Source organism: Mesorhizobium sp. WSM4809, assembly GCF_055811655.1.
Window position 1 is genome coordinate 326834 of the sequence record NZ_JBVVQW010000005.1, and the last position, 55966, is coordinate 382799.

57 protein-coding genes (2 of these 57 cut by a window edge) are annotated in these 55966 nt (G+C 63.6%); 28 read left to right on the forward strand and 29 right to left on the reverse strand.

Annotated features, from left to right (window positions below; translation table 11 throughout):
* The 4 genes from AC0L24_RS15540 to AC0L24_RS15555 form a co-directional block, all read left to right on the forward strand.
* Positions 1-198: the 3' portion of a sugar-binding protein gene (locus AC0L24_RS15540; protein ID WP_127330493.1), read on the forward strand. The gene continues 765 nt to the left of window position 1, outside the view; only the last 198 of its 963 coding nucleotides appear in the window; its start codon lies off the left edge, out of view; it ends in the stop codon at positions 196-198.
* Between the two features lie 121 nt (positions 199-319).
* Positions 320-1858: a sugar ABC transporter ATP-binding protein gene (locus AC0L24_RS15545; RefSeq protein ID WP_473563974.1), complete on the forward strand. Its 1539-nt coding sequence runs from the start codon at positions 320-322 to the stop codon at positions 1856-1858.
* 59 nt (positions 1859-1917) lie between these two features.
* Positions 1918-2913 carry an ABC transporter permease gene (locus AC0L24_RS15550; protein WP_127397371.1) on the forward strand — a complete coding sequence of 332 codons (996 nt, stop codon included), beginning with the start codon at positions 1918-1920 and terminating at the stop codon, positions 2911-2913.
* A gap of 22 nt (positions 2914-2935) precedes the next feature.
* Positions 2936-3835, forward strand: coding sequence for an aldose 1-epimerase (locus AC0L24_RS15555; protein ID WP_292635355.1), 900 nt, complete (start codon positions 2936-2938; stop codon positions 3833-3835).
* Positions 3836-3874: 39 nt separating this feature from the next.
* On the opposite strand, the gene phnN is transcribed toward AC0L24_RS15555, so the two are convergent.
* The 9 genes from phnN to AC0L24_RS15600 all read right to left on the reverse strand — a co-directional run bounded on the left by phnN (position 3875) and on the right by AC0L24_RS15600 (position 13874).
* Positions 3875-4504, reverse strand: coding sequence for a phosphonate metabolism protein/1,5-bisphosphokinase (PRPP-forming) PhnN (gene phnN, locus AC0L24_RS15560; protein ID WP_164748922.1), 630 nt, complete (start codon positions 4502-4504; stop codon positions 3875-3877).
* Positions 4501-5640 (reverse strand): alpha-D-ribose 1-methylphosphonate 5-triphosphate diphosphatase, encoded by a 1140-nt coding sequence (locus tag AC0L24_RS15565; RefSeq protein WP_292661684.1) that lies wholly within the window; start codon positions 5638-5640, stop codon positions 4501-4503. The genes phnN and AC0L24_RS15565 overlap by 4 nt, the downstream gene beginning before the upstream one ends.
* A gap of 13 nt (positions 5641-5653) precedes the next feature.
* Complete coding sequence (locus AC0L24_RS15570) at positions 5654-6361, reverse strand: DUF1045 domain-containing protein (RefSeq protein ID WP_127808298.1); 708 nt, start codon at positions 6359-6361, stop codon at positions 5654-5656.
* A gap of 153 nt (positions 6362-6514) precedes the next feature.
* Positions 6515-7327 carry a 5-deoxy-glucuronate isomerase gene (iolB, locus tag AC0L24_RS15575; protein WP_292661212.1) on the reverse strand — a complete coding sequence of 271 codons (813 nt, stop codon included), beginning with the start codon at positions 7325-7327 and terminating at the stop codon, positions 6515-6517.
* A 322-nt stretch (positions 7328-7649) separates the two neighbouring features.
* Complete coding sequence (locus tag AC0L24_RS15580) at positions 7650-7868, reverse strand: DUF3329 domain-containing protein (protein WP_127398902.1); 219 nt, start codon at positions 7866-7868, stop codon at positions 7650-7652.
* A gap of 58 nt (positions 7869-7926) precedes the next feature.
* On the reverse strand, positions 7927-8844 hold the full coding sequence (gene iolE / locus AC0L24_RS15585; protein ID WP_473563949.1) for a myo-inosose-2 dehydratase: 918 nt from the start codon (positions 8842-8844) through the stop codon (positions 7927-7929).
* A gap of 223 nt (positions 8845-9067) precedes the next feature.
* A complete protein-coding gene (gene iolD, locus AC0L24_RS15590) occupies positions 9068-10918 on the reverse strand; it encodes a 3D-(3,5/4)-trihydroxycyclohexane-1,2-dione acylhydrolase (decyclizing) (RefSeq protein WP_473563950.1) in 1851 nt (616 codons plus the stop codon).
* A 34-nt stretch (positions 10919-10952) separates the two neighbouring features.
* Positions 10953-12887, reverse strand: coding sequence for a bifunctional 5-dehydro-2-deoxygluconokinase/5-dehydro-2-deoxyphosphogluconate aldolase (locus AC0L24_RS15595; RefSeq protein ID WP_473563951.1), 1935 nt, complete (start codon positions 12885-12887; stop codon positions 10953-10955).
* Positions 12888-13028: 141 nt separating this feature from the next.
* Positions 13029-13874 carry a MurR/RpiR family transcriptional regulator gene (locus AC0L24_RS15600; protein ID WP_189367379.1) on the reverse strand — a complete coding sequence of 282 codons (846 nt, stop codon included), beginning with the start codon at positions 13872-13874 and terminating at the stop codon, positions 13029-13031.
* Between the two features lie 156 nt (positions 13875-14030).
* Between AC0L24_RS15600 and AC0L24_RS15605 the strand changes: the two genes are divergently transcribed.
* On the forward strand, positions 14031-15140 hold the full coding sequence (locus AC0L24_RS15605; protein WP_473563952.1) for a Gfo/Idh/MocA family protein: 1110 nt from the start codon (positions 14031-14033) through the stop codon (positions 15138-15140).
* A 170-nt stretch (positions 15141-15310) separates the two neighbouring features.
* Here the strand turns inward: AC0L24_RS15605 and AC0L24_RS15610 are convergent, their stop codons facing one another.
* Positions 15311-16009: a helix-turn-helix transcriptional regulator gene (locus tag AC0L24_RS15610; protein WP_127808291.1), complete on the reverse strand. Its 699-nt coding sequence runs from the start codon at positions 16007-16009 to the stop codon at positions 15311-15313.
* A gap of 129 nt (positions 16010-16138) precedes the next feature.
* Here AC0L24_RS15610 and AC0L24_RS15615 point away from each other — a divergent pair, with 129 nt between their 5' ends.
* On the forward strand, positions 16139-16774 hold the full coding sequence (locus tag AC0L24_RS15615; RefSeq protein ID WP_127808290.1) for a LysE family translocator: 636 nt from the start codon (positions 16139-16141) through the stop codon (positions 16772-16774).
* A 197-nt stretch (positions 16775-16971) separates the two neighbouring features.
* On the opposite strand, the gene AC0L24_RS15620 is transcribed toward AC0L24_RS15615, so the two are convergent.
* From AC0L24_RS15620 to AC0L24_RS15660, 9 genes are all read right to left on the reverse strand, one after another.
* Positions 16972-18063, reverse strand: a complete 1092-nt coding sequence (locus tag AC0L24_RS15620; RefSeq protein ID WP_127808289.1) for a 3-deoxy-7-phosphoheptulonate synthase — start codon at positions 18061-18063, stop codon at positions 16972-16974.
* A gap of 530 nt (positions 18064-18593) precedes the next feature.
* Entirely contained in the window at positions 18594-19016 is a 423-nt protein-coding gene (locus AC0L24_RS15625) for a type II toxin-antitoxin system VapC family toxin (RefSeq protein WP_127808288.1), read from the reverse strand.
* A complete protein-coding gene (locus AC0L24_RS15630; RefSeq protein WP_127808287.1) occupies positions 19013-19279 on the reverse strand; it encodes a type II toxin-antitoxin system Phd/YefM family antitoxin in 267 nt (88 codons plus the stop codon). The genes AC0L24_RS15625 and AC0L24_RS15630 overlap by 4 nt, the downstream gene beginning before the upstream one ends.
* Before the next feature lie 191 nt (positions 19280-19470).
* Positions 19471-20265, reverse strand: a complete 795-nt coding sequence (locus tag AC0L24_RS15635; RefSeq protein ID WP_127382806.1) for an SDR family oxidoreductase — start codon at positions 20263-20265, stop codon at positions 19471-19473.
* A 32-nt stretch (positions 20266-20297) separates the two neighbouring features.
* Entirely contained in the window at positions 20298-21293 is a 996-nt protein-coding gene (gene iolG, locus AC0L24_RS15640) for an inositol 2-dehydrogenase (RefSeq protein ID WP_027039991.1), read from the reverse strand.
* Between the two features lie 112 nt (positions 21294-21405).
* Complete coding sequence (locus AC0L24_RS15645; protein WP_023810655.1) at positions 21406-22173, reverse strand: ATP-binding cassette domain-containing protein; 768 nt, start codon at positions 22171-22173, stop codon at positions 21406-21408.
* 2 nt (positions 22174-22175) lie between these two features.
* The gene (locus AC0L24_RS15650; protein ID WP_127808286.1) at positions 22176-23252 is read right to left on the reverse strand and encodes an ABC transporter permease; all 1077 of its coding nucleotides are present in this window, start codon (positions 23250-23252) and stop codon (positions 22176-22178) included.
* Between the two features lie 112 nt (positions 23253-23364).
* The gene (locus tag AC0L24_RS15655) at positions 23365-24306 is read right to left on the reverse strand and encodes a sugar ABC transporter substrate-binding protein (RefSeq protein ID WP_127808285.1); all 942 of its coding nucleotides are present in this window, start codon (positions 24304-24306) and stop codon (positions 23365-23367) included.
* 302 nt (positions 24307-24608) lie between these two features.
* Complete coding sequence (locus tag AC0L24_RS15660; RefSeq protein ID WP_023810652.1) at positions 24609-25640, reverse strand: LacI family DNA-binding transcriptional regulator; 1032 nt, start codon at positions 25638-25640, stop codon at positions 24609-24611.
* Positions 25641-25809: 169 nt separating this feature from the next.
* Here AC0L24_RS15660 and AC0L24_RS15665 point away from each other — a divergent pair, with 169 nt between their 5' ends.
* From AC0L24_RS15665 to AC0L24_RS15675, 3 genes are all read left to right on the forward strand, one after another.
* Positions 25810-26901, forward strand: a complete 1092-nt coding sequence (locus tag AC0L24_RS15665; RefSeq protein WP_127808284.1) for a fatty acid desaturase family protein — start codon at positions 25810-25812, stop codon at positions 26899-26901.
* A 96-nt stretch (positions 26902-26997) separates the two neighbouring features.
* Complete coding sequence (locus tag AC0L24_RS15670) at positions 26998-27312, forward strand: Rieske (2Fe-2S) protein (protein WP_027161041.1); 315 nt, start codon at positions 26998-27000, stop codon at positions 27310-27312.
* Positions 27309-28547, forward strand: a complete 1239-nt coding sequence (locus tag AC0L24_RS15675) for an NAD(P)/FAD-dependent oxidoreductase (RefSeq protein ID WP_164873732.1) — start codon at positions 27309-27311, stop codon at positions 28545-28547. The genes AC0L24_RS15670 and AC0L24_RS15675 overlap by 4 nt, the downstream gene beginning before the upstream one ends.
* Before the next feature lie 246 nt (positions 28548-28793).
* On the opposite strand, the gene AC0L24_RS15680 is transcribed toward AC0L24_RS15675, so the two are convergent.
* The 6 genes from AC0L24_RS15680 to hslV form a co-directional block, all read right to left on the reverse strand.
* A complete protein-coding gene (locus AC0L24_RS15680) occupies positions 28794-29753 on the reverse strand; it encodes a DUF1402 family protein (RefSeq protein ID WP_127808283.1) in 960 nt (319 codons plus the stop codon).
* 231 nt (positions 29754-29984) lie between these two features.
* Entirely contained in the window at positions 29985-31295 is a 1311-nt protein-coding gene (gene hslU / locus AC0L24_RS15685; RefSeq protein ID WP_127808282.1) for an ATP-dependent protease ATPase subunit HslU, read from the reverse strand.
* Positions 31296-31299: 4 nt separating this feature from the next.
* Positions 31300-31899, reverse strand: coding sequence for a DUF2585 domain-containing protein (locus tag AC0L24_RS15690; protein WP_127808281.1), 600 nt, complete (start codon positions 31897-31899; stop codon positions 31300-31302).
* 52 nt (positions 31900-31951) lie between these two features.
* Positions 31952-33112: a hypothetical protein gene (locus tag AC0L24_RS15695; protein ID WP_164873731.1), complete on the reverse strand. Its 1161-nt coding sequence runs from the start codon at positions 33110-33112 to the stop codon at positions 31952-31954.
* Positions 33109-33621 carry a GNAT family N-acetyltransferase gene (locus AC0L24_RS15700; protein ID WP_127270633.1) on the reverse strand — a complete coding sequence of 171 codons (513 nt, stop codon included), beginning with the start codon at positions 33619-33621 and terminating at the stop codon, positions 33109-33111. Before AC0L24_RS15700 ends, AC0L24_RS15695 begins: the two co-directional genes overlap by 4 nt.
* A gap of 71 nt (positions 33622-33692) precedes the next feature.
* A complete protein-coding gene (gene hslV, locus AC0L24_RS15705) occupies positions 33693-34244 on the reverse strand; it encodes an ATP-dependent protease subunit HslV (protein WP_127266874.1) in 552 nt (183 codons plus the stop codon).
* A 227-nt stretch (positions 34245-34471) separates the two neighbouring features.
* Between hslV and hisB the strand changes: the two genes are divergently transcribed.
* The 9 genes from hisB (at position 34472) to coaA (ending at position 40331) form a co-directional block, all read left to right on the forward strand.
* Positions 34472-35071 carry an imidazoleglycerol-phosphate dehydratase HisB gene (gene hisB / locus AC0L24_RS15710; protein ID WP_127808280.1) on the forward strand — a complete coding sequence of 200 codons (600 nt, stop codon included), beginning with the start codon at positions 34472-34474 and terminating at the stop codon, positions 35069-35071.
* Between the two features lie 4 nt (positions 35072-35075).
* On the forward strand, positions 35076-35552 hold the full coding sequence (locus AC0L24_RS15715) for a DUF2628 domain-containing protein (protein WP_127808279.1): 477 nt from the start codon (positions 35076-35078) through the stop codon (positions 35550-35552).
* Position 35553: 1 nt separating this feature from the next.
* Complete coding sequence (gene hisH / locus AC0L24_RS15720) at positions 35554-36204, forward strand: imidazole glycerol phosphate synthase subunit HisH (RefSeq protein ID WP_127320231.1); 651 nt, start codon at positions 35554-35556, stop codon at positions 36202-36204.
* A gap of 86 nt (positions 36205-36290) precedes the next feature.
* Positions 36291-36581, forward strand: coding sequence for a DUF1330 domain-containing protein (locus tag AC0L24_RS15725; protein ID WP_127380294.1), 291 nt, complete (start codon positions 36291-36293; stop codon positions 36579-36581).
* Positions 36582-36585: 4 nt separating this feature from the next.
* Entirely contained in the window at positions 36586-37329 is a 744-nt protein-coding gene (gene hisA, locus AC0L24_RS15730) for a 1-(5-phosphoribosyl)-5-[(5-phosphoribosylamino)methylideneamino]imidazole-4-carboxamide isomerase (protein WP_127808278.1), read from the forward strand.
* The gene (locus tag AC0L24_RS15735) at positions 37326-38162 is read left to right on the forward strand and encodes an arginase family protein (RefSeq protein WP_127808277.1); all 837 of its coding nucleotides are present in this window, start codon (positions 37326-37328) and stop codon (positions 38160-38162) included. Before hisA ends, AC0L24_RS15735 begins: the two co-directional genes overlap by 4 nt.
* Positions 38159-38953, forward strand: coding sequence for an imidazole glycerol phosphate synthase subunit HisF (gene hisF, locus AC0L24_RS15740; protein WP_164873921.1), 795 nt, complete (start codon positions 38159-38161; stop codon positions 38951-38953). The genes AC0L24_RS15735 and hisF overlap by 4 nt, the downstream gene beginning before the upstream one ends.
* Before the next feature lie 70 nt (positions 38954-39023).
* Positions 39024-39347, forward strand: a complete 324-nt coding sequence (locus AC0L24_RS15745) for a phosphoribosyl-ATP diphosphatase (RefSeq protein ID WP_127398493.1) — start codon at positions 39024-39026, stop codon at positions 39345-39347.
* Between the two features lie 24 nt (positions 39348-39371).
* Positions 39372-40331 (forward strand): type I pantothenate kinase, encoded by a 960-nt coding sequence (gene coaA / locus AC0L24_RS15750; RefSeq protein ID WP_127320239.1) that lies wholly within the window; start codon positions 39372-39374, stop codon positions 40329-40331.
* Here the strand turns inward: coaA and AC0L24_RS15755 are convergent.
* From AC0L24_RS15755 to AC0L24_RS15770, 4 genes are all read right to left on the reverse strand, one after another.
* Complete coding sequence (locus AC0L24_RS15755) at positions 40318-40947, reverse strand: alpha-ketoglutarate-dependent dioxygenase AlkB family protein (RefSeq protein ID WP_127808275.1); 630 nt, start codon at positions 40945-40947, stop codon at positions 40318-40320. The genes coaA and AC0L24_RS15755 overlap by 14 nt on opposite strands.
* Before the next feature lie 102 nt (positions 40948-41049).
* Entirely contained in the window at positions 41050-41523 is a 474-nt protein-coding gene (gene lysM / locus AC0L24_RS15760) for a peptidoglycan-binding protein LysM (RefSeq protein WP_027039967.1), read from the reverse strand.
* Positions 41524-41611: 88 nt separating this feature from the next.
* Positions 41612-42049: an alternative ribosome rescue aminoacyl-tRNA hydrolase ArfB gene (arfB, locus tag AC0L24_RS15765; protein WP_023810634.1), complete on the reverse strand. Its 438-nt coding sequence runs from the start codon at positions 42047-42049 to the stop codon at positions 41612-41614.
* An 84-nt stretch (positions 42050-42133) separates the two neighbouring features.
* On the reverse strand, positions 42134-43759 hold the full coding sequence (locus AC0L24_RS15770) for a phosphoenolpyruvate carboxykinase (RefSeq protein ID WP_127808273.1): 1626 nt from the start codon (positions 43757-43759) through the stop codon (positions 42134-42136).
* 343 nt (positions 43760-44102) lie between these two features.
* Here AC0L24_RS15770 and AC0L24_RS15775 point away from each other — a divergent pair, with 343 nt between their 5' ends.
* The 10 genes from AC0L24_RS15775 to addB all read left to right on the forward strand — a co-directional run.
* Entirely contained in the window at positions 44103-44804 is a 702-nt protein-coding gene (locus tag AC0L24_RS15775) for a response regulator transcription factor (protein WP_013528337.1), read from the forward strand.
* A gap of 142 nt (positions 44805-44946) precedes the next feature.
* Complete coding sequence (locus AC0L24_RS15780) at positions 44947-46731, forward strand: sensor histidine kinase (RefSeq protein ID WP_127808272.1); 1785 nt, start codon at positions 44947-44949, stop codon at positions 46729-46731.
* A gap of 73 nt (positions 46732-46804) precedes the next feature.
* Positions 46805-47257: an HPr kinase/phosphorylase gene (locus tag AC0L24_RS15785; protein ID WP_127395509.1), complete on the forward strand. Its 453-nt coding sequence runs from the start codon at positions 46805-46807 to the stop codon at positions 47255-47257.
* 164 nt (positions 47258-47421) lie between these two features.
* Positions 47422-47823, forward strand: coding sequence for a PTS sugar transporter subunit IIA (locus tag AC0L24_RS15790; protein ID WP_010912939.1), 402 nt, complete (start codon positions 47422-47424; stop codon positions 47821-47823).
* On the forward strand, positions 47820-48116 hold the full coding sequence (locus tag AC0L24_RS15795; protein WP_027039963.1) for an HPr family phosphocarrier protein: 297 nt from the start codon (positions 47820-47822) through the stop codon (positions 48114-48116). The genes AC0L24_RS15790 and AC0L24_RS15795 overlap by 4 nt, the downstream gene beginning before the upstream one ends.
* A gap of 181 nt (positions 48117-48297) precedes the next feature.
* Entirely contained in the window at positions 48298-49698 is a 1401-nt protein-coding gene (gene ahcY / locus AC0L24_RS15800) for an adenosylhomocysteinase (protein WP_023810629.1), read from the forward strand.
* Between the two features lie 199 nt (positions 49699-49897).
* Entirely contained in the window at positions 49898-52453 is a 2556-nt protein-coding gene (locus tag AC0L24_RS15805) for a sensor histidine kinase (RefSeq protein ID WP_127808271.1), read from the forward strand.
* An 8-nt stretch (positions 52454-52461) separates the two neighbouring features.
* Positions 52462-53973, forward strand: a complete 1512-nt coding sequence (tsaE, locus tag AC0L24_RS15810) for a tRNA (adenosine(37)-N6)-threonylcarbamoyltransferase complex ATPase subunit type 1 TsaE (protein WP_127808270.1) — start codon at positions 52462-52464, stop codon at positions 53971-53973.
* Positions 53970-54698 (forward strand): nucleotidyltransferase family protein, encoded by a 729-nt coding sequence (locus AC0L24_RS15815; protein ID WP_127808269.1) that lies wholly within the window; start codon positions 53970-53972, stop codon positions 54696-54698. Before tsaE ends, AC0L24_RS15815 begins: the two co-directional genes overlap by 4 nt.
* Positions 54695-55966, forward strand: the 5' end (the start) of a protein-coding gene (gene addB / locus AC0L24_RS15820; RefSeq protein WP_128364692.1) for a double-strand break repair protein AddB. Its footprint extends 1863 nt past the window's final position; 1272 of the gene's 3135 nt are visible here — the first part of the coding sequence; the start codon lies at positions 54695-54697; its stop codon lies beyond the right edge, outside the window. Before AC0L24_RS15815 ends, addB begins: the two co-directional genes overlap by 4 nt.

The window sequence follows — 55966 nt, forward strand, 5'->3', positions numbered from 1 at the left end:
GAAGGCACCGTTGCCGCCACCGTCGTGCAGCAGCCCTTCGAATGGGCCTATCAGGGCATGAAGCTGATGGCGGCCTATCTCAAGGGCGACAAGTCGGGCATCCCGGAAGGCAACCTCATCATCATCCCGACCAAGATCATCGGCAAGGATGACGTCGACGCCTACGCCGCCAATCTGAAGGCGATGTCTGGAAACTAAGACTTGAAGCAGTTCAGCCGGCTCAACTTCGCTTGGGCCGGCTGCTCGCATTGACGAACCGCGCGCGGATCGTCAGTCTGAAGATGGACCAAAAACGGCCCGCCGGCTGCTGTCAGGCATGATGAACTATTCCGACACATCCATCGCAGCAACTACGCCGTTCCTCAGCCTCGAGAACGTGCGCAAGACCTATCCCGGCGTCGTCGCGCTCGATGGCTTCTCAATGGAGGTCAGGCCGGGCGAGGTCATCGGCCTCGTCGGCGAAAACGGCGCCGGCAAATCGACCTTGATGAAGATCCTCGGCGGCGTCACCACGCCCGACAGCGGCACCATCACCGTCGACGGCACCGCGCATGACAGGCTCTCCGTCGAGGCCAGCCTGGGTTCGGGCATCGCCTTCGTCCACCAGGAACTCAACCTGTTCGAAAATCTCGACGTCGCCGCCAACATCTTCTTCGGCCGCGAACCGTTGCGCGCCGGGCCGCTCAAGCTCGTCGACCGCGCAAAACTGCGCACCATGGTGGCGCCGCTTTTGAAGCGCGTCGGCGCCAATTTTTCCGCCGACACGCCGGTCGCGGCCCTGTCGCTGGCGCAGCAGCAGATGGTCGAGATCGCCAAGGCGCTGTCGATCGAGGCGCGGCTGGTCATCCTCGACGAGCCGACATCGAGCCTGCCGCTCGCCGAGACCGACAAATTGCTCGACGTCATCAAGGCGCTGAAGGCCGACGGCATCAGCGTCATCTTCATTTCGCACCGTCTGCACGAAGTCGAGCGCGTCGCCGACCGCGTCGTCGTGCTGCGCGACGGCATGCTTGCCGGTACGCTGGGCAAGCACGACATCGGCCACGACCAGATGGTCAAGCTGATGATCGGCCGCATGCTGAAGGAGCGCGAGAAAGCCTCGGAGGCGGCGCGTGCGCCCGGCGCCGTAGCACTTTCGGCCAAGGCCATCCGTACGCCTGCCTATCCCGGCCGGCCGGTCGATCTCGATGTCAGGCGCGGCGAAATCCTTGGCCTCGCCGGCCTTGTCGGTTCCGGCCGCACCGAACTGGCGCGGGTGTTCTTCGGCATCGACTCGAAGCTTGGCGGCGCGCTCGAACTCGACGGCAAGCCGCTTGTGCTGGCTTCCGCGGCCGACGCCGTCGCGCACGGCATCTTCCTGGTGCCCGAAGACCGCAAACTGACCGGCATCCTGCTCGACCTGTCGATCGCCCAGAACATTTCGCTTCCCAATCTGCCGGCGCATGCGCGCCGCTCTCTGGTGTCCTCAAGCGCCGAGACCGCCACCGCCGAGAAGCAGAAGAAAGATCTCGGCATCAAGGCGCCTTCGGTGCAGACGCGCACCGGCACGCTGTCGGGCGGCAATCAGCAGAAGGTCGTGCTCGGCAAGTGGCTGGCCATGAACCCCAAGGTGATGATTTTGGACGAGCCGACGCGCGGCATCGACATCGGCGCCAAGGCGGAAATCTATGGCCTGATGCGCGCATTGGCCGATGCCGGCGTCGCCGTGCTGATGATCTCGTCGGACATGGAAGAGGTGATCGGCGTGTCCGACCGCATCGCCGTCATGCATGAGGGCCAGATCTCCGGCATTCTCGACAAGGATCGGTTCAGCCAGGAAAACGTGCTGTTGCTGGCGGTCGGCAAGCAGCCGAAATAGCTTTTTGTTGCCAGGGTTCCGGTCCGGAACCTTCTAGGGCGGGCATTGGGGAGAAGACGATGAGCAAGAAAGATCTCGGCCTGCTGATCCTGATCCTGGTGGTCGGGGCGATCGTTGCGATCATCAATCCGCGCTTCCTGCTGCCGATCAACCTCGCCAACACCTCGAACCTGATCGGCCTGTTCGGCATCCTGTCGATCGGCCAGGCCTTCGTCATCATCACCGGCGGCATCGAATTGTCGGTCGGCTCGGTGGTCGCGCTGCTCGGCACGCTGTTCATCGACTTCATCGCCGTGCGTGGCATGGAATGGCCGCTGGCCTTCGTGCTCATCCTGCTGCTTGGCGCCATCATCGGCCTGGCGCATGGCTGGTTGATCACAAGGCTCAAGCTGCAGCCCTTCGTCGTCACCTTGTGCGGCCTGCTGATCTACCGCGGCGTTGCCCGCTTCTACACCGCCGACGGCACGGCGGGTTTTGCCTTCGGCCAGAATTTTCCCGACCTCGAATTCCTCACCGCCGGGCGTTCCTATGGCGTACCGAACAGCTTCATCGCCCTGATCGTCATCTCGATCGTCATGTGGGTGGTGCTGCACCGCTCGGTGTTCGGCCGCTATCTCTACGCCATCGGCAAGAACGAGGAGGCGGCGAAATATTCCGGCATCCGCACCGGCCGCGTCGTCATCGCCGCCTACGTCATCTGCGGCGTGCTGACGGCGCTGTCGGCGATCTATTTCGCCATGTACACGCGCTCGATCTCACCGGCCAGCCACGGCCAGTTCTACGAGCTTTACGCCATCGCCGCAGCCGTGCTCGGCGGCTTCTCGCTGCGCGGCGGCGAGGGCTCGCTGATCGGCGTTATCCTCGGCACGGTGCTGCTGCAGGAGTTGCAGAACCTCGTCAACCTGCTCGGCATCCCGTCCTCGCTCAACTTCGCGGTGATGGGCGGCGTCATCCTCATCGGCGTGCTGGTCGACCAGCAATGGGGCGTGTTCCGGGAACGGCGGCTGATGGTCGACGCCACCCGCAAAAGCGCCGCCGGCGCGGCCGCGGAATAGCGCCTCGCGGCGAATGGCGGCGATGGCTGCAATTCCCGAACCATTGACGCTCAGGGCCGGCGCGCTTGAGGTCGCACTGGTGCCGCGTATCGGCGGCAGCGTGAGCGCGCTGCGCTGGCGCGGCATCGATCTCATGCGCCGGATTTCCGATGACGATCGTGAAGCGGGCAACGTGCTTGGCGTCGCCATGTTCCCGATGATGCCCTACGCCAACCGCATCGCCGGAAACACCTTCGAGTTTCGAGCGAAGCGCTGGCGGGTCCAGCCCAACAATCCGCCCGAAACCATCAACGTGCATGGCAGCGGCTGGAAACACCCCTGGACTGTCACTGAGACGGGCGACGCCCAGGCAACGCTGTCGCTGGATATCGCAGCCAGCCTCGAACCCTACTCCTATCACGCGACGCAGGCTTTCGTGCTGTCCGAAGAAGGCCTCGGCGTGACCATGACACTGACCAACACGGGGCCGGTTTCCATGCCGTTTGGTTTCGGCCTGCATCCCTGGTTCGATCGCGACCCGGACGTCACGCTGCAATTCAACGCCACGCGGTTCTATCTGGAAGAGCCGCAAGGTATTTCGGGCGATCCGATCACGCTTGCCCCCGAACTCGACTTCGCCGATGGCCGGCCTTTACCCGCCGGCTGGCGCAACAATGATTATGGCGGCTGGACGGGTGAGGCGACGCTTCGCTTTCCGGCGCGCGGCGCGGGTTTGCGCATCAAGGCCGATCCGATCTTCAAGCACCTGATGCTGTACGCCGACCCGGCCAAGCCTTATTTTTGCGTCGAACCGCAGACCATGGCCTCCGGTGCTTTCAACCGGGGCGGATGGAGCGATCCGGACGAGGGCGCCATCGTGCTCGCCCCAGGTGAAAGTTCGGCCGGCACGGTGTCGCTGATGCCCTTTGCGCTTGGGGCTTAAAGCGCCCATCGCGTGAACGAGGCGTCAGGAGCCGACGATCTAGATCAGGCCCGACATGTCGGAAAAAGCCATCGCCTTGCGCAGCACCTCGGCGAAGCGTTCGCCGGCCGCTTCGCGCGGGCCGCTGTTGTCGATCGAGGTGACGCCGGACCCGGACAGAGTGACATTGGCGCTGCGCGCCAGCCGCGCCAGCACTTCGCCGCGTGACTCGCGGCCGCGCATCGCCAGACGCTCGGCCAGCACTTCAGGCGAGGCGGTGATCTCGACGATGGCCAGATTGGCATAGCGTTCGCGCAAGGAGGGGATGATCGCGCGCGACACATTGGCGACAGCGACACGGCCATTGGCAACGGACCAGTCGACATCGGCGGGGATGCCGTAGCGCAAGCCGTGCGCTTCCCAGGAGATGGCGAAGGCGCCATCGGCTTCGGCCTCGACGAAGGCGGCATCGGCCAGCGTGTCGTGGTCCTCGCTGGCGACATCGCTCGGCCTGGTGATGACGCGGCGGACGAACTCCAGCCTTGTCTCATCGGCAAAGCGGGCGCGGGCGTAGCCGATCACCGTGTCCTTGCCGGCGCCGCTTGGGCCAACGACGGCGACGAAAACGCCATCGCGGATCGGAAACGTCTCGGCCGACAGTTCACGCTCGATCGATGCCGACACCATCATGCGACCCGGCGTCCCTGCCGCCACACGGTGCGCACCACCGGGACATGGTCGTCGACGCGCACGCGCACCAGATCGGCGCGGCGGCCCTGTTCGATGACGCCGCGATCGGTCAGGCCAACCGCATCGGCCGGGTTCTTCGAGACCATGGCGACGGCCTGCGGCAGGGAAATGCCTTCGACGACATCGCCGAGGAAGAACGCCGACTGGATCAGGCTGAAGGGAATATAGTCGGACGACAAGATGTCGAGCAGGCCGTCGCTGGCCAGCGTGCGGGCCGAGACATTGCCCGAATGCGAGGCGCCGCGCATGACGTTGGGCGCGCCCATCAGCACACCCATCCCGGCCTCTTTCGAGGCCCTGGCGGCCTCTTCCGTGGTCGGGAATTCGGCGACGCGCACGCCCTGCTCGATCGCCTCGTCGACATGGCCTGACGTGGCGTCGTCGTGGCTGGCCAGCACGATGCCGCGCTCCTGGCAGGCGGCTGATATCACCGCCCGGTTCGGCGCCGAATTGCGCGCCGATTCGGCCATCCGTTTTTCGCAGAACAGCTTGAAGTCGCGATCGGTCAGCTTCAGCTTGCGCTGGTAATAGTAGGCATAGGTCTCGAGATCGACGAACTGGCGCTGGCCTGGCGCATGGTCCATCAGCGACGCCAGCTTGACCCGCTCGTCGCCGTCGAAATTGGCGAAAGCCCTGAGGCAGTCCGGTGCCGAAACCTCGCAGCGCAGATGGATGAAATGGTCGGCGCGCAGACGGTCCTGCTTCACACTGTCCTCGATCGCGTCGGCCAGCTTGCGGATGTCGGCCGATGTCAGGTCGGCGTCTTCGTCCATGCCGACGCGCAAGGCGTCGAGCACGGTGGTGATGCCGGCGGTTGCCACCTGCGCGTCATGGGCGAGCACGGCGGCGATCGGATTCCAGCGCACCTTGGGCCGCGGCGCGTAGTGGCCTTCGAGATGGTCGGTGTGCAATTCGACCAGCCCGGGAATGACATAGTCGCCGCCCATATCCTCGCCGATGCGGCTGATGCCGGATTCGATGCCGGCGATAAAGCCGTCGCGCAGCACCAGCGAACCTTCGACAATCTCGTCGGCAAGCACGATGCGGGCATTGTGGAGAACAGTCTCGGCGGTCATTTCAGGCAGTCCTTCAGGCGGTTTTTCTGGCCGGGCGGCGCCCGAGCGCGTGACGCGAGAGCACCATGAACGGTGCACCCGGTTCGGTTTCGACAAACAAGGTCAGCGCATCCACCAGCACCTTCTGTTGCAGCACTTCCGCGAACAGGCTGTCGATCGCTGCGCGCAAACGAGGGCTTTCCTGTGACCCCGCCCGGCCCGACAGCGTCATGTGGAAGCGAAAGGTTTCGAAGACATAGGGGTAACCCCATTGGCAGAGATTGCGGAACTCGGCCGGCTTCAGCGAATCCGGGCTGCGCCGCTCGATTTCCGCTTCGCTCAGCGGTGCGCGAAATCGGTCGAAATCACGCACCACGTCATCGGCGAACCGGTTGAGCGCAGGCACTGGCCCTTCCGGCACCAATGCGAAGAAGCCGTCTATCTGGCTGACCACGAGACGCGGGATGGTCACCACCGGCGTCACCTCGGCGAATTGGTCGAGTGCGGCGCGCAGCGAGGCTTCCGTCTCGTCGGCAGCCAGGCGGAAGGGGGCTTTCAGCGTTGCGTGAAAGCCATAGCGGCGCGCCGAAGCGGTGTGGAAAGCGACTTCCGCCGCCGACAGGTCTGCCACCGCTTCGACCGGCCTCGTCGCGGCGCCGAACGGGTCGCGGCCCAGCCAGTCGGCGGCGATCCGCGCCAGTGGCTCGTCCTGCCGGGGGGTGAAATAGAGGGCGTAGCGCATGGAAAGTCCTTGTCAGCTTCGCTGCCATAGGTGATTTCCATGACGAATTGACGAAGCCTTGCTGGCTTTCAGGTAACAAAACGCTGCGGCGGGGTCATTAGCCGACGATTTTTTCGTGCTGGACCAGGGAGCGAGTGCTCACGCAGCGACCGATCAGGCCTTCATCAACCACTCGTGCTCGGGCGCGTTGTGGAATTTCCACGTCCGCTTCGGCCCTGCCATGACGTTGAGATAATAGAGGTCGTAGCCGTGGCAGGCGGCGCAGGGGTGATAACCCTCGGGCACCAGCACGACATCGCCATCCTCGATCGCCATCGCTTCGTCGAGCGCGCGATGGCCATTCTTGTCGGCATCGGTGTAGACGCGCTGGAAGGCAAAGCCCTGCGGCGGGTTGAGACGGTGATAGTAGGTTTCCTCGAGGTAGGATTCGGCGGGTAGATTGTCCTGGTCGTGCTTGTGCGGCGGATAGCTCGATGTATGCCCGCCGGGCGTGATCACCTCGACCACCAGCAGCGAATCGGCCGGCTCGCCCTCCGGCAATATGTTGGTGACGTAGCGCGTGTTGGTGCCCTTGCCGCGCACCTCCTGGCCGAGGTCGTCCGGCGCGATCACCCGCACCGGCAGGCCGCCGCCAAGGCCCGGTGCCGAGCAGACCGCGAGTTCCAGTCCGGTGTCCGCCGTCACCGACCAGTCCGATCCCTCAGGGACATACACCGACCACGGCTTGCCCTCGAAGGGCGACATGCGCTCGCCGAGCAGGCCGAGGTCCTTGCCGCCGGCTGAAGCCTTGCCCTTGCCGGTAACGAACACCAGGCAGACTTCGCGATCCTCCGTCTTGCCGGAGACGCTCTCGCCCGGCTTCAGCCGATGCAGGTCGAAACCGACATAGGTCCAGCCGGCGCTTTTCGGCGTCACATGGGCGACGCGGCCATGGCCCTTGTCGGCTTTGACGAGCAGCTTCGACATTTTTGTCTCCTATTCCGTTGGCTTGAAGGACTCCGTGAAGCCAAGCCGCCTGTTTGAAAGGGCCATCGCAAATCTTCGGCCGGCGCCCTTCCAACTTCGTCATCCTAGGGCGAAGCAGGAGCGAAGCTCCGTCGGGGAGACCCTAGGATCCATGCCGTTGCCTCGGCCGAAGGGCGCAGCGGAGCGGATTCTGCACCGTCACACCAGCTTCAAAGTCATGGCATGGATCCTAGGGTCTGCGCCGCGTCGCTTCGCTCCTTGCTCCGCCCCAGGATGACGAAACGAGAAGCACTGCAAGCTAGTCGCCAACGCATGCGATCAGTTACTCCTTCGGCTCGGGCTCGACCGAAGGCTTCGCCTCGTCAGCGGGCTTGTAGAGATAAAAAAACTGCCAGACGGCGTAGCCGGCGAAGCCGAGCGCGATCATGCCCCAGAACGGCGTGCCGGTGGCGAACTCGATGATCGACCAGATGACGCAGACCGCGACGATGGCGGCACGCCGCCACAAAGGCCGGAAGAAGGGGTGTTCGGAATCTTTCATAGGGCCAATCTACAGCAATCGGTCTCGCCGGGAACCCGTCGCACCAGCCATTGGGAAACTAGACATTTGGAAAGCCTTGCGTCTCGACCGTATAGCCGGCGGCGGTCATGACGCGCATCAATTCCTTGTAGCCAACCTGCGCCATCCTGAGTGGCGGGTTCTTTTTCGGGTCCTGCTCGGCCTCGACTACGAACCAGCCCTCATAGCCATGGTCGGCGAAGCGCTGCACGATGGCGCCGAAATCCAGCGAGCCGTCGCCCGGTACGGTGAAGGCGCCCAGCGCCACCGCGTCGAGGAAGGATTGCTTCGAGCGGTCGAGCCTGTCGATCACCTCCATGCGAACGTCTTTCACATGCACATGGCTGATCCGGGTGTGGTGGTTGTCGATGGCGCGCAGCACGTCGCCGCCGGCGAATGCCAGATGGCCTGCATCGAGCAGCAGCGGAATGCCGGCTCCGGAATAGCGCATGAAGGCATCGAGCTCCGGCTCGGTCTCGACCACCGCCGCCATGTGGTGGTGGTAGGACAGCGGCATGCCCTGTTCGGCGCACCATTCGCCAAACGCGGTCAGGCGTTTCGCGTAGGCCTTCATCTCGTCATCCGACAGCTTCGGCTTGGTCGCCAGCTGCTTCGAGCGGTCGCCCTGGATCGAGCGGCCGACTTCGCCATAAACGATGCAAGGTGCATTCACCGCCTTGAACAGGTCGATCATCGGCTGGATGCGATCCTTGTTGTCGGCCATCTCCCCATCGACCAGCGTGCCGGAGAACCAGCCACCGCATAGCGTGACGTCGGCTGCCTTCAGGATCGGCAGCATGATTTCGGGATCATTGGGAAAACGCCGGCCCATCTCCATGCCGGTGAAGCCGGCCGAGCGCGACTGGCGCAGGCATTCTTCCAGCGACACATCATCGCTGAGTTCCGCAAGATCGTCGTTCCACCACGCAATGGGGGACATGCCCAGTTTGGCTTTCAATTCGTCACTCCGGTTTAGAACAGTTATCCTTTGGTTGCCGCCGCCCCTCATCCGCCTGCCGGCACCTTCTCCCCGTATAGTGACGGGGAGGAGGGGTCTAGCCGCGACCTCGGCGTCTTTCTTGCGACGGCGGTGATTGGCGAAACCGGTGGTGACAGCGTCCCTCTCCCCGTCCCTATACGGGGAGAGGATGCCGGCAGGCAGGTGAGGGGCAGCGCCGACCTCAATCACCCACACTCTGCATCTTCCGCTTTTCGTCATACGCCTTGCGCGCCGCGTTGACCTGCGGCCTTGCCGACACTTCCGGCACCGCCACGTCCCACCAATGGCCGCCGGCATCTGTGGAAACCAGCGGGTCGGTGTCGATGACGAGCACCGTGGTGCGCGTATTCTTCCTGGCTTGTGCCAGCGCGTTTTCCAGCCCGGCGATCGACGGCACTTTCTCGGCGATCGCCCCCATGCTCGCCGCATGCGCGGCAAAGTCGATGTCGGGCAGGACCTCGTGGCGCGAGTCCTTCAGCAGATTGTTGAAGTTCGCGCCGCCGGTCGCCATCTGCAGCCGGTTGATGCAGCCATAGCCTCTGTTGTCGAGCAGCACGATAGTGAGCTTGAGGCCGAGCATCACCGAGGTGGCGATTTCGGAGTTCATCATCAGGTAGGAGCCGTCGCCGATCATGACGACGATCTCCTCGCCGGGCTTCGCCATCTTGGCTCCGAGCCCGCCGGCGATCTCGTAGCCCATGGTCGAGAAGCCATATTCGCCATGATACGATCCGGGCGCGCCCGCCTGCCAAAGTTTGTGCAATTCGCCCGGCAACCCGCCGGAGGCATTCAGCAGCGTCACACCGGAGCCCATGGCGCGCTGCACGGCGCCGATCACCTGCGCGTCGGACGGGTAGGCGGCATTGGTCGACGCGGTCACCTTGGCCGCCTCGGCCTGCCAGGCCTTCTTGCCGGTGGCCGCATTGGCGGTCCAGCTTGCCGGCGCCTTCCAGCCTTTCAGATCCGCGCCGAGTTCCGCCAGGCCCTCGGCCGCATCGGCGACCAGTGGCAGCGCCCGGTGCTTGCCGGCGTCGAAGGGCTGCACGTTGAGCCCGATGATGGTCTTGCCGGAATTCTTGAACAGCGCCCACGAGCCGGTGGTGAAGTCCTGCAGGCGCGTGCCGATGGCCAGCACGACATCGGCTTCCTCAGCCAGCCGATTGGCGGCAGAAGTGCCGGTGACGCCGACCGCCGCCATGTTGAGCGGATGATCGTCCGGCAGCGAGGATTTGCCGCCTTGCGTCTCGCAGACCGGGATGCCGGCGCTCTCGGCGAATTTCGCCAGTTCGTCCGACGCCTGCGAATAGAGGACACCGCCGCCGGCGATCACCAGCGGCTTTTTTGCGCCCTTCAGCGCCGCTACCGCGGCGGCAAGCTCATGGCGATCCGGGCGCGGCCGGCGCTGGTGCCAGACCCTCTCGGCAAAGAAACTCTCGGGGTAGTCGTAGGCCTCGGCCTGCACGTCCTGGCACAGAGACAGCGTCACCGGGCCGCATTCGGCCGGATCGGTCAGCACAGCCATGGCGCGGCTGAGCGCCGGGATGATCTGCTCCGGCCGGGTGATGCGGTCGAAATAGCGTGAAACCGGACGGAAGCAGTCATTGACCGTCGCCGTGCCGTCGGAGAAAACCTCGGCCTGCTGCAGCACCGGGTCTGGGATGCGGTTGGCGAAGACGTCGCCCGGCAAAAACAGGACGGGCAACCTGTTTACATGGGCGAGCGCCGCCGCCGTCACCATGTTGAGCGCGCCGGGGCCGATCGAAGAGGTCGCGGCCATGAAGCGGCGGCGGAAATTGGCCTTGGCGTAGGCAATCGCCGCATGCGCCATCGCCTGTTCATTGTGGGCGCGGAAGGTCGGCAGCTCGTCGCGCAGCTGATAAAGCGCCTCGCCGATGCCAGCGACATTGCCGTGGCCGAAGATCGCCCAGACGCCGCCGAAGATCGGGACTTTGCTCCCGTCGATCTCGGTCATCTGGCGGCTGAGGAAGCGGGTCAGCGCCTGCGCCATCGTCAGGCGGATTGTCTTGCTCATGGTGTTTTCCTCCGCAGTCCTATTCCGCGCCTTCTTATGCCGCCTTGCGGCCGCGCGCGGCAAGCCACGCATCCGTCAACTGTTCGAAGCGCTGCGCCATATCGGCGATCGCCTCGTCATCCGACATCTTGCCGGCCAGCCATTGCTCGGCCGCATGGACGAAGATGGTGCGGCCGACGGCAAAGCCCTTGACGATGGGCGCCTTGGCGGTGGCGGCGAACGCCGCTTCCAGCTCGTCCTGCGGCGCTTCCAGGCCCAGCAGCACGACGCCGCGGCACCAGGGGTCGTGCTTCAGGATGACGGCCTCGATCTTCGCCCAGGCGCCGCTCGACGCCTGCGGCTCGAGCTTCCACCAGTCCGGCTTGATGCCGAGCGCATAGAGTTCCTCCAACGCGCGCGGGATCGTCGTGTCGTCGAGCTTGCCATGTTTGCCGGCAATGATCTCGATGAGAAGTTCCCTGCCGACCTTCCGCGCGCCTTCGAACAGGGCGCGCAACTTCTGCTGCTGTTCTTCCTTCAGCGCCGCCGGATCGTCGGGGTGATAGAAACACAGGCATTTGATGCAGTGGTCGACCGGCCATTCGACAAGCTGCGAGCCGATGTCCTGCGAGAATTCGAAGCGCAGCGGCCGCGAGCCCGGCAACTCCACCGGCCGCCCGAGCCAGGCGAAGGAATGCCTGGCGAATTCGAACATTGCCTTGCGGCCGTGTTTCTCGTCGATCAGCATGCCGTAGCCGTCGCGGCCGACGGCGACCTTCGCAGCCGCCTTGACCGCCAGCACCTTGAATTCTTCGATCCGTGCCGGATCGGCGCTGGCCTTCGCCGCCACATCCTCGAGCTGCACGCGGTGGTCGCAGGCAAGCGCCATCAGCGAGGGAATGTCACGCCGGCGTGTCGTTGCCCAATGGATGTGGTTGATCGCCTCGTCCTTGCGCAACGCCAGATGCCTGCTGCCGTGTTTGAGGAAGAACCGCAGTTCTTCGAAGGTCGGATATTCCGGCGCGCAGAGCAGCCGCGACACGGCGAAGGCGCCGCAGGCATTGGCCCAGGTCGCCGCCGTCGCATGGTCTTCGCCACCCAGCCAGCCGCGCAGGAAGCCGGACATGAAGGCGTCGCCGGCGCCCAGCACATTGTAGATCTCGATCGGAAACCCCTTGCCGACGACACCGTCCTCGAGGTCGTCGCTGATCGGTCCGTCATAGACGATGCAGCCCATTGCGCCGCGCTTGAGCACAATGGTCGCGGACGACAGCGAGCGGATCGTCTTCAAGGCGCTCAGGCAATCGTCGGCGCCCGACGCGATCATGATCTCTTCCTCGGTGCCGACGATGAGGTCGCAATCGGGCAGCACCGTCTTCAACTGCGCCGAGACCCGGTCCGATTTCACATAGCGCTCGAACCCTTCGGCATGGCCGGCGAGGCCCCACAGGTTCGGCCGGTAGTCGATGTCGAATACCACCTTGCCGCCCTTGGCCTTCATGATGCGGATCGCCTTGCGCTGCGCGGCATCGCTGTTAGGCCTGGAAAAATGCGTGCCGGTGACGACGATCGAGCGGGCCGAGGCGATGAAGGCCTCGTCGATGTCCTCCGGCGTCAGCGCCATGTCGGCGCAGTCCGATCGATAGAAGATCATCGGCGAGACGCCTTCGTCCTCGACCGACAGCAGCACCAAGGCGGTAAGCCGCTCCTTGTCGGTCTTAAGGCCGTCGACATTGACGCCTTCACGCGTCAGCTGCTCGCGGATGAAGCGGCCCATCTGCTCGTCGCCGACGCGGGTGAGCAGTGCCGAGCGCAGGCCGAGCCTGGCCGTGCCGACCGAGATGTTGGCCGGGCAGCCACCGACCGACTTGGCGAAGGAGGTGATGTCCTCCAGCCGCGAGCCGATCTGCTGCCCATAAAGGTCCACGGAAGCGCGACCGATAGTGATGACGTCGAGCGGCGCGTATTCAGCGTCCACGGCTTCGCTCATTGGAACCTCCCGTCGGCCTTGTTGTGTTGGGGTACACGCGCGAGCGGCAGCGTGGCGCCGGGAATATGAAATAATAATTCCAATCCATAGTCAATATGGAATGAGCGTTCCTTCGGCGAAAAGTGCCTTTTCGGCGATGGATCAGGCCTTGCGCTTGCGGCCCGTGTCGCGTCGCTTCTCGCCGACGCCGACGGTCAGCGCCATGGCCAGCGCCATTGTCGCCGACAGCGAGCGGAAGCCGGCGAAATCGGCCTCGGCAACCTCGAACCAGACCTTGGCGAACTGGGCGAGCGGCGAAAACGAGCTGTCGGTGATGGCGACGATCGGCACGCCCTGTTCCGAAATGCTGCGCGCCTCCTCGATCGTGGCCGGCGCGTAGGGCGAGAAGGAGATGGCGATGACGGCATCCGCCGGCGTGGCGAAGCCGATCATCTCGGCATTCAGCCCGGCCGCCGATTCGATCAGCTGGTTGCGGATCTTCAGCTTGCCCAGCGCATAGGCGATGTAGGACGCCACCGGATAGGAGCGGCGCTTGGCCAGCACATAGATGGTCTCCGCCTTGGCCAGCAGGGAAATGGCCTCTTCCAGATGCGCGTCGTCCAGCGTGCGCGAGATGTCGTTGAGCGAGGTCGAGGCGGCGGCGACGAAGCCGTCGAAGATCGACCGATGGCCGGCACCCCCCTCGGCCTTGACGCGCAGCGCCTGCAGCCTTTCGTCATAAGATGAGTTGCGCTCGCGCAGCCGTTCGCGAAACACCTGCTGCAGGCTGGTGAAACCATCGAAGCCAAGCTGCTGGGCAAATCGGATCAGGGTCGAAGGCTGCACGCCGGCCGAAGCGGCGATGCTGGCGGCGGTGCCGAAGGCGATATCGTCGGGATTGTCGAGCGCATGGGCAGCGATCTGGGCGATGCGCTTCGGCAGGCTTTCGCGCCGCTCCAGGATGGTGGTGCGCAGCGTCTCGAAATCGCGAGGTACCCGTTCGTCCATCGTCGCTCTGTCCAGGCTCATGCGTGAAGCGTCCCTCTGTGCATCATCATAGCGAGCCTGCGCAAGAACACCATAAAAAATGAGGCAGACATTCCATTCCAGGAGAAAATGGACTAATTCATCCACGCAGCGCTCAAAGCAGTGGAGAAACGGAAAATGGTCGGCGTCGGTCTCATCGGTACGGGTTTCATGGGCAAGTGTCACGCCATCGCATGGAGTGCCGTCGGCGCCGTCTTTCCGGACGTTGCCAAGCCACGGCTCGTCCATCTCGGCGAGGTCAATGAAGAGCTTGCCCTGCGCAAGGCGGGCGAGTTCGGTTTCGCCAAGGCGTCGGGCGACTGGCGTGCCGTCGTCAACGATCCCGAAGTCGATATCGTCTCGCTGACCACGCCCAACCAGTTCCACCCGGAAATGGCCATCGCCATCCTGGAAGCCGGCAAGCATCTGTGGTGCGAAAAGCCGATGGCGCCGAGCTTTGCCGAGGCCGAGGCGATGGCTGCGGCGGCGAGAAAGTCCGGCAAGGTCGCGGCGCTTGGCTACAACTACATCCAGAGCCCGGCCATCCGCCACATCGGCGCGTTGCTCGACGAGAAGATCATCGGCGAGGTCAACCATCTGCGCATCGAGATGGACGAGGACTTCATGGCCGATCCCGAAGCGCTGTTCTTCTGGAAGCACGAAGCAGCTTCAGGCTATGGCGCGCTCGACGATTTCGCCGTGCATCCGCTGTCGCTGGTCTCAGCCCTGTTCGGCCGCGTCGCCAGTGTCATCTGCGACATGGCCAAACCCTATGCCGACCGCAAGCTGGCCAGCGGCGGCCGTCGCGCGGTCGAAACCTACGACATCGCCAGCGTGCTGATGCATCTGGAAAATGGCATTGCCGGCACGCTGCTGGTCAACCGCTCGGCCTGGGGCCGCAAGGGCCGCATCGCCGTCCAGATCTTCGGCTCTAAAGGGTCGATCCTGTTCGACCAGGAGCGATCGAACGAATTCCAGCTCTATCTCACATCAGACCGTCCGACCGAACAGGGCTACCGCACCATCCTGGTGGCGCCGCACCACAAGCCCTATGACCTCTTCGTGCCGGCTCCCGGCCATGGCCTCGGCTTCAACGACCTCAAGATCATCGAATGCCACGAATTGCTGACGCGGCTTGCCGGCAAGCCGGCGCAGCTCATCGAGTTTGCCGAAGGGCTGGAGATCGAGCGCACCGTCCACGCAATGGCGCGCTCGTTTGAGGAAAAGCGCTGGGTGGACGTGCGGTGAGGCGGCGGCTCACCTTCTCCCCTTGCGGGAGAAGGTGAGCTCGCGAAGCGAGGTCGGATGAGGGGTGCTCCAGGGAACACCAACGTCTCACTCCGCTGGAACACCCCTCATCCGTCTCGGCGCTGCGCGCCGATCCACCTTTTCCCACAAGGGGGAGAAGGGAAATCGCGTCAGTCGCCAACCGCCGCATTGATCTCCCAACCGCTCACCCAGACCTGCCGCAACCGGTCGCCTTCGCCCTTGAAGCGCAGCCCCGTCTCCTGGCAATCCTCGATCCGGTCGCTGCGGAAATTGCGGATCGCCTGGCGCAGCTCGCACCAGGCGACGATGTTGGCGGTTTCGGCGTAGTAGATGAGCGCGATCGGGCGAATGAGACGCTCGGAGGCGCGGCCCATCTCGTCGCGATAAGAGAGATCGAGCTTCTCCTCGTCGCGGATGGCGCGGCGCACCAGCGCCAGATCGATCGCGCCGGTCGAAGGCGCGGCGAACCCCCATGCATGCAGCGCATTGGCGTCGAATGCCTGCCGCAAGGGTGGCGGCACCGCGCCGGCGATCTTGGCGCTGACGCGCTTGGCCGCCTGCTTGAGCTCGCTGTCTCCGGTGCGCTCCAGCAGCGCCAGCGACAGGACGATCGCCTCCATCTCCTCGATCGAGAACATCAGCGGCGGCAGGTCGAAGCCGGGGCGCAGGATATAGCCGATGCCGCGGCCCCCTTCGATCGGAACGCGCATCGCCTGCAACGCTGCGATGTCGCGATAGATCGAGCGCACCGTCACTTCCAGCCGCTCGGCAATCGTTGCCGCCGTCACCGGCTGCCGCGCCAGCCGCACGATCTGGATGATCTCGAACAGGCGTGACGCCTTGCGCATTTTTTACCCCAGGTTGCGCGCCCAACTGACACAGCATTGTCAGTTGGGCTGACCTATAGGAGCGCCTATCGAATTGAAAATCAACAGGTTCCGCTGCGGTTTGGCGGAGCGAGGCGGCAGGCAACTGACATGGGCTATGCGGAAAATCTCTGGCTTTTCTTTATCCTGCTGTTCGGCATCATCGCCGTTCCGGGCATGGACATGCTCTTCGTGCTCGCCAATGCACTGACCGGCGGGCGCGACAGGGCTCTCGCCGCGACCGGCGGCATCATCGTCGGCGGCATGGTGCACACGCTGAACGGCGCCATCGGCGTCGGCCTGCTGATGCATTTCGTGCCGATCCTGTTCAGGCCGCTGCTGCTTGCCGGCGCCGCCTACATGGCCTTTATCGGCATCACGCTGATGCGCAGTTCCATCACTGTCGGCCAGGACGGACCCACCGGCAGCCGTTCCGCATGGAAGGCTTTTCGCCAGGGTTTTGTGACCTGCCTGATCAACCCGAAGGCATACCTGTTCGTGCTTGCCGTCTACCCGCAGTTCCTGAAACCGGACTACGGTCCGATCTGGATGCAGGCGACGATCATGGGGCTGCTGACCGTGGTGACGCAGGCTGCGATCTATGGCGGGCTGGCGATCACGGCCGGCCGCAGCCGCTACCTTCTGATCGCCAATCCGCGGGCCACCATTTTTGCCGGCCGGGCGGCCGGACTGCTGCTCTTTGCCGTGTCGGTGTTTACCGCATGGGAAGGACTGAGAGCGGCGTAGGGATTTCTTGCGAAGAAGACCCCCACCCCTAACCCCTCCCCACAAGGGGGAGGGAGACTCCCGCCGGCGCTGACAATGGCAAACTGCCGAGGCTTTCAGACGTCAAGATTCGAGTAGGAGTGCGCGGCAGCGTTCCCTCCCCCTTGTGGGGAGGGTTAGGGTGGGGGTCGTGCCGGGCAAAGGCCGGCAATAGTGGCTCAAGCGGCTCCCTGCCGGTTGTCGATCATGGCGCGGCGTGCCGAGCGGCGCCACTCGACGGCGCCGGCAAGGCCGTGCAGCACCGTCTCGGTGGTCGCCCAGTCGATGCAGCCATCGGTGATGCTCTGGCCATAGAGCAGCCGCTTGCCCGGCACCACGTCCTGCCGGCCGGCGACGAGATTGCTCTCGATCATCAGGCCGATGATGCGCTCGTCGCCTGCCGCGACCTGGCCGGCGACATCTGCCGCGACCTTGGGCTGGTTCTCGGGCTTCTTGGCCGAGTTGGCGTGGCTGACATCGATCATCAGCCTGGGCGCAATGCCGATGCGGGCGAGTTCCACAGCGGCGGCTTCGACGCTCGCCGCGTCATAGTTGGGCTGAACGCCGCCGCGCAGGATGACGTGGCAGTCCTCATTGCCGGTGGTCGTGGCGATGCCGCTGCGTCCGCCCTTGGTCACCGCCATGAAATGATGCGGCTGGGCGGCCGATTTCACCGCCTCGGCGGCGATGCGCAGATTGCCGTCGGTGCCGTTCTTGAAGCCGACCGGGCAGGAGAGGCCCGAGGCGAGTTCGCGATGGATCTGGCTCTCGGTCGTGCGCGCGCCGATCGCGCCCCAGGCGACCAGGTCGGCAATGTATTGCGGCGTGGTCATGTCGAGGAATTCGGTCGCCGCCGGCAGGCCGAGATTGTTGACGGCCGACAGCACATTGCGCGCCATTCGCAGCCCCTTGTCGATGTTGAAGCTGCCGTCGAGGTCGGGATCGTTGATCAGGCCTTTCCAGCCGACCGTCGTGCGCGGTTTCTCGAAATAGACCCGCATCACGATCTCCAGCCGGTCCGACAGGCTCTCGCGCAGCGCCGCCAGACGGCTGGCATAGTCGACGGCCGCGACCGGATCGTGGATCGAACACGGGCCGACAATGACGAGCAGCCGGTCGTCGGTGCCGTTCAGGATGGCATGGGTTGCGTTGCGCGATGCGCTGACGGTGCGCGTCGCCGTCAAAGTGCGCGGGATCTCCCGCATCACCTCGTCCGGCGTACTCAGTTCTCGGATTTCCTTGACCCGGAGGTCGTCTGTGGTGGTCAACACGGCTTTCTGCTCCTGTCGAGAGCATGATGCCGAAAAGTGTGAAGCGGTTTCGGACGACATCATGCTCCTCTTTGATTTAGAGGGAACCTGCCGGCTGAAACAAAAAAGCCGCCAGGTATGGCGGCTGTTCGGATCTTGTTGCTGCAATCTTCAGATCGAGCGCAATCCTCCCGCCGCCAGCGAGCTCCTAAAGTACCAATATGTGGCGGTCAGGTTGATCATGAGGCTCATATAGTCGATGCGGAGGCGCTTGTCACGTGCCCTGATTGGAGACAATTCGGGATTGGCCGAAGCCTCCCCGCCTTCGTCATCCACGGGCGGAGCAGGAGCGTAGCTCCGTCGCGGAGACCCGAGGATCCATGCCGCGACCTTGACCATAGAGTGCAGCGGAGCAGAATTCTGCACCGTGGCGCGCACTCGGAAGTCGCGGCATGGATCCTCGGGTCTGCGCCGCGTCGCTACGCTCCTTGCTCCGCCCGTGGATGACGAAGTGATGGTGTTTCCGATGCAGACATACGCCGCCGAGCGCTTCATGCAGTCCAGGGATCAAAAAGTTCAATTCCAAAACCTTCGAAATCCTTCGTATTGCGTGTTGCCAAGGTAAGCTCCTGCGCAATCGCCGTGGCTGCGATCAGGCCGTCCATCGACGACAGGCCGCGACCGCTGCGTTTTGCAAGGCCCATCAAGTCGCCCCAGGCCAAGGCAACCGGTTCGTCCACCGGAAGAACCCTCTGCTCGAAGCGCTGCGGCAGGTCCCGAGCAAGCCACTCGGCCAGGGCCTCACGTTTCCGACCCTCATCCATGAGGGCGACTCCGCGCCGGATCTCGGCGATCGACACGACGCTGATGAAGGAGCGGTCCTCATCAAGCCGATCCAGCCAGTTCAGAACGCGTGCGTCCGGCGCCGGTCGTGTCACTTCAGACAGGACATTCGTATCGAGCAGAAGCCTCACAGCGGCAGATCACGCGGTTCGTCGCGCTGACGCTCAAGGTTGATATCGGCGCCGCGCAGCGGCGACTCCAGCAGGAACTCCGCAAGCGTACCCTTGCGCGCGGTCTTGCGCTGCCATTCCTCGGCCGAGACGACAACCACGCTTGGTTTGCCGTTTCTGGTGATCGTCTGCGGCGAAGACTGCGCGCGCTCGATAACCTCCGAGAGCCGGGCTTTTGCCCCGGCGACCGTCCAATTGGTATTCTCTTTGGGCGCAGACAGCATTGCGACCTCCATGACCAGTCTGACTATCTTGACTATATGGGAGTGGTGATGCGGCGGCAACAGGGGAAGGGAGGGCTTTCAGAGCTCGGGTCCCTTGGCGATTTTTGGTCTGGAGCCGGTCACGCTGGCGAGGGCAAGCTCGGCCAAGGCTTGGCCGAGCTGCTTCTGGACGAGAGGCTATTCGGCTGACCCTATTCCGGAGACGACCCCGCAATGCTCTGGTCATAGTCGACCAGCGATCCGGTCATGACGCCGGACTGCGGGCTGACCATGTAGCTGATCAGCCGCGCCAACTGGTCCGGCTTCACCAATTGCCCCATCGGCTGTGCGGCTTCGGCCTTTGCCAGCCAGTCGTCCGGCGCATCGTGCCATTTCTTCTGCACGATGTCCTCGCCCTCCGTGTCCATCCAGCCCGGCAGCACCGCATTGCAGCGGATGCGGTTGTGACGATAGGCGTTGGCGACGTTCTTGGTCAGCGTCATCAGCGCGCCCTTGCTGGTCGAATAGGGCGTCAGGAACGACTGGCCGGTATGCGCCGACATCGACAGCACGTTGACGATCGAGCCTGGTGCCTTCTTTTCCAGGAGATGCGCCACCACGCCTTGCATCAGGAAAAACGGGCCGCGCACATTGGTGTCGAAGATGGTGTCGAAAAGCTCCTCGGAGGTTTCGACCAGCGAACCGCGCGCCGATGTCGCGGCGGCGTTGACCAGGGCGTTGATGGTGCCGAAATGCGAGATCGCGGTGGCGACCGCCCGCTTGCAGTCGGCCACTTTAGAGACGTCGGCGCTGATGAAGATCGCGTCGACGCCGGCTCTCCTGAAATGGGCGACGGCCTTGTCGCCCTTCTCCTGCGAACGGCCGATGAGCGCCAGTGCCCGGCAACCTTCCTCGGCCAGAGCTTCGGCGACGGCAAAGCCGATCCCCTGGGCGCCACCTGTGACGATGGCGCGCGTCTTCGAATTGCGATCGGCGGATGTGCTCATCGCTCGGCTCCCTGTACCCTAGTTTCCGGTTCTTACTTGTCGAGACGGACGGTCTTGCCGGTCGTTGCTGATTTCAGCGCCGCGTCGGCCAGCTTCAGCGCCACCAGCCCATCCGCACCGCTCGGCGACGCTTTCTTGCCCGAGGTCGCGGCCGTGATGAACGCGGCGATCTCAATGGCGTAGGCGTCGAGATAGCGGGTCATGAAGAAGTCGTGCAGCGGCGGGCGGGTATAGCCCTTCTCGTTGGCCAGTTCGATCGACACCGGGCGCTGGTTCTCGGCCGCGACCATGCCTTTCGAGCCATGCACCTCGATGCGCTGGTCGTAGCCATAGGTGGCGCGGCGCGAGTTGGAGATGACCGCCTGCTTGCCGGAAGCGGTTTCCAGGATGACGCTGACGCTATCGAAATCGCCGGCAGCACCGATCTTCTTGTCGACCAGCACCGAGGCATGGGCGCTGACCGCCACGACCTCTTCGCCGAGCAGGAAGCGCGCCATGTCGAAATCATGGATGGTCATGTCGCGAAAAATGCCGCCCGAACGCTTGATGTAGTCGATCGGTGGCGCGCCGGGATCGCGCGAGGTGATGGTGACCATCTCGACGGTGCCGATGGCGCCGTCGTCAATCGCCTTGCGTACGGCGGCGAAATGCGGATCGAAGCGGCGGTTGAAGCCGACCATCAGCGTCGCCTTGGTCTTCTCGACCACGGCCAGGCACTTCTCGACGCGCTTGACGTTGAGGTCGATCGGCTTCTCGCAGAAGATCGCCTTGCCGGCCTTGGCGAAGCGCTCGATCAGATCGGCATGGGTGTCGGTCGGCGTGCAGATGACGACGGCGTCGATATCACCGGCTTTCTCGATATCCTCGATGCTGCGCACCTCGGCGCCATAGGCGCTCGCCAGCTCTTTGGCGGCCTTCTCGAACGCATCGGCAACGGCAACCAGTTTGGCCTGCGGGTTGGAGCCGACGGCGCGGGCGTGGACCTTGCCGATGCGGCCGGCACCGAGGAGAGCGAAGCGAACGGTCATGGGTATTTCCTCTAGGGGATGGGTTTGAGAGAGTTGTGTCCGCACCTTCCCTGAGGAAGGGGGCAAGATTACTTCACGCACGCATACCTTAAAACAGGGTGATCATCCTGTTTTAGGCCGCGAGTTCCGCCTCTCCGGTCTTGGCGCCGGTGATGTAGGAGACGATGTCGTTTCCGTCGGTGTTCTCCTTGCGCAGATTGGCGACGATGCGGCCGCGCCGGAACACGACGATACGGTCGCAGAGATCGAACACCTGGCGCATATTGTGGCTGATCAGGATCAGCGGCTCGCCATTGTCCTTGAGCGTACGGACGATGTTTTCGACCTGCGCGGTCTCCTGCACGCCAAGGGCAGCCGTTGGCTCGTCCATGATGATCAGCTTGGAGGCGAAAGTCGCCGTCCGGGCGATCGCCACGCACTGACGCTGGCCGCCCGACATGTGGCGGATGGTGTTGGACAGATTGGGGATCTTCACCGCCGTGCGGACGAGCGCCGCCTCGGTCGCCTTGCGCATGTATTTGCGGTCCAGGATCGAGAACGGGCCGAGGTTGAACAACACCTTCTCGCGGCCGAGGAACAGGTTCGAAGGCACGTCGAGATCGTCGGCCAGCGCCAGGTTCTGGAACACGGTCTCGATGCCCGCCGTGCGGGCTTCGATCGGCCCGGCAAAATTCACCTCCTTGCCGTCGAACCAGATCTGGCCGCTGGTGCGTTGCTCGACGCCGGTGATCTGGCGCACGAAGGTCGATTTGCCGGCGCCGTTGTCGCCCATGATGGCGACATGCTCGCCCTTGCGCAGTTCGAAATTCGCGCCTTCCAGCGCGTGCACGCCGCCATAGCGCTTGGTCAGGTTTTCAGTCTTCAGGACGATGTCTGACATGGTCATGCCCTCATTGCCCGCAGGCGTTGGCGCCACTGGTCGAGAACCACCGCACCGACGATGATCACGCCCTTGACCATCTCCTGGTAGTAGGCGTCGAGGCGCAGGAAGGTGAAGCCGGAGATGATGACGCCGAAGATCAGCGAGCCGATCACCGTGCCGATGATCGAGCCGCGGCCGCCCGACAGGGAGACGCCGCCGATGACCGCCATGGCGATGGCGTCGAGCTCGTACATCACGCCCATGCCGGACTGCGCGGTCAGGTTCTTGGAGCTCAGCACCACGGCGGCGAGCGCGGCGAGAATGCCGGCGATGACGTAGACCAGGATCTTGTGGTTGGCGATCTTGATGCCGGACATGCGCGCGGCGTCCTCGTTGGAGCCGATCGCGTAACAGTGCTTGCCGTACCTGGTGTAGGTCATGATCAGCTGGAACAGGATGGCCAGCGACAGGAAGATGACGACGGGCATCAGGCCTTTGCCGATGCCGGCGAAACTCTCGGTGGGAAACGAGATCGGCTGGCCCTTGGACCACCATTTGGCGATGCCGCGCGCGGTCACCATCATGCCGAGCGTGGCGATGAACGGCGGAATGCGCGTGTAGGCGATCAGCGCGCCATTGACCAGGCCGGCGAACAGGCCGCAGGCGATCGCCACCAGCAGCGGCACGATGACAGGCAGGTCGGTCCAGCCTTGCGCCAGGAACATCGCCTTGGGATTGGGGTTGCCGTTGACCGTCGCCACCTGGGCGAAGCTCATGGCGATCATGGCGGTCGCGCCGACGATCGAGCCCGAGGACAGGTCGATGCCGCCGGTGATGATCACTTGCGTCACACCGATGGCGATGATGCCGACGATCGACACCTGCAGGATGATGATCTGCAGGCGCGCTTCGTTGAAGATGCCGCCGACGTCGCTGCGTGTGTTGAACAGGAAGCTGTCGCCGAGAAAAATGCGGCCGATCAGTTCGAAGATGACGACGAGAATGACCAGTGCCAGGAAAACATTGAACTCGGCCGGCCATGTGCGCTTCTTCGCATCAAAACCGACGCCGCCCACGCCATGAGATGTCTGTGCCACGTATTCTGTCCTCCATCAGCCGCGGTCGCCCTCGCGCCTGCGGCGCTGAGGGAGAGAGGGGAGCGGCGCTGTCTTGGTCGAGAGCGCCGCTCCGTATCGAACCGTTGGCGGCTCAGTTCTTCTTCAGGAACTTGTCGATGTTGGCTGGCGTCACCAGCTGGAAGGGCACGTAGACCTTGTGCTCGACCTTTTCGCCCTTGGAGAGCTTGAGCGCCGCATCGAGAGCGCCGGCGCCCTGGCCGGCGGCGTCCTGGAACACGGTTACGTCGAGGTCGCCCGCCTGCATGGCCGCCAGCGCGTCCTGGGTGGCATCGACGCCGCCGACGACAACCGCCTTCATGTCGATGTTGCCGGCCTTCATCGCCTGGATGGCGCCGATGGCGCTTTCGTCATTGTTGGCGATGACGCCGTCGAACGGCTTGCCGGTCGACAGCCAGTTGGTCATCAGGTTCTGCGCCTCGTCGCGGTTCCAGTTCGACGTCTGCTTGTCGATGATCTTGATGAAGCTGCACTCCGGCGTCGCGATCACGTCGTCGATGTCCTTGGTGCGCTGCACGGCGGCCTGGTTGGAAAGCTCGCCCATGATCACATAGACATTGGCTTCCTTCTTGCCGGCTTCCTTGAACAGGCGGCAGACTTCCTTGGTCTCGAGCGTGCCGGAATCGGCTTCGTTCGAGGCGACGAAGGCCTGGTTGTCGGGCAGCGTGTCGACATTGACCGGCTCGCGGTTGACATAGACCAGCGGGATCTTGGCTGCGGCGGCTGCGTCCGACATCGCCTGCGTGGCCGAAGTGTCGACCGGGTTGACGATGATGGCATCGACGCCCGAGGCGGCGAAGTTCTTGATCTGGTCAAGCTGCTTGGCAACGTCGTTCTGCGCGTCCTCGACCTGCAGCTCGACGCCGCTCATGCCCTTGGCCTGCTCGATCATGCCGTTGCGCAGCACGGTCAGGAAGTTGTCGTCGAACTTGGCCATCGACACGCCAACCTTGGCGGCCAGGGCGGATGAGCTCATCAGCGCCGCGAAGGCGACGCCCAAAATCAATTTCTTCATTGTGTTTCTCCTCCACATATTGGTGTCCGGTTTCACCGATTTATCCGGAATCCCCGATCTCCCCGGGGAATCTCTCCCTGATGTCTCTTCTGTTCCGGGTGACGCCTGCCTCCTGGCTGGAACGTCAAACCCTCCGTTTGAAACAGATATTACGGAACGAAAGAACCAAAATACACAGATGATGAAATATTTATTCCATTTCACATCGGGGCGTCAAGGGCGATTCCGCGGCCTGCGGGCCGATTTACGCCTCGCTCTGATGGATTCTATCATTTGCCTCGGCGGCCTTGCGCGGCGGCGGGCTAGATGTTTTCCGGCAGATAGATGTCGAAGGGCAGGAAGGTCTGGCCCGGAGCGTTGGCGGCGCCGGTCTCGATGGCATGCGCCATCAGGTCGACAAGCTCACGGCACAAAGCGGCGAGCGGGGTCGAGATCACCATGGTGAGGATGTTGTCGGCGAGTGCCGCGCGTGATTCGGCGTTGATCTCGTTGCAGACGACCACCGGCATGGTCGCGGGCTTCGCTGCCCGCAGCGCCGAGACCGCGCCTTCCATGCCGCCGCCGGCGACGTAGCAGCCGGCAAGATCCGGATAACGCGCCAGAAGATCGATCATCGCGTCATGGGTCACCTGGTTGGCTTCCAGATTGACCAGCGTTTCAAGCACGCTGAACTCCGGCGCGTGCTCGCGGAAGAAGGAGCGAAAGCCGATCTCGCGCAGCTCATGGCCGTGGAAGCGGTGGCTGCCGACGAAGAGGGCGACCTTGCCGGGCCGCTTGGCTGCCTTGGAGATCATCCATGCGGCGGTGCGCCCGACCTTGCGGTTGTCGAGGCCGATATAGCCTTCCCGGATGCCGGCGGCAAAGTCGGACAGCACGGAAAAGACCGGCTGCCCTCTCGCCTTCAAGGTTTCCACGACCGCTGTCAGGGTCGGATGGTCCGGACCGACAACGGCGATGGCCCTCGATTTCGCCGCCAGCCTGCGCATCTGGGAGGCGATCTCGTCGGGAGCCAGGGAGCTGGCGAAATCGATGGTCGCAACGCCACGGAAGCGTTGCGATTGCGAGATGGCCAGTTCGAGTTCCCGCGCGAAGTCGCCGTAAAAGGCATCATTGCCCCGCAGCAGCAGGAAGCCCAGCCGGTACTCCGGCAATTCCTGGCGCATGCGCTGCTTGATAAGGCCGGCGGCGTGATAGCCGATATCGGTAGCGGTCTCGTAGACGCGGCGCGCTGTCTCTTCGCGCACCGGCAGCCGGTTGTTCAGCACGCGGTCGACGGTGGCGACACTGACGCCCGAGATGCGCGCCAGATCTGATATTGTCGGCCGCTTCACCATGCTTGCCTCGTCGGGTTTGCTTGAGCCTTCGTACATCATCCTGATGGGAAATGATAGAAACTATCTTTGTGATGTTGAGTCCATCATCGGTCGGCGTTACTTTGATGCTCGAAGCCAAAGGATTTCATGGCATTCGCTCTGGCGGATGCCTTTGCCGAGGGAGGCAATCATGTCCACTGCGCCGTCCCGGCGTGACTACAGCCTGATCGGCCGCGATGCCAAGCTCGCCGTCGAGACCGGCCTGTCGGCGGCCGAGTGGTATCACACCGAGGTACCGCGCAAGCAGATGAAGGAGCTGATGCAGCGCTCCGACGGGCCGGCGATCCGCGATACGGCAATCTGGTTCGCCGCGCTGATCGTCAGCGGCGCCGGCGGCGCCTGGTTCTGGGGCACATGGTGGTGCGTGCCGTTCTTCTTCGTCTATGGCGTGCTCTACGGCTCCTCGACGGATTCACGCTGGCACGAATGCGGCCACGGCACCGCCTTCCGGACGCAGTGGATGAACGATGCCGTCTATCAGATCGCCTGCTTCATGATCATGCGCAATCCGGTGACCTGGCGCTGGAGCCACACGCGCCACCACACCGACACCGTCATCGTGGGCCGCGATCCGGAAATCTCGGTCATGCGGCCGCCTGATCTGGTTCGCGCCATGCTGGGCTTCGTCGGTGTGCTCGATGCCTGGCATGCGATGTCAGACATGCTGCGCAACGCCGCCGGCACCGTCAGCGCCGCCGAAAAGGCCTTCATTCCCGAACAGGAACAGCCCAAGGCGATCCGCGTCGCCCGCATCTGGACGGCGATCTATGCCGCCACCGTCGGGCTGGCGCTCTACACCGGTTCGTTCCTGCCGCTGATGCTGGTCGGCCTGCCCAGGCTCTACGGCGCCTGGCACCATGTCATGGTCGGGCTGCTGCAGCATGGCGGCCTAGCCGACAATGTCACCGACCACAGACTGAACAGCCGCACCGTCTACATGAACCCGATCAGCCGCTTCATCTACTGGAACATGAACTACCATGTCGAGCATCACATGTTCCCGATGGTGCCCTATCATGCGCTGCCGAGGCTGCACGAACTGATCAAGCACGACCTGCCGGAACCGACACCGTCGATCCTGGCCGGCTATCGCGAGATGATCCCTGTCTTCCTGCGCCAGCTGCGCAACGAGGACTATTTCCTCAAGCGCGAGCTGCCGCCGACCGCACGGCCATATCGCGAAGAATTCCACAACGACACTATCGCCGCCGCGGCGGAATGATCGTGCTTCCATCTGGTTTAGAGTGTTTATTTTAACGCAATTCCGGGCGGAAAACCGCTGCGCACTTTTCCTGGATTTGCTTTGGGGAGGACTTGAATGAGCGACTGGGTCGAGGCCTGCGCCACCGGCGACATAGACGAGGAGGATGTGATGCGCTTCGACCATGGCGGCCGCACCTTCGCCATCTATCGCAGCCCCGACGACGAGTTCTTCGCCACCGACGGCCTCTGCACGCATGAAAAGGTGCACCTGGCCGACGGGCTGGTGATGGACGACATCATCGAATGTCCCAAGCACAATGGCCGCTTCAACTACAAGACAGGGGATGCCCGCGGCGCGCCGGTCTGCGTCAATCTGAAGACCTATCCGGTCAAGGTTGATGCCGGCAAAGTCCTGATCCAGATCGGATGACTGACATGGCGCGGGGAATGGTCATCATCGGCGCCGGCGAATGCGGCGGGCGGGCGGCATTGGCGCTGCGCGACCTCGATTATCAGGGGCCGGTGACGCTGGTCGGCGATGAGCCGCATCTGCCCTATGAGCGCCCGCCGCTGTCCAAGGAGGCGATGGCCAGCGATGCGCCAGAGATCAAGGCGATCGCCAGCGACGCCATTCTGGCCGAGAAATCGATCCGGCATATCCATTCCGTCCAGGCCGTGGCGATCGATCCGGCGGCGCATGCGGTGCGCCTGTCGGACGGATCGGTCCTGCCTTACGACAAGCTCCTGCTGGCAACGGGTTCGATGCCGCGCAAGCTGCCGATGCCCGGCCTTGGCGCGCACTGCGTCTATCTCAGGACCTTCGCCGACGCGCTCGCCATTCGCGCGCATCTTACCCCCGGCAACCGTATCGCCATCATCGGCGGCGGTTTCATCGGCCTCGAACTCGCCGCCGCGGCACGCAAGCTAGGCGCTGCGGTCACCGTTATCGAGGCGCAGCCGCGCATCCTGATGCGCGGCGTGCCGGCGGAGATCGCCGAAATCATCCATGACGCGCATGTCGCCGAGGGCGTTGATACTCTGTGCGGGGATGGCATCGCGTCCATCGCCGACGACGGCAACAAGGTGCGCATAGCGCTTGCCGGCGGCCGGGAAATCGTCGCCGACCTCGCGATCATCGGCATCGGCGCCGTGCCGGTGACCGGGCTTGCGGCCGAAGCCGGCCTGGCGATCGACAACGGCATTGCAGTCGATGCCGAGCTGCGCAGCAGCGATCCCGACATCTTTGCCGCCGGCGATTGCTGCTCGTTTCCGCTCGCCGTCTATGGCGGCCGCCGCGTCCGGCTGGAAGCCTGGCGCAACGCCCAGGAACAGGGCGCGCTGGCGGCCAGGAACATGCTCGGCGCCGGCGAGGCGCATGCGTCGGTGCCGTGGTTCTGGTCGGATCAATATGGTCTGTCCCTGCAGATCGCCGGGCTCGCCGACGAAGGCAGCAGCACCGTGCGCCGCGACCTCGGCGACGGCGCTTTCATCCTCTTCCATCTGGCCCAAGACGGCAGGCTGGTGGCCGCCAGCGGCATCGGCCCCGGCAACGCGGTCGCCCGCGATATCAGGCTGGCCGAAATACTGATCGGCAAGCACGCGAAACCGGCGCCGGAAGCGCTGGGATCACAGGCGGTCAAGCTGAAGTCGCTGCTGGCGGCTTGAGCCGTCACGCCAATTGCCGACGTCTGCGCCGCCCCTCATCTGCCTGCCGGCATCTTCTCCCCGTATAGTGACGGGGAGAAGGGCGCTATCATCGCCGGTTTCGCCAATCACCAGCATCGCAAGAAGGGCGCCGAGGTTGCGGCCAGCCCCTTTCTCCCCGTCACTATACGGGGAGAAATGTCCGGCAGGACAATGAGGGGCGGCGCAGGCGTCGGCAAATTAACGTCAGCGCGCCTGAACCCCAGCCTAAAACAGCGCCTTCAGCTCCGCCAATTTGTCATTCACCAGCCAGCCATAGTAATTCTCTTCCGGCAGCTTTTCCGGCTCGCCGGCGGCGCGGCGCCTGTCGTTCTCCGCCTTCAGCGCGTCGGCGCGCTGCTCCGGATTGCCGACATTGTAGAGCGTGGCCGTGACCCCCGGATTGCCCGAAATGTCGAAGCCGGCAATGCTTTTATAGGCATCGATCGATTTCCGGATCGTCGCGGCGACGTAGGGCAGCGTCAGGTCGGGATCCATGATGGTCTTGTAGACCGAATTGGGATCGCCGACGTCGAGCTTCGGCAGGCCGGAAACCTTGTGCACCAGATCGCTCATCTGCAGGGCGGTCAGCGGGTTGAGCTGGCCGAGGCCGAAGGTCTGGCCGGCATAATAGGGCTGGAAGAAGGTGGCACCGAAGCGGTCGTCGGGAAAGTTCGTCCCGCCGACGCTCTTGCCGCGAAACGAACGGTTCCACACCTGTTCGCGGCATTCCCACAGATCGTAGCTGTCGGACATTGGGGCGCATTTCTTGAATTCCGGCCGCTGCACGAAATCGGTGATGTCCTCGCCGTCATAGGCGAAGGAAAGCTTGCTGGAGAGATAGGAGATCGCCTTGACGTAGTAGGTCTGCAGCCGGTCATAGGCATCGACATTGTAGGTGTGCTCGCCGACGATGGCGCCGACGATGTGCAGGGGATCAATGCCGTAGGTGGCTGCTGCCTTTTTGATCTTGCCGCGCAATTCGGCGTCGTTCTGCAGCAGGGCGTAGACCTTGCGGTACTTTGCCTGGAAGCTGGTGTTGGTCGCCTGCGTTCGCCGGCTGGAGGCACCCGGAATGTCGGGCTGCACGGCATTGCGATTTCCCGGCGGCACCAATGTCGCTGCCTCGGCGGCGAACAGCGTCGCCGCCAGCGTCAAGCCGAGAATGACCAGGATCAATTTTTTCATGCACCCGCCGCCCAAGCAATTCCAGGAAAAGTGTGAAACGGTTTCCCGGAATTGCGTCAACCAAGAGATCGAGAATTGCCGCGCAAACTAGGTAAAGCTCTTGGTCGAGTCGAGAGCGCCCCTTCACCCGGCACTACGAAAGGTGGCCAGATGGTACCATCTGGCCACACATGATTTTGCTTGCCGGAAAATGTTGCCTGGACCGGCGCCGGAACGTTCCGGCGCCGTCGTTTAAAGGATGAACCGCGACAGGTCGGTATTCCTGGACAGGTCGCCGACATGCTTCTCCACATAGGCGGCATCGATGGTGACTGATGTGCCGTTGCGGTCGGGCGCATCGTAGGAGATTTCGTCCAGCACCCGCTCCATCACCGTCTGCAACCGCCTTGCGCCGATGTTCTCGACGCTGGCGTTGAGGTCGACGGCGATGCCGGCCAGCGAATCGATAGCGTCGACGGTGAAGGTCAGCTCGACGCCCTCGGTCTTCATCAGAGCGATATACTGCTTGATCAGGCTCGCCTCGGTCTCGGTCAGGATGCGGACGAAATCGTCCTTCTCCAGCGCCCGCAATTCGACGCGGATCGGCAGGCGGCCCTGCAGCTCCGGCAAAAGGTCGGACGGCTTGGAGACGTGGAAGGCGCCGGAAGCGATGAACAGGATATGATCCGTCTTCAACGGCCCGTATTTGGTCGCCACCGTGGTGCCCTCGACCAGCGGCAGCAGGTCGCGCTGCACGCCTTCGCGGGACGGACCGCCCGAAATGTCGGATCTCGCCGCTATCTTGTCGATCTCGTCGAGGAAGACGATGCCGTCATTCTCCGCGGCATCGAGCGCCCGGCGCACGACTTCGTCCTGATCGAGCAGCTTGTCGGACTCGTCATTGACCAGCAGGTCGTAGGACTCCTTGACCGTCGTCTTGCGCATCTTGGTCTTCTTGCCGCCCATCGCCTTCGACAGCATGTCGTTGATGTTGAGCACACCGATATTGGCGCCCGGCATGCCGGGGATTTCGAAGCCGGGCATGCCGCCATTGCCGGTGTCGGCAACCTCGACCTCGATCTCCTTGTCGTCGAGCTCGCCGTCGCGCAGCTTCTTGCGGAAACTATCGCGGGTGGCCGGGCTCGCCGTCTTGCCGACCAGCGCTTCCAGCACGCGTTCCTCGGCGTTGACGTGGGCGCGCGCCTTGACGTCTTCGCGCATCTTCTCGCGCACCAGGCCGATGGCGATCTCGACCAGATCGCGGATGATCTGCTCGACATCGCGGCCGACATAGCCGACCTCGGTGAACTTGGTCGCCTCGACCTTGACGAAAGGCGCACCGGCGAGCCGCGCCAGGCGGCGCGAGATTTCGGTCTTGCCGACGCCGGTTGGCCCGATCATCAGGATGTTCTTCGGCATCACCTCTTCGCGCATCTGGCCTTCCAGCTGCTGGCGGCGCCAGCGGTTGCGCAAGGCGATGGCCACGGCGCGCTTGGCGTCCTTCTGGCCGATGATGAAACGGTCGAGTTCCGAAACGATTTCGCGGGGAGAAAATGTGCTCATATCACTAGATTCCACTTTGCCACTGCTTGATGGCCTCGAACGGATGCAGCAGCATGATCACGTTGAGTGTCAGATTGTCCCGGATGAGATAGCCGGTACCGAGTTCGAAGATGATGGCGAGGCTGACGATCACCCATATAGGTAGCCTTCGCGCCATCACAAATCCCAGCACCATGGCCAGAGTGTCCGACACCGAATTGATGATGCTGTCGCCGTAATAGTCGAGCGAGATGGTGCCGGCGCGGTAGCGCTCGATGATGAATGGGCTGTTTTCGAGCAGCTCCCAACCGCCTTCGATGAAGACGGCGAACGCCAGTCTCAAGCCGATCGGCGAACGCGGGAACAGGAATCTTGCCAGCGCATAGAACAGGAAGCCATGGATGATGTGTGAAAACGTATACCAGTCCGAAATGTGCTGGGAATTCTCCGAACTCTGCACGACGCCTTGCCAGAGCTTGACGTAGCCGCAGGTGCAGATCGGCGTTCGCCCCATGCCGTAGAGCGCCCCGGCCTGGAAGATGACCAGGGCAAGCACCAGCAGAAGCCCCATTCGCCAGCTGTCTTCATAGGCCGAATAGCTGTTCTCCGCGGTCGGTGTCGTCATCGGTTCATTCCCCCTCGTTTCGCGTCGCCGTGTCGATCATCACAAAGCCTTGTCACGCCTTCAGCGGCGGTAGCCGGCGGATCACGGCCGCCGGCAAGGTGGGTTTGACCACAAACCGCCGGATACGCTGCCAGCCAGCCCCGAACAGAATGATCAGCGCGCCAACAACGACCAGGATCAAGGCAAAAGGCGGGATGCCCGTCGAATCGGAGGCGGAATTCACCAGATAATAGATGCCCAGCGAGCCGAAGTAAGCCAATGTCGGAACCAGAAGCGAACGGCGGTCGATGGCAAGCGCGACATAGAGGAAGCCAAGGATCAGTATCGTCAGCATGATGGTTGCATTGGCATCCGGCGCGATATGTCCGAATACGACGTTCTGGCCGGTTGCCATGATGAAGAGCGGATGCACCAGCATAGGCGCCGAGACGACATGCAGCCAGAAAGCGCAATCGGACCAGATCTTGCGTCGATCCCTATCGTAAATGTCAAAAGCTACACCCGTTGCGAACACGATCAGGCCGCAGATCAGCGGCATGTAAAGTGCCGCGCGGAGCAATTCGGGAACATCCTCCATACGCGGTGGCGCAATCGCACCCGCTGTCACGCTGTCATACAGGATTATCGCCGTTTGCAGGAAGGCAAGCAGTGTAAAAGCGATGGCGATAGCCCCGGCAATGATGGGGACGCGAAAACGCCAGAAATAGATCGCCGCCGCGATTATTCCTCCGCCCAGGAACAGATATCCGGCCTGGGACGCCGTCTGGCGCAACGCCAATAGCTGCCAGATAGTCTCCGGCTTGCGTATGCCGAAGCTGGCCTCCACCTGTAGCGCCAGAGCGGCCAGAATGGCGGCCATGAAAATCAGGGCAAGCACGGACGACGATAATTTCATCCGGTGCTGACGCGTGACGATTTCGGCGAGCCCCCAGGCGAAAACCGCGAGGATGCCTGCGATCCAGAATGTCTGACCTGGAAGCAAGGTGGTCAGGACAAAGAAGAAGCCGGCGCTGAGCAGAACGGTTCCCACGGTGACGAACAGATCGTTGCCGCCGCCTACCAGCCGCAGGTTTTCCTCGTCACCCTCGTCATCGGCGCGCCTGGCCTCGGGGGCGAGAGCGACCGCACGTTCCATGGCCTCCAACTGATCGCGCAGGGTCTGCGAGATCAAACCTTTCGCGACTGCCTTGTCGAGGGTTTCGGCGCTGATCAATTGGGCTCCTGCGTCGCGTCGCGCGCCATCATCAAGGCCGGCCCGTACTCCGATGTTCTGGTGTCAAAGGCAACAAAGCCAGCCTTTTCATAGGCACGGATCGCCCTGACATTGGCGGGATCCGGATCGATGATGACGCGCGGAACACCTTCCTCGAAAAGCTGTTCGACGAACTGGCGCACGATTGCCGAGCCATGGCCGCGCCCGAGCAACTCCGGCACGCCGATCGACACGTCTATGCCGAGCGTGCCGAACGGCTGGTCGGCATAGGGATGGTCGTCTTCCAGATGCGGGTCGTAGCTCTGCAGATAGGCGATCGGCTTGCCGTCGAGCTCGACGATCAGCGGCTCGACCGAAATCGAGTCGATGTGCTCGCGAATGCCGGCGATTTCCGTCTCCGGATCGTCCCACCACTCTGCAACATGCGGCTCGGCGAGCCAGCCGGCGATCATCGGCAGGTCTTTTTCCGTCACCGGCCGAAAGTCGTAGCTATCTTCTTGTTCGGCCATGATCTCTGGACGAACGGAACCGTTCGTCCGAGAAAACCGGTTTCCACTTTTCGGGGTCATGGCCGGCCTTTTCAGCCGACCTCGAGCGTTTCGACGACGAAATTGTTGTTGGTGTAGACGCAGATGTCGGATGCGATCTGCATCGCCTTGCGGGCGATCTCCTCGGCATCCTTGTCGCTGTCCATCAGCGCGCGGGCCGCGGCCAGCGCGTAGTTGCCGCCCGAACCGATGGCCATGACGCCGAATTCGGGTTCGAGCACGTCGCCGGTGCCGGTCAGCGCCAGCGATACCGACTTGTCGGCCACCAGCATCATCGCCTCGAGCCGGCGCAGATAGCGGTCGGTGCGCCAGTCCTTGGCTAGTTCGACGCAGGCGCGCGTCAGCTGGTCTGGATATTGTTCGAGCTTGGCTTCGAGCCGCTCCAGCAGCGTGAAGGCGTCGGCGGTGGCGCCGGCGAACCCGGCGATCACATTGCCGCCCTTGCCGATGCGGCGCACCTTCTTGGCGTTGCCCTTCATGATGGTCTGGCCAAGGCTGACCTGGCCGTCGCCGGCGATCACCACCTTGTTGCCCTTGCGCACCGTCACGATGGTCGTGGCGTGCATGGTCAGATTATCGGACATTTTCTGGCTCCGAGCAGCGCCATCCCGATAAGGCGATCGGCGCGGTACGAGTGACTTGATCGGCCATATGTATGCATGGGACCGATGATTGCAAACCGCTGGATAGCGGCCGGGTTCGCAACTGGCAATCGCCGGATCATGCTGCTAGAAGGCTTTCGTTTTCAAGCCTGCGAGGGCTTGAACCTCTGAGCCGGTCACGATGTGAACCTCTGGACAAGGATAGAGTGATGCCGCCCCGCGCCGCCGAAGTCAGCCGCAAGACCAAGGAAACCGAGATTGCCGTCTCGGCCCATGTCGACGGCACCGGAAAATCGGACATTTCGACGGGCGTCGGCTTCTTTGACCATATGCTGGACCAACTGGCGCGCCATTCCCTGATCGACATGACGGTCAGGGCCAAAGGCGACCTGCATATCGACGATCATCACACCGTCGAGGACACCGGCATCGCGCTTGGCCAGGCGCTGGCCAAGGCACTGGGCGAGCGGCGCGGCATCATGCGCTATGCCTCGATCGACCTTGCCATGGACGAGACACTGACGCGCGCTGCGATCGACGTGTCCGGCCGTCCCTTCCTGGTCTGGAACGTTTCCTTCTCGTCGCCGAAGATCGGTACTTTCGACACCGAGCTGGTGCGCGAATTCTTCCAGGCGCTGGCGCAGAATGCCGGCATCACGCTGCATGTCACCAATCACTATGGCGCCAACAACCATCACATCGCCGAGACCTGCTTCAAGGCGGTGGCGCGCGCGCTGCGCGCGGCTCTCGAACGCGATCCGCGCCAGCCGGATGCGGTTCCCTCCACCAAGGGATCGTTGAAGGGATAAGGCCATGGCCACCTATGTCGTGATGGAACCGCCAGGCCGCAGCGAGAGGGCCGATGCCACGGCCTTTGTCCGCGATGGCTTCACCTGGCTGGGCCTCCTGGTGCCGCCGCTATGGTTCGCCTGGCATCGGCTGTGGATCGAGGCAGCGCTTGCCTTCGTCGTCATGGGCCTGCTTTCGATGCTGGGCCAGAAGCTCGGCCTTGGTCTGACCGGCTCGCTGCTGTCACTGTTGGTTTCGCTCTATGTCGGACTGGAAGGGCAAGGCCTGCGCATCGCGGCACTTCGCCGGCGCGGTTGGCACGAATGGGGCGCGGTCGAAGCCGGTTGGCTCGACGACGCCGACACACGCTATGCGCTGGAAGCGGAAGCGCTTGCCGATGAGGTTGTGCCGGCGCCGCGTATGGTCCCCGATGCTGCCCTCGCGCGGCCAGCGCAGCCGGGCATGGCGCTGGGGCTGACCCACATTCCGGGAAGAAGCTGACATGCGGGTTGCGATCATCGACTACGGCTCGGGCAATTTGCGCTCGGCCACCAAGGCTTTCGAGCGCGCCGCGCGCGAAGCCGGCATATCGGCCGATATCGACCTGACCGCAGATGCCGAGCGGGTGCGCACGGCCGATCGCATCGTCCTGCCCGGCGTCGGCGCCTATGCCGACTGCGCCTCCGGCCTGCAGGCCGTCGAAGGCATGTGGGAAGCCGTCGAGGAGGTTGCGATCGTCAAGGGCCGGCCGTTCCTCGGCATCTGCGTCGGCATGCAGCTGATGTCGCAGCGCGGCCTCGAAAAGACGATTACCAAGGGCTTCGGCTGGATATCGGGCGACGTGAAGGAGATCATGCCTTCCGATCCGGCGCTGAAGATCCCGCAGATCGGCTGGAACACGATCGAGCTCAAGCGCCAGCATCCGCTGTTTGCCGGCATACCGACTGGCGCAAGCGGGCTGCATGCCTATTTCGTGCATTCCTATCATCTCGATGCGGGCAAGGCGGACGAGGTTCTGGCGGTTGCCGACTATGGCGGCCCGGTGACGGCGGCCGTCGCCCGCGACAATCTTGTCGGCACGCAGTTCCACCCGGAAAAGAGCCAGGCGCTCGGCCTCGCGCTGATCACTAATTTCCTGCGCTGGAGGCCCTAGAGCATGATCCCGAAAAGTGGACCCCGGTTTCTCGGACAAACGGTTCCCGTTTGTCCGGAGATCATGCTCGAGCAGAGGGATAGACCATGAGCAAGAAGGGCTACTGGATGGCGATGGTCGAGGTGACCGATCCGGAAAATTATCCGCTATACATTGCCGCCAACAAAGCGGCTTTCGACAAATATGGCGCAAAGTTCCTGACCCGCGGCGGTCAGTCGTCGAGCCCGGAAGGGCCATCGGGCAATCGCCATGTCATCATCGAGTTCGAGAGCTATGCGGTCGCACTCGCCTGCTTCCATTCGCCTGAATACCAGGTGGCGCTGAAATTCCGACGCCTCTATTCGACATCCCATTTCGCCATTGTGGAAGGCGCCTGAACGGATGATCCTTTTCCCGGCGATAGATCTCAAGGACGGCCAGTGCGTGCGCCTCAGGCATGGCGACATGGCGACCGCGACCATCTACAACGATGATCCTGCCGCGCAGGCGCGGGCCTTCGAGCAACAGGGTTTCGAATGGCTGCATGTCGTCGACCTCAACGGCGCCTTCCAGGGCCAGAGCGTCAACAGTGCGGCGGTCGGCGCCATCCTCAAGGCAACGAAGAACCCGGTGCAGCTCGGCGGCGGCATCCGCACGCTGGCGCAGATCGAGGACTGGCTCGATCGCGGCCTGGCCCGGGTCATCCTCGGCACGGTGGCGGTGCGTGACCCGGACCTTGTCAAACAGGCCTGCAAGGCGTTTCCGGGCAAGGTCGCCGTCGGCATCGACGCCAAGGGCGGCAAGGTCGCCGTCGAGGGCTGGGCCGAGGCGTCGAGCCTCGGCGTCATCGAACTGGCGAGGAAGTTCGAGGGCGCCGGCGTCGCTGCCATCATCTACACCGACATCGACCGCGACGGCGTTTTGACCGGCATCAACTGGGACGCCACCATCGACCTCGCCGATGCCGTGTCGATCCCGGTCATCGCGTCGGGCGGCCTCGCCTCGATCGCCGACATCGTGCGCATGACCATGCCCGATGCGCAAAAGCTCGAAGGCGCGATCTCCGGCCGCGCGCTCTATGACGGCCGCATCGAACCGGCCGAGGCCCTGGCGATCCTGCAGGGCAGGGCGGAGACGCGGACGTGAAAATCTCCATTATCCTGGCCTCCTATGACAGCGGCCACTACCATGGCGGCATGGGCCAGGGGCCGGACGCGCTGGTCTCGGGCGGGCTCGTCGACGCCCTGACGATGGCTGGCCACGATGTGATGGTCGAGGATATCGGCAAGGTTGGAGATGCCCAGGAGCGTGAAATCGCCACCGGCTTTGCCGTCTGCAACGCGGTTGCGAGCGAGGTTCGCCTTGCCCGCGACGCCGGTCGGTTTCCCATCGTCCTTGCCGGAAACTGCCTGACCAGCGCCGGCGCGGTCGCCGGCGAAGACGCCGATGCGATCATCTGGGCCGACCAGCATGGCGACCTCAACACGCCCGAGACATCCACATATGGCTTTCTCGACGGCATGGCGCTGGCGACCGTGCTCGGCCTGTGCTGGCGGCCGATGGCGTCGGCCATTCCGGGCTTCAAGCCGATCGATCCGTCACGCTGCGTGCTCGTCAACGCGCGCGATCTCGATCCGGCGGAAAAACAGCTTCTCGAGACATTGCCGATCGTGCGGACGGAATGCTCCGGGGTGGCCCAGGCGGCCGAAAGACTGATGGTCGCCGGCGCCAGACGCGTGCACATGCATCTCGATATGGACGTGCACGATCCCCGGGAGCTGCAGGCCAACCGCTATATCACTTCGGGCGGGCCGAGCCCGGAACAGTTGCGCGATGCCACGTGCGCCATGGCGCTGGCGGTGCCGATCGTCGGCATCACCGTCTCCGCCTACGACCCGGCCTTCGACGCCCAGGCCGATGTTCCGCCGCTGGTCGGCCAGTTGCTGAACGATCTCATCGCCACGATAGAGGGTCGCTGATGCTGAAAGCCCGTGTCATCCCCTGTCTCGACGTCAAGAGCGGCCGTGTCGTCAAGGGCGTCAACTTCGTCGATCTCGTCGACGCCGGCGATCCGGTCGAGGCGGCCAAGGCCTATGACGCGGCCGGCGCCGACGAACTCTGCTTCCTCGACATCACGGCTTCGTCGGACAATCGAGAGACCATCTTCGACGTCATCGCACGCACCGCCGAACAATGTTTCATGCCGCTGACCGTTGGCGGCGGCGTGCGCCAGGTGGCCGATATCAGGAAGCTGCTCTTGGCCGGCGCCGACAAGGTGTCGATCAACACGGCCGCGGTGAAGAACCCGGATTTCGTCGCCGAGGCCGCTGACAAGTTCGGCAACCAGTGCATCGTCGTCGCCATCGACGCCAAGAAGGTGTCGGGCACCAGTGAGACCGACCGCTGGGAGATCTTCACCCATGGCGGCCGCGAAAAGACCGGCATCGATGCGGTCGAGTTCGCCCGGAAAATGGTCGATCGCGGCGCCGGCGAGATCCTGCTGACCTCGATGGATCGGGACGGCACCAAGGCCGGCTACGACATCGCGCTGACCCGCGCGATATCAGACGCCGTGCGTGCGCCGGTGATCGCCTCCGGCGGCGTCGGCACGCTCGACCACATGGTCGAAGGCATTCGCGACGGCCATGCCGGCGCGGTGCTGGCGGCGTCCATCTTCCATTTCGGCACCTACACGATAGCGCAGGCCAAGGCGCATATGGCCGCCGCGGGGCTGCCGATGCGGCTGGACTCTGTGAATAATCGGCCCTAAAGCATGATCCCGAAAAGTGGGAACCGGTTTTCGGAAAAGATCATGCTTAAACAAGCAGATAGATGACGCCATGACCGAGTTTTCGCTTTCCGATCTGGAAAAAATCATTGGGGAACGCGCCCATTCCGGAGATCCGGATTCGTGGACGGCAAAATTGTTCGCGCGCGGCATCGACAAGGCGGCGCAGAAGCTCGGCGAGGAGGCGGTCGAGACCGTGATTGCCGCCGTCAGGGGCGACAAACCGGCCATCGTTTCAGAAAGCGCCGATCTTATATATCATTGGCTCGTCGTTCTCGGCCTCTCCGGGGTACCGCTGAGCGACGTGCTTAGGGAACTCGAAGGCCGCACCCGGCGTTCGGGCATCGCCGAGAAGGCGTCACGGCCCAAGGGCTGACCGCGAGGAAGGGCAGGTATCTCGATGGATCAGCTCGCGCCAACCGAGAAATATTCCCCCTTTCGTTTCTTCTCCGCCGATCAATGGTCGCAATTCCGCGCCGATACCCCGCTGACGCTGAGCGCGGACGAATTCCGCCGCCTGCGCTCGCTCAACGATCCGGTCGATCTCGAAGAGGTCACGCGCATCTATCTGTCGCTGTCGCGGCTGTTGTCGGCGCATGTCGAAGCGAGCCAGCTGCTGTTTCGGCAACGCCAGGCCTTTTTCAACGCGGTCGACGTGGTCAAGACACCGTTCATCATCGGCATTGCCGGTTCGGTCGCCGTCGGCAAATCGACCACCGCACGCGTGCTGAAGGAACTGCTGGCGCGCTGGCCGTCGAGCCCCAAGGTCGATCTCATCACCACCGACGGCTTCCTGCTGCCCAACGAGGTCCTGCGCCGCGAGAACCTGATGGAGCGCAAGGGTTTCCCCGACAGCTACGATGTGGGCGCGCTGCTGCGCTTCCTGTCGGGCATCAAGTCGGCGCTGCCCGATGTCCGCGCGCCTGTCTATTCGCACCTGACTTATGACGTCATTCCCGGCGAGTTTGTCACCATCGACCGGCCCGACATATTGATCTTCGAGGGCATCAATGTCCTGCAGCCCGGCAAGCTGCCGCAGGACGGCAAGATCGTCCCTTTCCTGTCGGACTTCTTCGACTTCGCCATCTACATCGATGCCGACGAGAAGCTGATCCACAACTGGTATATTTCCCGCTTCATGCGGCTGCGTGAGACCGCCTTCCGCAATCCGGACTCCTTCTTTCACCGCTATTCGCAGCTGTCGGAGAGTTCGGCGCGCGCCATCGCCGAAGGCCTGTGGACCAACATCAATTTGAAGAATCTGCGCGAGAACATCCTGCCGACGCGGGCCCGCGCCGACTTGATCCTGCGCAAGGGCGCCGACCACCTGATCGAGGAAGTGGCGCTCAGGAAGCTGTGACGGCCGGCTCCGTCACCCGCCGCAGTGTCAGATTGATCCGCCCGCCGTTTTTCAGCAGCGCCGAGGTCGAGGGATAGATACGATCGACGCCGTGAAAGCACAGCCGCCCCTCGCCGCCGAGCACCACGACGTCACCGCTTTGCAGCCTGAACGACTTGGTGGCGCCATCACGCGTAGTCTGGCCGACTCGGAACAGGCAGTCGTCGCCGAGCGAGACGGAGACGACCGGCGCCGAAAGATCGGTCTCGTCGCGGTCCTGATGCAGGCCCATTTTTGCGTCCGGCGTGTAGAAATTGATGAGGCATGCTTCCGGCGGGTGCGAATAGCCCGAGACCTCGCGCCACAGGTCGAGCAGCGCATCCGGAATTGGCGGCCAAGGCGCCCCGGTTACCGGATGCGCCGGCTGGTAACGATAGCCGTGCTCCTTGTCGGTGACCCAGCCGAGCGGCCCGCAATTGGTCATACGCACGCTCATCTCCTTGCCGGTGCGCGGCATGGCCGGCACGAACAGCGGCGCCTGCTGCACGATCCGTCTCACCTCGTCGACCAGCTCTTCCTGCGCGCTGCGCGACAGGTAGGCCGGCATGTGGCGGACGCCTTTGGGCAGGACGAGCACGGATTCGATTACCTCTTGGATGGTTCGGAACCGTAAAAGGTCACGATCAAATGAAAACGGCGACCCGAAAGCCGCCGCTCTTGTCGAATTGGCAGCCGCCGATCAGGCGAGGTCGGGAATGCGCAGCACCTGGCCCGGATAGATCTTGTCGGGATGGGTCAGCATCGGCTTGTTGGCCTCGAATATGACCGTGTTCTTGACGCCTTGGCCCTTGCCGTAGCTTTTCTCGGCGATCTTCCAGAGATTGTCGCCCTTCTTCACGGTGTAGAAGGTGGGCTCCTTGGCGGGGGCGGCGGCCGTGCCAGGTGCTGGCGCGACCTGCAATTCGTCGGCCTGCACTTTGGAGACGCCGAGCGTGTTGCCGACGGCGATGACCGCCTTCTCGAAGATCGACTGGTCCTTGACCACACCCTTCAGCACCGCCGTGTCGCCCGTGACGACGACCTCGACGCCATCGGTGCCGAGCTTGTGCGAATCGAGCTCCTTCTTGAGTGTGTCGGCCGTGGGTGCGGCTTCGTCGTCACCGCCGATGCCCAGTTTCTTGCCGACGCTCTTGACGAAATCGAACATGCCCATCCTTGGTCTCCCTTGCTAATGGCAATGGTTGAACTTTGCATCTGCGGTCCAAAATGGGAAGTCGTTTTGCGCGTGATTGGTGTGGTGCTTAATCGTTCTCCACCCGGCCGCGCAGCTTCTTGATCGTGCCGCGCCCGGCCTTGCTCTTCAGCCGCCGTTCCACGGCACCCTTTGACGGCCGTGTCTTCTTGCGCGGCGGCGGTGGCGGTTCGGCGGCCTTGGCGACCAATGCCGTCAGCCGTGCCCGCGCATCGGCTCGGTTCTGTTCCTGGGTGCGGAAGCGGCCTGCCTCGATGACGATGACACCGTCCTTGGTGGCACGCTGGCCGGCAAGCTTGATCGTCCGCTCGCGCACGCGCTCCGACAGACCCGTTGCGTTGGCCGCGTCGAAGCGCAGTTGCACCGCCGTCGCCACCTTGTTGACGTTCTGGCCGCCGGGACCGGACGAGCGGATGAAATCCTCGTGCAGGTCGCCCGGATGGATCACCGCATCGCCTGATATGATGATGTTGTCGTCGCTCGCCATGCCGCAGTCATGGCGCGGCGGATCGAAAAAGAAAAGGCCCGATCGAACCGGGCCTTTCAACGAAAGCTGACCCCTGTGGCGCGATTACTCCGCCGCTTCCTGCATGCGCGGCGCCGCGCCCAGCACCACGGCGTCGACATGGCTTTCGAATTTCTCGAAATTGACGGCGAACATGCCGACCAGCCGTGCCGCCTGCCGGTCATAGCCGGCCTTGTCGGCCCAGGTCGCCCGGGGGTCCAGAATCATCGGGTCGAGAATGGCGCTGTCGATGCCCGGCACAACCACCGGCACCTCGAAACCGAAATGAGGGTCGGTGCGGAACTCGGCCGTCTTCAGCGAGCCGTCGAGTGCGGCTGCAAGCAAGGCGCGCGTCGCCTTGATCGGCATGCGCTTGCCGGTGCCGTAGGCGCCGCCGGTCCAGCCGGTATTGACCAGCCAGCAATCGGCGCCGTGGCGGGCAATCAGCTCGCGCAGCAGATTGCCGTATTCGGAAGGGTGGCGCGGCATGAACGGCGCACCGAAACAGGTCGAAAACGTCGCTTCGGGCTCGGTCACGCCCTTTTCGGTTCCGGCCACCTTGGCGGTGTAGCCGGACAGGAAATGATACATCGCCTGCGCCGGGGTCAGCCGCGCGATCGGCGGCATCACCCCGAACGCATCGGCGGTCAGCATGATGATGTTGTTGGGATGGTTGGCGCGGCCGGTCTTGCTGGCATTGGGGATGAAGTCCAGCGGGTAGGCGCAGCGTGTGTTCTCGGTCAGTCTTCCGTCGTTGAAATCCGGCACGCCATCAGCGTCGAGCACGACATTTTCCAGCACCGTGCCGAAGCGCTGCGTGGTGGCGAAGATTTCCGGCTCGGCTTCCGCCGACAGCTTGATCGTCTTGGCGTAGCAGCCGCCTTCGAAATTGAAGATGCCGTGCGGTCCCCAGCCATGCTCGTCGTCGCCGATCAGCGTGCGCGAGGGATCGGCCGAGAGCGTCGTCTTGCCGGTGCCCGACAGGCCGAAGAAGATGGCGGCGTCGCCGGCCGCACCCTCATTGGCCGAGCAATGCATCGGCATCACGCCTTTCGCCGGCAGCAGATAGTTGAGCATGGTGAACACCGACTTCTTCATCTCGCCGGCATAGGAGGTGCCGCCGATCAGCACGATCTTGCGCGAAAGATCGACGGCGATCACCGTTTCGGTGCGGCTGCCGTGACGAAGGGGATCGGCGCGGAAGGACGGCAGGTCGATGATCGTCATCTCAGGCACGAACTGTTCGAGTTCGGCGGCATCCGGACGGATCAGCAGATTGCGGATGAACAGCGAGTGCCAGGCAAATTCGGTGATCACCCTGGTCGGCAGCCTCGACTCCGCATCGGCGCCGCCGACCAGATCCTGGACGTATAGGTCCTTGTCCGCGGCATGCGCCTGGAAATCGGCGAGCAGCGTGTCGAACTGGGCCGGCGAGATCGCCTTGTTGTTGTCCCACCAGACATGTGGTTCGGTGGCGCCATCGCGGACGACGAACTTGTCCTTGGGCGAGCGGCCGGTGTGCTGTCCGGTCTCGGCGACCAGCGCGCCATGGGCGGTCAAGCGGGCCTCGCCGCGCCGGATCGATTCCTCATAAAGGGCAGCCGCACCGAAATTATAGCGCACCACGCCGGTGGTTTTCAGGCCGATATGATCGATCGCGCAGGCGGAATTGCGTTTGCCGACTTCCGACATCGAGTGTCCCTCTTGGATTTGCCGCATCTTTGCCGGCACGTTTCCAGCACGCCCACTACGCGGGCTGAGATGGTCAGAACCAGAAAAGGCAAATGATATCAAATCATTAATCGATTTAAATATTTTGAAAGTTGTTTAAATCGTTTATATGTGCAAAAAGTTTCGCGGTTGCCCAAAGGATTGGCGATGTACGTTCGTCCAATCCATGTCGAGGTAGGATTGTGGCCGCCGGCATGCCGCGCGTGACAGCGGACAAGGCCTATGCCACATTTTGTACCTAATTTGTCCTGCAAAAGCCCCTTCTCTACGACAGAAGGGACAGCTCATGAGGGAGCCGCTTGAAATGGCAACAATCGCGCTTGTCGATGACGACCGCAACATTCTGACATCGGTGTCGATCGCCCTGGAATCCGAGGGGTATCGCGTCGAGACCTACACGGATGGTGCGTCGGCGCTGGAAGGCCTGGCGGCACGCCCGCCGAACCTTGCCATCCTCGACATCAAGATGCCGCGCATGGACGGCATGGAACTGCTGCGCCGGATGCGCCAGAAGTCAGACCTGCCGGTGATCTTCCTGACCTCCAAGGACGACGAGATCGATGAATTGTTCGGCCTCAAGATGGGCGCCGACGATTTCATCCGCAAACCCTTCTCGCAGCGCCTGCTGGTCGAGCGGGTGCGCGCCGTGCTGCGCCGCGCCAGTGCCCGCGAGGCTGCCGCCAAGACGCCAAGCCAGCAGGCCCGCTCGCTCGAGCGCGGCCAGCTCGTCATGGACCAGGAGCGCCACACCTGCACCTGGAAAGGCGAGCCGGTGACGCTCACCGTCACCGAGTTCCTGATCCTGCATTCGCTGGCGCAGCGTCCCGGTGTCGTAAAAAGCCGTGATGCGCTGATGGATTCGGCCTATGATGAACAGGTCTATGTCGACGATCGCACCATCGACAGCCACATCAAGCGGCTGCGCAAGAAGTTCAAGGCCGTCGACGACGACTTCGAGATGATCGAAACCCTTTACGGAGTCGGATACCGGTTCCGCGAAGCGTAATGATGCATGTCGCTCAAAAGTGGTCCCGGTTTTGGGATGCCGACATGCATCAAAGCAAGGTAATCCATGTCGCCCAAAAGTGGTCCCGGTTTTGGGACAACGACATGCATCAGGCCAAGGACTAGGCGGGAGCTGCTATTCGATGGCAGTGGAAGCACAGCGAACAAGACCGGCGGGCGCCTCCAGGCGGCCGTCGCGGATCATGCCGTCCTTCGTCTCGAAGATCACGGTGCCGATGCGCCGCTTCCTTGGCCATCATATCTTTTCCAGCCTGACGCGGCGTATCCTGTTCCTCAACCTTGCCGGCCTCGCCGTCCTGGTGACCGGCATCCTCTATCTCAACACCTTCCGAGACGGGCTGATCGACGCCCGCGTCGAAAGCCTGATGACCCAGGGCGAGATCATCGCCGGTGCGATCGCCGCGTCGGCGACGGTCGAGACGGATTCGATCAGCATCGACCCGGAAAAGCTGCTTGAACTGCAGGCCGGCGAAAGCCTGGGGCCGGGCTCCGACCAGCTCGACAATCTCGACTTCCCGATCAACCCGGAGCGCGTCGCCCCGGTGCTGCGAAGGCTGATCTCGCCGACCAGGACCCGCGCCCGCATCTATGACCGCGACGCCAATCTGCTGCTCGATTCACGCCACCTCTATTCGCGTGGCCAGATCCTGCGCTACGACCTGCCGCCGGTCGAGGAGGAAGAGCCCGATCTGGTCGAGCGCATCCAGAAATTCGTCTTCGACTTCTTCCGCAACACCGAGCTGCCGGTCTATCACGAGCAGCCGGGCGGCAATGGCGCCGCTTTCCCGGAAGTGGTCAAGGCTCTCACCGGCAGCCCGTCGACCATCGTGCGCGTCAGCGAGCAGGGCGAGCAGATCGTTTCGGTGGCGGTGCCGATCCAGCGCTTTCGTGCTGTTCTGGGCGTGCTGATGCTGTCGACCGAAGGCGGCGACATCGACAAGATCGTCGCTGCCGAGCGCAAGGCGATCCTGCGCGTCTTCGGTATCGCGGCGCTTGTCACCGCCATCCTGTCGATGCTGCTTGCCTCCACCATCGCCAATCCGCTGCGCCGGCTGTCGGCGGCGGCGGTGCGGGTGCGGCGCGGCGTCAAGAGCCGTGAGGAAATTCCCGATTTTTCCGACCGTCAGGACGAGATCGGCAATCTGTCGATCGCCATACGCGACATGACCAACGCGCTCTACGCCCGCATCGAGGCGATCGAAAGCTTCGCGGCCGATGTCTCGCACGAACTGAAGAACCCGCTGACGTCGCTGCGCAGCGCGGTGGAAACCTTGCCGCTGGCCAAGAACGACGATTCGCGCGGCCGGCTGATGGATATCATCCAGCACGATGTCAGGCGGCTGGACCGGCTCATCACCGATATTTCCGACGCATCGCGCCTGGACGCGGAACTCGCGCGTGAAGATGCGGGGACGGTTGACCTGAAGAAATTCATCACCGATCTGGTCGCCGTTTCGCGCGAAGCGACGCGTAACAAGAAGGCGGTCGAGATCGAGTTCAAGGCCGCCAAACTGCCGCAGGGCGTCAAAGGCTACGTCGTCGTCGGGCATGATCTGCGCATCGGCCAGGTCATCACCAATTTGATCGAGAACGCCCGTTCCTTCGTTCCCGAGGATCATGGCCACATCAGCCTGTCGCTGGCGCGTGCCGGCAAGTTCAACATCGTCACCATCGATGATAATGGCCCCGGCATCCGGGCCGACAACATCGACCGCATCTTCGAGCGCTTCTACACGGACCGGCCGGCCGGCGAGGCATTCGGCCAGAATTCGGGCCTTGGCCTGTCGATATCCAGGCAGATCGTCGAAGCCCATGGCGGCACGCTGACCGCCGAGAACATCCCCGGCACCAAACCCGGCGAGATCAAGGGCGCGCGTTTCGTGGTCACGTTGCCGGCCGAAGCATGATCCCGAAAAATGGGAATCGGTTTTCTCGGACGAACGGTTTCGTTCGTCCAGAGTTCATGCTTCATTTAAAGGCATGATCGTGCAGCCTGAAAACATTCACGCGACAATGGTTTTGATCGGCGAGCGCGGCATTCTCGTCACCGGAGCCTCCGGTTCGGGCAAGACGACGCTGGCGCTGGCCCTCCTCGATCATTGTCGCCAGCGCGGCCTGTTCTCGCGGCTCGTCGGTGACGATCAGCTCTTTGTCGAGGCGCATGCCGGGCGGCTTCTCTGCCGCGCTCCCGCCACCATAGAAGGCCTCGTCGAGGTGCCTGGGCTCGGGCCGCGAGCGGTGCCGTTCGAGCCCGCCGCCATTGTCGACTTGCATGTCCGCCTGACGCCGGCCGGTGAAACGGCACGCTTTCAGGAGGATGCCGACACCAGCATCGCCGGCTGTCGGGTGCCGCGCATCGATGCGGTCGAACGCAACGTCGCTGCCGCCTTGCCGGTCGTGATGGCGCGGCTGTCGATCGCGCCTTTTCTATGATCCGTTCCGGGTTTTTTGCTGCAATGCGTCAAAATGGCATGTGCCTGCGCAATTTTGGGCTTGTCAACGGGCCGTGCGTCGACAAGATAGCGCTCCCGCCGCCTGGATTGGCTGGCGAGCATAAAATGCGCCTGTGAAGCGGCGATGACGGGAGCCACCAAAGAATGATCGGACTCGTGCTTGTAACGCACGGTCAACTGGCCACCGAGTTCCGACATGCCGTCGAACATGTCGTCGGGCCACAAGACAATTTCGAAACCGTGGCGATCGGTGCCGACGACGATATGGAGCAGCGTCGCCGCGACATCGTCGACGCTGTTGCCCGTGTCGATACCGGGGCGGGCGTTATCGTGCTGACCGACATGTTCGGCGGCACGCCCTCCAACCTTGCCATCTCGGTGATGGAATCCGGCCGCACCGAGGTGATCGCCGGCATGAACCTGCCGATGCTGATCAAGCTCTCCTCGATCCGCAAGGGCGACAATATGGCCGCCGCGCTCGATGAGGCTCAGGCCGCCGGCCGCAAATACATCAATGTCGCCAGCCAGCTCCTGAGCAGCAAATGACCGCGCTGTCCCCGGAAAAAGACCAAATTGTCCGGGATTTTCCCATCATCAACCAACGTGGCCTTCATGCGCGCGCTTCGGCGAAGTTTGTCCAGCTGGCCAGCGGCTTCGATGCCTCGGTGCATGTCGAGAAGGATGGCGTCAAGGTCGGCGGCACCTCGATCATGGGCCTGATGATGCTGGCGGCAAGCCCCGGCTATTCGATCCGCGTCACCGCGAGCGGGCCGGAAGCCCGGCAGGTCATCGACGCCCTGGAGCAGCTGGTGGCGTCCCGCTTTGGCGAGGAATGCTGATCAGGTAGAGCGCCGATGCGTGTCTGAGAGACATGCAGGGATAAAGATTTCTTTATATCCCATTGTCGTCCTTGCTCCGATCTGCTAGTCAGGCCGGCAATTCGCGCCCTTCGACGCGCCGACCGGCGCGGGCGTGCCCGCAACAAATTCGCAAGCACAACATTCGCATCGGAGTACTGCCATGACGGGTAGCAAGGACTATGTGGTCGCCGACATCTCGCTTGCCGGCTGGGGCCGCAAGGAACTCGAGATCGCCGAAACCGAAATGCCGGGCCTGATGGCCTGCCGTGAGGAATTCGGTCCCAAGCAGCCGCTCAAGGGCGCGCGCATCACCGGCTCGCTGCACATGACGATCCAGACGGCGGTGCTGATCGAGACGCTGAAGGAGCTGGGCGCCGATATCCGCTGGGCCTCCTGCAACATCTTCTCGACCCAGGACCATGCGGCCGCGGCCATCGCCGAAGCCGGCATCCCGGTGTTCGCCGTCAAGGGCGAGTCGCTCGAGGAGTATTGGGACTACACCGACAAGATCTTCCAGTGGGCCGACGGCGGCCTCTCCAACATGATCCTCGATGATGGCGGCGATGCCACCATGTACATCCTGATCGGCGCCCGCGCCGAGGCCGGCGAGGATGTGCTGTCCAACCCGCAGAGCGAGGAAGAGGAATACTTCTACGCCCAGGTCAAGAAGCGCCTGAAGGCTTCGCCCGGCTTCTTCACCAAGCAGAAGGCGGCGATCCGCGGCGTCACCGAAGAGACGACCACCGGCGTCAACCGGCTCTATCAGCTGCAGAAGAAGGGCCTGCTGCCCTTCCCCGCCATCAACGTCAACGACTCGGTCACCAAGTCGAAGTTCGACAACAAATATGGCTGCAAGGAATCGCTGGTCGACGGCATCCGCCGCGGCACCGACACGATGATGGCCGGCAAGGTCGCTGTCGTGTGCGGTTATGGCGACGTCGGCAAGGGCTCGTCGGCCTCGCTCAAGGGCGCCGGCGCCCGCGTCAAGGTCACCGAGGTCGATCCGATTTGCGCGCTGCAGGCGGCGATGGACGGGTTTGAAGTCGTCACGCTGGAAGATGCGGCCCCCACCGCCGACATCGTCATCACCACCACCGGCAACAAGGATGTCGTCACCCTCGACCATATGCGCTCGATGAAGGACATGGTCATCGTCGGCAACATCGGCCACTTCGACAATGAGATCCAGGTCGCCGCGCTGCGCAATTTGAAATGGACCAACGTCAAGCCGCAGGTCGACATGATCACCTTCGCGGACGGCAAGCGGATGATCCTTTTGTCGGAAGGGCGGCTGCTCAATCTCGGCAACGCCACAGGCCACCCGAGCTTCGTCATGTCGGCATCCTTCACCAACCAGGTGCTGGCGCAGATCGAACTCTACACCAAGCCCGGCCAGTACGAGAACCAGGTCTATGTCCTGCCCAAGCATCTCGACGAAAAGGTCGCGCGCCTGCATCTCGACAAGCTCGGCGCCCGTCTGACCGAACTGTCGGGTGAACAAGCCGCCTATATCGGCGTCACGCCGCAGGGCCCGTTCAAGCCGGAACACTACCGCTATTAACCAAAGCTAAAATTACTACCAGATATTGAGGTCGGGCGATTGACTTTTCGCCCGGCCTTATTTTTGCGCGCCATCAGCCTTCACGGCGATTCGGCGAGGGGTTATTGTCAGGTGATTCGGCGATGCTTCCAGCCCGAGAGGGTCAAGAGAGGCACGCATCAGGGCGGTCTTGCATTCAGGCGGCGGAGAGGACCAAGACATGCCGGGGCAACACCCGCACAGAGCGGGACGGGCCGTTTCCGGCGGCCATGACGATTCGGGGATTGCTGGCTCCGCCCTGGAAGGCGGGAGCCTGTCCTGGCGCGCCCGTGCGTCGACATTCCTTGCCACCTCCGCGCTCGCGGGCCCCTTGGCTGGCGCCGTCGCGCATGCCGAAACCGCTGCTGCCAGCGTCGCGGGACTGTCGGTGAGCGCCATCGAGGTCATGCAGCTTGCCGTGTTCGTCGGCGTGACGGGTGCCGCACTGATATCGGCCATCGTTCTCATCCGCGAAAGAGCCCGCACCTCGGCGGAGAATGTCGAACTCAGGAGCCGCCTCGCCGACATCAACGCGGCGCTCCGCCGCTCCGAGGCGCTGCTCAATCTCCGTGACCAGCGCGTGGTCGTCTGGGCCGCGGAAAACAAGAAGCCCGAGCTTATCGGCACATTGCCCGTCGAAAGCGGCGCTCCCGAGGATAGGGCCGCTTTTCTCGCTTTCGGCCGCTGGCTGATGCCGCGTTCGGCGGCGGCACTCGAACATGCCGTCGCGGGATTGCGCGAGAAGGCCAAACCCTTCGACCTCGTCATCGAATCGCAGGCCGGTGCGCCGCTCGAAGTGCATGGCCGCAAGAGTGCCGCGCATGTGCTCGTGCGTTTCGTCTCGCTCTCGGAGACGCAGCGCAGCCAGGCCAGGCTGAAGATCGAGAACCAGCGGCTGGCCGCCGACCACGACACGATGATCGGCCTGCTCGACGCGCTGAACATGCCGGCATGGCTCCGCGGCGAGGGTGGCGGGCTGAAGTGGGTCAACCGCGCCTATGCCGATGCCGTCGAAGCCGAAAATGCCGAAGCCGCGGTCCGGGAGAAAAAAGAGTTCCTCGGCGGCCAGGCGCGCGATGCGATTGCCGCCCAGCACAAGACGCATCCGGTTTTCGAGCAGTCGCTGTCCACCGTGATCGAAGGTGACCGCCGTGTGTTCGCGGTCACCGATTTCGCCGGCAGCGATGGCTCGGCCGGCCTTGCCTGTGACACCAGTGCCATTGAGGCCGTTCGCGGCGAATACGAACGGACGGTGCGAAGCCACGCCGACACGCTCGACCAGCTCAACACGGCAGTCGCCATTTTCGACACCGACGAGAAGCTGCGGTTCTTCAATCAAGCCTTCCAGAAGCTTTGGGGGCTGGACGCCGGCTTCCTGCACAGCGCACCCGACAATGCCTTGCTGCTCGACCGGCTGCGCAGCGAAGGCAAGATCGCCGAACAGCCTGAATGGCGCCGCTGGAAGGAAGGCCTGCTCGGCGCCTATCGCGCCGTCGAATCCCAGGAACATTGGTGGCATCTGCCGGATGGCAAGACCATTCGCGTCGTCGCCAATCCGCAGCCCAAGGGCGGCGTGACCTGGGTGTTCGAGAACCTGACCGAGAAGATGGACCTCGAAAGCCGCTACCAGACAGCCGTGCGGGTTCAGGGCGAGACGCTCGACAATCTTGCCGAAGGCGTGGCGGTGTTCGGACCCGACGGCAGGCTCCGGCTGTCGAATCCTGCCTTTGCCACTCTCTGGGGATTGAGCGGTGAAGCGGCCAAGCCCAGTGTCCACGTGTCGACGATACGTGACCTCTGCGACCGGCAGGCCGCGGACAGCCCCTGGCCCAGCTTCGTTGCCGCCATCACCGGCTTTGACGACGAGCGCCGCGACCGCCACGGACAGACCGAGCTCAACAACGGCAATGTGCTGAGTTACGCCATGATCCCGCTGCCCAACGGGCAGGTGATGATGACCTTCGTCGACGTGACCGACAGCGTCCATGTAGAGCGGGCGCTGAAGGACAAGAACGAGGCGCTGCAAAAATCCGACCAGCTCAAGAACGAATTCGTCCAGCACGTCTCCTATGAACTGCGCTCGCCGCTGACCAACATTATCGGCTTCACCGAACTCCTGTCGCAGCCCACGACCGGTCCGCTGACGCAGAAACAGCGCGAATATGTCGAGCATGTCAGCTCGTCCTCCGCGGTCCTGCTCACCATCGTCAACGATATCCTCGACCTGGCGACGGTGGACGCCGGCATCATGCAGCTCGACATTTCCGAGGTGCAGGTCGATCGCACCATCGCCGCTGCGGCCGAACTGGTGGCCGACCGGCTGGAAGAGCATTCGATCAGTCTCCAGGTGGACGCCATCGCGGCGCCGAAGACGTTTCACGGCGATGAGGTCCGCGTCCGCCAGATCCTCTACAATCTGCTCAGCAACGCCGCCAATTACGCCCCGGAAGCCAGCATCATCCGGCTCACATGCCGCCATCTGGCGGATGGGGTGGAATTCTCGGTTCATGACGATGGTCCCGGCATGCCGCCGGATGTGCTCGATTCGGTGTTCCGCCGTTTCGAGCCGCGCGCCAATGGCGGCCGCCGGCGCGGCGCCGGCCTCGGCCTGTCGATCGTCAAGAGCTTCGTCGAGCTGCATGGCGGCAGCGTTCGCATCGAAACCGGCAAGGACAAGGGCACGACCGTCATCTGCACCTTTCCAGACATGCCGGGCATCCGCGCCGCGGCCGAGTAGCGCGCTCGATGACGGGATTGGTGCTGGAGCGTTTACTCGCCGACGAAACACACACAGCGCGGCTGGGCGAGGATCTTGCGCTGTCGCTGCGCCCAGGCGACGTGCTTGCCCTCAAGGGCGATCTCGGCGCCGGCAAGTCGACGCTGGCGCGGGCCTTGATCAGGACCTTGGCCGACGATGCCGGCCTCGAGGTTCCGAGTCCGACCTTCACGCTGGTGCAGAGCTACGACACCCGCATTCCGGTCCATCATTTCGATCTATACCGCCTGTCCTCGGCGGACGAGCTCGATGAGCTTGGGTTCGACGAAGCCCTGGCGCAGGGTGCTGCTTTGGTCGAATGGCCGGAACGGGCGGAAGCCCATCTGCCGAAAACCACGGTCCTGATCGAGCTCGTCCAGCATGGCGACGGCCGGCTGGCGCGATTGTCAGGCCAGGGTGATGCCTTCGATCGGGCGGCACGATCGCTGGCCATGCGCGACTTTCTTGTGAACGCCGGCTGGGGGGAAGCGCAGCGCCGCCATTTCATCGGCGATGCTTCGGCCCGCTCCTACGAGATCGTTTCGTTGCCGGACCAAAAGCCTCGGGTCTTGATGAACTCGCCACGGCTGGTTCTCGGTCCGCCTGTGCGCGACGGCAAGCCCTATGCCGAGATCGCGCATACCGCTCAGTCGGTCTCCGCCTTCGTCGCCATCGACCGCGCCTTGAAGGAAGGTGGCGTCAGCGTTCCGCAAATCCATGCCGAGGACCAGGAGCAAGGTTTCCTGCTGCTCGAACATCTTGGTTCCGAAGGTTTCCTCGGCGGCGATGGCCAGCCGCTGGCCGAGCGTTGCGCAGCGGCGGCCGAGCTGCTGGCCATGATGCATGGCAGGGCCTGGCCGCAGCGCCTGGAAACAGGGCAAGGCGGCTTCCACGATGTGCCGCCTTTCGACCGCGATGCCATGATGATCGAAGCCGATCTGCTGGTCGATTGGTACGTGCCGGCGATATCGGGCAGCCCGGCAAGCGACAGCTTGCGCGCCGGCTACCACAAGCAATGGAACGCACTCCTCGACCGGCTGCAGGGCCGCGAGGTCACGCTGATGCTGCGCGACTTCCATTCGCCCAACATCATCTGGCGCGGCGACCGTTCAGGGCATGATCGATTGGGCATTGTCGATTTCCAGGATGCGCTGATCGGCCCTTGCGCCTATGACGTCGCCTCGCTCGCTATGGACGCGCGGGTCACCATCTCGCCCGAGATCGAGAAACAGACGCTGGATGCCTATGTCACGGCGCGCCACGCAGCCGGGGCTTTCGACGAAGCAAGCTTCCTGGAATCCTACGCCGTCATGGCGGCGCAGCGAAACTCCAAGATACTCGGTATCTTCGTTCGCCTCGAAAAACGCGACGGCAAGCCCTATTATCTGAAGCACCTGCCGCGCATCCGCGACTATCTGCGCCGGGCTCTGTCTCATCCGGCGCTGGCAAGCCTGCGCGAGTTCTACGACGCCCACGGTTTGCTGGAGGAGCGAGCGCTGTGACAGCAAGACCGGACACCGCCATCGTACTTGCCGCCGGGCTTGGCAAACGCATGCGGCCGATCACCGACACCATTCCCAAGCCACTGGTCAAGATTGCCGGCAAGACGTTGCTCGACTGGAGCCTCGACAGCCTGGCCGCCGCCGGCGTCGCGAAGGCCGTGGTCAACGTCCACTACTTTCCCGAACAGATCGTCGCCCATGTCACTGCCCGCCGCGCGCCAAACATCGTCATTTCTGACGAGAGCGAACAACTGCTCGATTCCGCCGGCGGCATCGTCAAGGCGTTGCCCGAACTGGGCGATCAGCCCTTCTACATCCTCAACGCCGACACGTTCTGGATCGATGACGGTCCTCTCAATCTCCAGCGCCTCGCCCTTGCATGGGACGCGGCGAAAATGGATATTCTGCTGATGCTGGCGGATCTCCAACAGGCGACCGGACACTGCGGCAGCACCGATTTCCTGGTGGCGCCGGATGGCGGCTTGCGGCGTTCGCAAGGCGACCCGGCGGGGCTGATCTATGCCGGGGCGGCGATCGTCCATCCGCGCCTGTTCGAGGGTGCACCGGCCGGGCCGCACTCGCTCAACGCCTATTTCGATTCCGCCATCGCGGCCGGCCGCCTGTTCGGCATGCCCATGCATGGCCACTGGGTCACCGTCGGCACGCCCGATGCCGTACCGCTCGCGGAAGCGGCGGTCGCCGGCGCGCTCATCGAGTCGCAATGAGCGGCTCCAGCCGCGTTTTCTCGATCCCGCCCGGAGCGCCGTTTCTGCCGACGCTTGCCGAGGCGCTGCTTGCCGGTCGCCTTGTTCCGGGGTTTCGATTTGACGGCGACCCGCTCGCTTTGGCCGATGTCACCATCTATGTGCCGACACGCCGTGCCGCGCGTGCCTTGCGGGGTGTCTTCGTCGACAGCCTGGCGGCACGCGGCGGCGGCGGCTCGGCAATCCTGCCGGTCATCCGGCCGCTCGGCGAGTTCGACGAAGATGAGGCCGCGTTCGAGACCGAGGCATCGGCGGCCATCGATCTCGCGCCGCCGATTTCGGCAACCGAACGCCTGTTGCTGCTGACGCCGCTGGTGCGCGCCTGGAAACGCCGGCTGCCGGCACATGTCGCCGCCCTCTTTGCCGAGGAGATCGTCATCCCGGCTTCCACCGCCGACGCGATCTGGCTGGCGCGCGATCTCGCCCGGCTGATGGACGAGATCGAGACGGAAGGAACGGACTGGGCCAAGCTCACCGATCTGGTGACCGGCAACCTTGCCGGATGGTGGCAGGTGACCCTCGAATTCCTCGGCATCGTCACCGAAGCCTGGCCGAAATTCCTCGCGGAAAGCGACCGCTCCAATCCGGCCGCGCATCGCAGCGCGCTGATCCGCGCCGAGGCGGCGCGGCTGCTGCGCAATCCGCCCGCTGGCCCGGTCATCGCCGCAGGGTCGACCGGCTCGATCCCCGCCACGGCTGAACTGCTTGCCGCCATCGCGCGCCTGCCCGGCGGCGCCATTGTGCTGCCGGGTCTCGACCGAACGCTGGACGAAGCGTCATTCCAGGCGATTGCCGCGCCCGGCGCGCGTCCAGCTGTGCTCGGCCACCCGCAATATGGCCTGGCCAGGCTGATAGGCAAGATCGGCGTATTGCGCGGCGACGTCGAGGAGATTGGCGTGGCCGAACCGCGACTTGCGCTTCGCGCCGCTCTTGTCGGCGAAGCGCTGCGGCCGGCCGAAACCACCGAACTCTGGGCCGAGACACGTGCGGGCTTCCCGGCGTCCCACATTGCCGGCGCCTTCGCCGAGGTGACCCTGCTCGAAGCTGCCAGCGAACGTGATGAAGCTGTCGCCATCGCCGTCGCGCTCAAGCGCGCGGTCGAACAGCCCGGCCAAAGGGCGGCTCTCGTCACCGGCGATCGCGCATTGGCACGGCGCGTCTCGATCGAGCTCCAGCGCTTCGGCGTCGTCGCCGACGATTCCGGTGGCACGCCGCTCGCCAACACCCCG

Excerpts from the sequence above, each read along its gene's own strand:
- AC0L24_RS15595 (WP_473563951.1), bottom strand. The coding sequence starts at position 12,887 with ATGAGCGAAGCCGTGGACGCTGAATACGCGCCGCTCGACGTCATCACT.
- AC0L24_RS15615 (WP_127808290.1), top strand. The coding sequence starts at position 16,139 with ATGGGCTATGCGGAAAATCTCTGGCTTTTCTTTATCCTGCTGTTCGGC.
- AC0L24_RS15660 (WP_023810652.1), bottom strand. The coding sequence starts at position 25,640 with ATGGTGAAGCGGCCGACAATATCAGATCTGGCGCGCATCTCGGGCGTC.
- AC0L24_RS15550 (WP_127397371.1), top strand. The coding sequence starts at position 1,918 with ATGAGCAAGAAAGATCTCGGCCTGCTGATCCTGATCCTGGTGGTCGGG.
- coaA (WP_127320239.1), top strand. The coding sequence starts at position 39,372 with ATGGATCAGCTCGCGCCAACCGAGAAATATTCCCCCTTTCGTTTCTTC.
- AC0L24_RS15545 (WP_473563974.1), top strand. The coding sequence starts at position 320 with ATGAACTATTCCGACACATCCATCGCAGCAACTACGCCGTTCCTCAGC.
- AC0L24_RS15690 (WP_127808281.1), bottom strand. The coding sequence starts at position 31,899 with ATGACGACACCGACCGCGGAGAACAGCTATTCGGCCTATGAAGACAGC.
- AC0L24_RS15610 (WP_127808291.1), bottom strand. The coding sequence starts at position 16,009 with ATGCGCAAGGCGTCACGCCTGTTCGAGATCATCCAGATCGTGCGGCTG.
- AC0L24_RS15725 (WP_127380294.1), top strand. The coding sequence starts at position 36,291 with ATGAGCAAGAAGGGCTACTGGATGGCGATGGTCGAGGTGACCGATCCG.
- AC0L24_RS15775 (WP_013528337.1), top strand. The coding sequence starts at position 44,103 with ATGGCAACAATCGCGCTTGTCGATGACGACCGCAACATTCTGACATCG.
- AC0L24_RS15645 (WP_023810655.1), bottom strand. The coding sequence starts at position 22,173 with ATGTCAGACATCGTCCTGAAGACTGAAAACCTGACCAAGCGCTATGGC.
- AC0L24_RS15795 (WP_027039963.1), top strand. The coding sequence starts at position 47,820 with ATGACCGCGCTGTCCCCGGAAAAAGACCAAATTGTCCGGGATTTTCCC.
- iolG (WP_027039991.1), bottom strand. The coding sequence starts at position 21,293 with ATGACCGTTCGCTTCGCTCTCCTCGGTGCCGGCCGCATCGGCAAGGTC.
- AC0L24_RS15555 (WP_292635355.1), top strand. The coding sequence starts at position 2,936 with ATGGCTGCAATTCCCGAACCATTGACGCTCAGGGCCGGCGCGCTTGAG.
- AC0L24_RS15715 (WP_127808279.1), top strand. The coding sequence starts at position 35,076 with ATGGCCACCTATGTCGTGATGGAACCGCCAGGCCGCAGCGAGAGGGCC.
- AC0L24_RS15785 (WP_127395509.1), top strand. The coding sequence starts at position 46,805 with ATGATCGTGCAGCCTGAAAACATTCACGCGACAATGGTTTTGATCGGC.
- AC0L24_RS15780 (WP_127808272.1), top strand. The coding sequence starts at position 44,947 with ATGGCAGTGGAAGCACAGCGAACAAGACCGGCGGGCGCCTCCAGGCGG.
- lysM (WP_027039967.1), bottom strand. The coding sequence starts at position 41,523 with ATGGGCATGTTCGATTTCGTCAAGAGCGTCGGCAAGAAACTGGGCATC.
- hslU (WP_127808282.1), bottom strand. The coding sequence starts at position 31,295 with ATGAGCACATTTTCTCCCCGCGAAATCGTTTCGGAACTCGACCGTTTC.
- AC0L24_RS15605 (WP_473563952.1), top strand. The coding sequence starts at position 14,031 with ATGGTCGGCGTCGGTCTCATCGGTACGGGTTTCATGGGCAAGTGTCAC.
- hslV (WP_127266874.1), bottom strand. The coding sequence starts at position 34,244 with ATGTCCGATAATCTGACCATGCACGCCACGACCATCGTGACGGTGCGC.
- AC0L24_RS15600 (WP_189367379.1), bottom strand. The coding sequence starts at position 13,874 with ATGGACGAACGGGTACCTCGCGATTTCGAGACGCTGCGCACCACCATC.
- iolB (WP_292661212.1), bottom strand. The coding sequence starts at position 7,327 with ATGTCGAAGCTGCTCGTCAAAGCCGACAAGGGCCATGGCCGCGTCGCC.
- AC0L24_RS15655 (WP_127808285.1), bottom strand. The coding sequence starts at position 24,306 with ATGAAGAAATTGATTTTGGGCGTCGCCTTCGCGGCGCTGATGAGCTCA.
- AC0L24_RS15670 (WP_027161041.1), top strand. The coding sequence starts at position 26,998 with ATGAGCGACTGGGTCGAGGCCTGCGCCACCGGCGACATAGACGAGGAG.
- hisA (WP_127808278.1), top strand. The coding sequence starts at position 36,586 with ATGATCCTTTTCCCGGCGATAGATCTCAAGGACGGCCAGTGCGTGCGC.
- AC0L24_RS15570 (WP_127808298.1), bottom strand. The coding sequence starts at position 6,361 with ATGCGCTACGCCCTCTATTTCACCCCCCGGCAGGACGAGCCACTGGCG.
- AC0L24_RS15790 (WP_010912939.1), top strand. The coding sequence starts at position 47,422 with ATGATCGGACTCGTGCTTGTAACGCACGGTCAACTGGCCACCGAGTTC.
- AC0L24_RS15745 (WP_127398493.1), top strand. The coding sequence starts at position 39,024 with ATGACCGAGTTTTCGCTTTCCGATCTGGAAAAAATCATTGGGGAACGC.
- tsaE (WP_127808270.1), top strand. The coding sequence starts at position 52,462 with ATGACGGGATTGGTGCTGGAGCGTTTACTCGCCGACGAAACACACACA.
- AC0L24_RS15630 (WP_127808287.1), bottom strand. The coding sequence starts at position 19,279 with ATGCTGTCTGCGCCCAAAGAGAATACCAATTGGACGGTCGCCGGGGCA.
- arfB (WP_023810634.1), bottom strand. The coding sequence starts at position 42,049 with ATGGCGAGCGACGACAACATCATCATATCAGGCGATGCGGTGATCCAT.
- hisB (WP_127808280.1), top strand. The coding sequence starts at position 34,472 with ATGCCGCCCCGCGCCGCCGAAGTCAGCCGCAAGACCAAGGAAACCGAG.
- ahcY (WP_023810629.1), top strand. The coding sequence starts at position 48,298 with ATGACGGGTAGCAAGGACTATGTGGTCGCCGACATCTCGCTTGCCGGC.
- AC0L24_RS15770 (WP_127808273.1), bottom strand. The coding sequence starts at position 43,759 with ATGTCGGAAGTCGGCAAACGCAATTCCGCCTGCGCGATCGATCATATC.
- AC0L24_RS15580 (WP_127398902.1), bottom strand. The coding sequence starts at position 7,868 with ATGAAAGATTCCGAACACCCCTTCTTCCGGCCTTTGTGGCGGCGTGCC.
- AC0L24_RS15635 (WP_127382806.1), bottom strand. The coding sequence starts at position 20,265 with ATGAGCACATCCGCCGATCGCAATTCGAAGACGCGCGCCATCGTCACA.
- phnN (WP_164748922.1), bottom strand. The coding sequence starts at position 4,504 with ATGATGGTGTCGGCATCGATCGAGCGTGAACTGTCGGCCGAGACGTTT.
- AC0L24_RS15565 (WP_292661684.1), bottom strand. The coding sequence starts at position 5,640 with ATGACCGCCGAGACTGTTCTCCACAATGCCCGCATCGTGCTTGCCGAC.
- AC0L24_RS15665 (WP_127808284.1), top strand. The coding sequence starts at position 25,810 with ATGTCCACTGCGCCGTCCCGGCGTGACTACAGCCTGATCGGCCGCGAT.
- hisH (WP_127320231.1), top strand. The coding sequence starts at position 35,554 with ATGCGGGTTGCGATCATCGACTACGGCTCGGGCAATTTGCGCTCGGCC.
- AC0L24_RS15805 (WP_127808271.1), top strand. The coding sequence starts at position 49,898 with ATGCCGGGGCAACACCCGCACAGAGCGGGACGGGCCGTTTCCGGCGGC.
- AC0L24_RS15700 (WP_127270633.1), bottom strand. The coding sequence starts at position 33,621 with ATGGCCGAACAAGAAGATAGCTACGACTTTCGGCCGGTGACGGAAAAA.
- AC0L24_RS15680 (WP_127808283.1), bottom strand. The coding sequence starts at position 29,753 with ATGAAAAAATTGATCCTGGTCATTCTCGGCTTGACGCTGGCGGCGACG.
- AC0L24_RS15675 (WP_164873732.1), top strand. The coding sequence starts at position 27,309 with ATGACTGACATGGCGCGGGGAATGGTCATCATCGGCGCCGGCGAATGC.
- iolD (WP_473563950.1), bottom strand. The coding sequence starts at position 10,918 with ATGAGCAAGACAATCCGCCTGACGATGGCGCAGGCGCTGACCCGCTTC.